The organism is Marinococcus halotolerans DSM 16375, from assembly GCF_000420725.1.
GTDB classification, from domain to species: domain Bacteria; phylum Bacillota; class Bacilli; order Bacillales; family Marinococcaceae; genus Marinococcus; species Marinococcus halotolerans.
The window spans coordinates 1-57,671 of record NZ_ATVM01000013.1 but is presented as its reverse complement, the minus strand read 5'-3'; the positions used below and the strand labels follow the sequence as shown (position 1 = coordinate 57,671).

The 57,671-nt window shown below is 45.9% G+C and carries 55 protein-coding genes, 1 pseudogene and 1 riboswitch (1 of these 57 running past the window's edge); of the genes and pseudogenes, 40 read left to right on the top strand and 16 right to left on the bottom strand.

The features are described from left to right. Both G548_RS0110435 and metK read left to right on the top strand, forming a co-directional pair. A protein-coding gene (locus G548_RS0110435) for a thiol-disulfide oxidoreductase DCC family protein (RefSeq protein WP_022794104.1) crosses the window boundary here: on the top strand, positions 1-282 show its 3' portion. Its footprint begins 114 nt before the window's first position; only the last 282 of its 396 coding nucleotides appear in the window; its start codon lies off the left edge, out of view; its stop codon occupies positions 280-282. 47 nt (positions 283-329) lie between these two features. Continuing rightward, a riboswitch (SAM riboswitch) is annotated at positions 330-437 on the top strand. Between the two features lie 151 nt (positions 438-588). Then, positions 589-1,803: a methionine adenosyltransferase gene (metK, locus tag G548_RS0110430; RefSeq protein WP_022794103.1), complete on the top strand. Its 1,215-nt coding sequence runs from the start codon at positions 589-591 to the stop codon at positions 1,801-1,803. A 56-nt stretch (positions 1,804-1,859) separates the two neighbouring features. Here metK and putP read toward each other — a convergent pair whose 3' ends face one another. Continuing rightward, on the bottom strand, positions 1,860-3,341 hold the full coding sequence (putP, locus tag G548_RS0110425; RefSeq protein ID WP_022794102.1) for a sodium/proline symporter PutP: 1,482 nt from the start codon (positions 3,339-3,341) through the stop codon (positions 1,860-1,862). A 364-nt stretch (positions 3,342-3,705) separates the two neighbouring features. Here putP and G548_RS0110415 point away from each other — a divergent pair, with 364 nt between their 5' ends. From G548_RS0110415 to G548_RS0110395, 5 genes are all read left to right on the top strand, one after another. Further along, positions 3,706-5,109 carry a sigma-54 interaction domain-containing protein gene (locus G548_RS0110415; protein ID WP_022794100.1) on the top strand — a complete coding sequence of 468 codons (1,404 nt, stop codon included), beginning with the start codon at positions 3,706-3,708 and terminating at the stop codon, positions 5,107-5,109. Positions 5,110-5,257: 148 nt separating this feature from the next. Beyond that, positions 5,258-6,166 carry a proline dehydrogenase family protein gene (locus G548_RS0110410; RefSeq protein ID WP_022794099.1) on the top strand — a complete coding sequence of 303 codons (909 nt, stop codon included), beginning with the start codon at positions 5,258-5,260 and terminating at the stop codon, positions 6,164-6,166. Between the two features lie 142 nt (positions 6,167-6,308). Continuing rightward, positions 6,309-7,244 (top strand): DMT family transporter, encoded by a 936-nt coding sequence (locus tag G548_RS0110405; protein ID WP_027847337.1) that lies wholly within the window; start codon positions 6,309-6,311, stop codon positions 7,242-7,244. Between the two features lie 98 nt (positions 7,245-7,342). Beyond that, entirely contained in the window at positions 7,343-9,163 is a 1,821-nt protein-coding gene (locus G548_RS0110400) for a UbiD family decarboxylase (RefSeq protein ID WP_022794097.1), read from the top strand. Between the two features lie 96 nt (positions 9,164-9,259). After that, complete coding sequence (locus G548_RS0110395) at positions 9,260-10,243, top strand: aldo/keto reductase (RefSeq protein ID WP_022794096.1); 984 nt, start codon at positions 9,260-9,262, stop codon at positions 10,241-10,243. Between the two features lie 59 nt (positions 10,244-10,302). On the opposite strand, the gene G548_RS18800 is transcribed toward G548_RS0110395, so the two are convergent. After that, a complete protein-coding gene (locus G548_RS18800; RefSeq protein WP_169435242.1) occupies positions 10,303-10,749 on the bottom strand; it encodes a DCC1-like thiol-disulfide oxidoreductase family protein in 447 nt (148 codons plus the stop codon). 237 nt (positions 10,750-10,986) lie between these two features. Here G548_RS18800 and G548_RS0110380 point away from each other — a divergent pair, with 237 nt between their 5' ends. Together G548_RS0110380 and G548_RS17900 are read left to right on the top strand one after the other, a co-directional pair. Continuing rightward, positions 10,987-11,439: a universal stress protein gene (locus G548_RS0110380; RefSeq protein ID WP_022794093.1), complete on the top strand. Its 453-nt coding sequence runs from the start codon at positions 10,987-10,989 to the stop codon at positions 11,437-11,439. A 133-nt stretch (positions 11,440-11,572) separates the two neighbouring features. Further along, positions 11,573-13,009: a DUF2254 domain-containing protein gene (locus G548_RS17900; RefSeq protein WP_022794092.1), complete on the top strand. Its 1,437-nt coding sequence runs from the start codon at positions 11,573-11,575 to the stop codon at positions 13,007-13,009. Positions 13,010-13,121: 112 nt separating this feature from the next. On the opposite strand, the gene thpD is transcribed toward G548_RS17900, so the two are convergent. Both thpD and G548_RS0110365 read right to left on the bottom strand, forming a co-directional pair. Beyond that, positions 13,122-14,057, bottom strand: a complete 936-nt coding sequence (gene thpD / locus G548_RS0110370; RefSeq protein ID WP_022794091.1) for an ectoine hydroxylase — start codon at positions 14,055-14,057, stop codon at positions 13,122-13,124. 406 nt (positions 14,058-14,463) lie between these two features. Further along, entirely contained in the window at positions 14,464-14,898 is a 435-nt protein-coding gene (locus G548_RS0110365; protein ID WP_022794090.1) for a universal stress protein, read from the bottom strand. 403 nt (positions 14,899-15,301) lie between these two features. Between G548_RS0110365 and G548_RS0110360 the strand changes: the two genes are divergently transcribed. Further along, positions 15,302-16,879, top strand: a complete 1,578-nt coding sequence (locus G548_RS0110360) for a BCCT family transporter (protein WP_022794089.1) — start codon at positions 15,302-15,304, stop codon at positions 16,877-16,879. A gap of 51 nt (positions 16,880-16,930) precedes the next feature. Here G548_RS0110360 and G548_RS0110355 read toward each other — a convergent pair whose 3' ends face one another. Then, the gene (locus tag G548_RS0110355) at positions 16,931-17,656 is read right to left on the bottom strand and encodes an MBL fold metallo-hydrolase (protein WP_022794088.1); all 726 of its coding nucleotides are present in this window, start codon (positions 17,654-17,656) and stop codon (positions 16,931-16,933) included. Positions 17,657-17,845: 189 nt separating this feature from the next. Here G548_RS0110355 and G548_RS17895 point away from each other — a divergent pair, with 189 nt between their 5' ends. From G548_RS17895 to G548_RS0110320, 7 genes are all read left to right on the top strand, one after another. Continuing rightward, positions 17,846-19,069 (top strand): MFS transporter, encoded by a 1,224-nt coding sequence (locus G548_RS17895; protein WP_022794087.1) that lies wholly within the window; start codon positions 17,846-17,848, stop codon positions 19,067-19,069. Positions 19,070-19,287: 218 nt separating this feature from the next. Beyond that, positions 19,288-19,866: a cell wall hydrolase gene (locus G548_RS17890; protein ID WP_022794086.1), complete on the top strand. Its 579-nt coding sequence runs from the start codon at positions 19,288-19,290 to the stop codon at positions 19,864-19,866. A gap of 125 nt (positions 19,867-19,991) precedes the next feature. Beyond that, the gene (locus G548_RS0110340) at positions 19,992-20,819 is read left to right on the top strand and encodes a sugar phosphate isomerase/epimerase family protein (RefSeq protein ID WP_022794085.1); all 828 of its coding nucleotides are present in this window, start codon (positions 19,992-19,994) and stop codon (positions 20,817-20,819) included. A 360-nt stretch (positions 20,820-21,179) separates the two neighbouring features. After that, complete coding sequence (locus G548_RS0110335) at positions 21,180-21,551, top strand: DUF2512 family protein (RefSeq protein WP_022794084.1); 372 nt, start codon at positions 21,180-21,182, stop codon at positions 21,549-21,551. Positions 21,552-21,567: 16 nt separating this feature from the next. Then, positions 21,568-22,059 (top strand): DUF2243 domain-containing protein, encoded by a 492-nt coding sequence (locus G548_RS0110330; RefSeq protein WP_022794083.1) that lies wholly within the window; start codon positions 21,568-21,570, stop codon positions 22,057-22,059. Positions 22,060-22,063: 4 nt separating this feature from the next. Continuing rightward, on the top strand, positions 22,064-22,822 hold the full coding sequence (locus G548_RS0110325) for a cytochrome c oxidase assembly protein (RefSeq protein WP_022794082.1): 759 nt from the start codon (positions 22,064-22,066) through the stop codon (positions 22,820-22,822). 22 nt (positions 22,823-22,844) lie between these two features. Continuing rightward, the gene (locus tag G548_RS0110320; protein WP_022794081.1) at positions 22,845-24,386 is read left to right on the top strand and encodes an FAD-dependent oxidoreductase; all 1,542 of its coding nucleotides are present in this window, start codon (positions 22,845-22,847) and stop codon (positions 24,384-24,386) included. 43 nt (positions 24,387-24,429) lie between these two features. Here the strand turns inward: G548_RS0110320 and G548_RS0110315 are convergent, their stop codons facing one another. Then, complete coding sequence (locus tag G548_RS0110315; protein ID WP_022794080.1) at positions 24,430-26,127, bottom strand: methyl-accepting chemotaxis protein; 1,698 nt, start codon at positions 26,125-26,127, stop codon at positions 24,430-24,432. A 624-nt stretch (positions 26,128-26,751) separates the two neighbouring features. On the opposite strand from G548_RS0110315, the gene G548_RS0110310 reads away from it, so the two are divergent. The 3 genes from G548_RS0110310 (at position 26,752) to G548_RS0110300 (ending at position 29,366) form a co-directional block, all read left to right on the top strand. Beyond that, positions 26,752-27,801, top strand: coding sequence for a class I fructose-bisphosphate aldolase (locus tag G548_RS0110310; RefSeq protein WP_022794079.1), 1,050 nt, complete (start codon positions 26,752-26,754; stop codon positions 27,799-27,801). A 109-nt stretch (positions 27,802-27,910) separates the two neighbouring features. After that, complete coding sequence (gene fmdA, locus G548_RS0110305; RefSeq protein ID WP_022794078.1) at positions 27,911-29,095, top strand: formamidase; 1,185 nt, start codon at positions 27,911-27,913, stop codon at positions 29,093-29,095. Between the two features lies 1 nt (position 29,096). Next, the gene (locus tag G548_RS0110300; RefSeq protein WP_022794077.1) at positions 29,097-29,366 is read left to right on the top strand and encodes a hypothetical protein; all 270 of its coding nucleotides are present in this window, start codon (positions 29,097-29,099) and stop codon (positions 29,364-29,366) included. A gap of 51 nt (positions 29,367-29,417) precedes the next feature. Here G548_RS0110300 and G548_RS19220 read toward each other — a convergent pair whose 3' ends face one another. From G548_RS19220 to G548_RS0110285, 3 genes are all read right to left on the bottom strand, one after another. Next, complete coding sequence (locus tag G548_RS19220; RefSeq protein ID WP_022794076.1) at positions 29,418-29,573, bottom strand: hypothetical protein; 156 nt, start codon at positions 29,571-29,573, stop codon at positions 29,418-29,420. 113 nt (positions 29,574-29,686) lie between these two features. Then, a complete protein-coding gene (locus G548_RS0110290) occupies positions 29,687-30,580 on the bottom strand; it encodes a sulfotransferase domain-containing protein (protein WP_022794075.1) in 894 nt (297 codons plus the stop codon). A gap of 144 nt (positions 30,581-30,724) precedes the next feature. Next, positions 30,725-31,957 (bottom strand): hemolysin family protein, encoded by a 1,233-nt coding sequence (locus tag G548_RS0110285; RefSeq protein WP_022794074.1) that lies wholly within the window; start codon positions 31,955-31,957, stop codon positions 30,725-30,727. 405 nt (positions 31,958-32,362) lie between these two features. Here G548_RS0110285 and G548_RS0110280 point away from each other — a divergent pair, with 405 nt between their 5' ends. From G548_RS0110280 to G548_RS0110235, 10 genes are all read left to right on the top strand, one after another. Beyond that, entirely contained in the window at positions 32,363-33,670 is a 1,308-nt protein-coding gene (locus G548_RS0110280) for an MFS transporter (RefSeq protein WP_022794073.1), read from the top strand. Positions 33,671-33,769: 99 nt separating this feature from the next. Beyond that, positions 33,770-34,084: an L-rhamnose mutarotase gene (gene rhaM / locus G548_RS0110275; protein ID WP_022794072.1), complete on the top strand. Its 315-nt coding sequence runs from the start codon at positions 33,770-33,772 to the stop codon at positions 34,082-34,084. Between the two features lie 237 nt (positions 34,085-34,321). Next, the gene (locus G548_RS19215; RefSeq protein ID WP_022794071.1) at positions 34,322-34,498 is read left to right on the top strand and encodes a hypothetical protein; all 177 of its coding nucleotides are present in this window, start codon (positions 34,322-34,324) and stop codon (positions 34,496-34,498) included. A gap of 280 nt (positions 34,499-34,778) precedes the next feature. Then, positions 34,779-36,836, top strand: a complete 2,058-nt coding sequence (locus G548_RS0110265) for a BglG family transcription antiterminator (RefSeq protein ID WP_022794070.1) — start codon at positions 34,779-34,781, stop codon at positions 36,834-36,836. A gap of 36 nt (positions 36,837-36,872) precedes the next feature. Continuing rightward, on the top strand, positions 36,873-37,361 hold the full coding sequence (locus G548_RS0110260) for a PTS sugar transporter subunit IIA (RefSeq protein WP_022794069.1): 489 nt from the start codon (positions 36,873-36,875) through the stop codon (positions 37,359-37,361). Then, a complete protein-coding gene (locus G548_RS0110255) occupies positions 37,361-37,645 on the top strand; it encodes a PTS sugar transporter subunit IIB (protein ID WP_022794068.1) in 285 nt (94 codons plus the stop codon). The genes G548_RS0110260 and G548_RS0110255 overlap by 1 nt, the downstream gene beginning before the upstream one ends. Positions 37,646-37,711: 66 nt before the next feature. Next, positions 37,712-38,974 (top strand): galactitol-specific PTS transporter subunit IIC, encoded by a 1,263-nt coding sequence (locus G548_RS0110250; RefSeq protein WP_022794067.1) that lies wholly within the window; start codon positions 37,712-37,714, stop codon positions 38,972-38,974. A 53-nt stretch (positions 38,975-39,027) separates the two neighbouring features. Next, positions 39,028-40,059, top strand: coding sequence for a zinc-binding dehydrogenase (locus tag G548_RS0110245; RefSeq protein ID WP_022794066.1), 1,032 nt, complete (start codon positions 39,028-39,030; stop codon positions 40,057-40,059). Positions 40,060-40,175: 116 nt separating this feature from the next. After that, entirely contained in the window at positions 40,176-40,343 is a 168-nt protein-coding gene (locus G548_RS19465; RefSeq protein ID WP_022794065.1) for a hypothetical protein, read from the top strand. A 26-nt stretch (positions 40,344-40,369) separates the two neighbouring features. Continuing rightward, a complete protein-coding gene (locus G548_RS0110235) occupies positions 40,370-41,419 on the top strand; it encodes a galactitol-1-phosphate 5-dehydrogenase (protein WP_022794064.1) in 1,050 nt (349 codons plus the stop codon). A 62-nt stretch (positions 41,420-41,481) separates the two neighbouring features. On the opposite strand, the gene G548_RS19575 is transcribed toward G548_RS0110235, so the two are convergent. Continuing rightward, a complete protein-coding gene (locus G548_RS19575; protein ID WP_022794063.1) occupies positions 41,482-42,372 on the bottom strand; it encodes a universal stress protein in 891 nt (296 codons plus the stop codon). Positions 42,373-42,632: 260 nt separating this feature from the next. On the opposite strand from G548_RS19575, the gene G548_RS18795 reads away from it, so the two are divergent. Then, on the top strand, positions 42,633-43,520 hold the full coding sequence (locus G548_RS18795; protein ID WP_051143860.1) for a universal stress protein: 888 nt from the start codon (positions 42,633-42,635) through the stop codon (positions 43,518-43,520). 112 nt (positions 43,521-43,632) lie between these two features. Here G548_RS18795 and G548_RS17875 read toward each other — a convergent pair. The 3 genes and pseudogenes from G548_RS17875 to G548_RS0110210 form a co-directional block, all read right to left on the bottom strand. Then, positions 43,633-44,926: pseudogene (locus G548_RS17875) on the bottom strand (acetamidase/formamidase family protein). A gap of 126 nt (positions 44,927-45,052) precedes the next feature. Then, positions 45,053-46,612, bottom strand: coding sequence for a BCCT family transporter (locus G548_RS0110215; protein WP_022794062.1), 1,560 nt, complete (start codon positions 46,610-46,612; stop codon positions 45,053-45,055). Between the two features lie 227 nt (positions 46,613-46,839). After that, positions 46,840-47,097: a hypothetical protein gene (locus tag G548_RS0110210; RefSeq protein WP_156847936.1), complete on the bottom strand. Its 258-nt coding sequence runs from the start codon at positions 47,095-47,097 to the stop codon at positions 46,840-46,842. A 207-nt stretch (positions 47,098-47,304) separates the two neighbouring features. On the opposite strand from G548_RS0110210, the gene G548_RS0110205 reads away from it, so the two are divergent. The 6 genes from G548_RS0110205 to G548_RS17870 all read left to right on the top strand — a co-directional run bounded on the left by G548_RS0110205 (position 47,305) and on the right by G548_RS17870 (position 52,805). Then, complete coding sequence (locus G548_RS0110205) at positions 47,305-47,703, top strand: VOC family protein (RefSeq protein ID WP_022794060.1); 399 nt, start codon at positions 47,305-47,307, stop codon at positions 47,701-47,703. Between the two features lie 211 nt (positions 47,704-47,914). Further along, entirely contained in the window at positions 47,915-48,856 is a 942-nt protein-coding gene (locus G548_RS0110200; RefSeq protein ID WP_022794059.1) for an alpha/beta hydrolase, read from the top strand. Positions 48,857-49,000: 144 nt separating this feature from the next. Then, the gene (locus G548_RS0110195; protein WP_156847935.1) at positions 49,001-49,417 is read left to right on the top strand and encodes a hypothetical protein; all 417 of its coding nucleotides are present in this window, start codon (positions 49,001-49,003) and stop codon (positions 49,415-49,417) included. Positions 49,418-49,468: 51 nt separating this feature from the next. Continuing rightward, entirely contained in the window at positions 49,469-50,527 is a 1,059-nt protein-coding gene (locus G548_RS0110190; protein ID WP_022794057.1) for a hypothetical protein, read from the top strand. 166 nt (positions 50,528-50,693) lie between these two features. Then, positions 50,694-51,866 (top strand): iron-containing alcohol dehydrogenase, encoded by a 1,173-nt coding sequence (locus G548_RS0110185; protein WP_022794056.1) that lies wholly within the window; start codon positions 50,694-50,696, stop codon positions 51,864-51,866. A gap of 99 nt (positions 51,867-51,965) precedes the next feature. Further along, positions 51,966-52,805, top strand: a complete 840-nt coding sequence (locus tag G548_RS17870; protein ID WP_022794055.1) for a formate/nitrite transporter family protein — start codon at positions 51,966-51,968, stop codon at positions 52,803-52,805. Positions 52,806-52,847: 42 nt separating this feature from the next. On the opposite strand, the gene brnQ is transcribed toward G548_RS17870, so the two are convergent. Beyond that, complete coding sequence (brnQ, locus tag G548_RS0110175) at positions 52,848-54,173, bottom strand: branched-chain amino acid transport system II carrier protein (RefSeq protein ID WP_022794054.1); 1,326 nt, start codon at positions 54,171-54,173, stop codon at positions 52,848-52,850. Positions 54,174-54,549: 376 nt separating this feature from the next. On the opposite strand from brnQ, the gene G548_RS0110170 reads away from it, so the two are divergent. Both G548_RS0110170 and G548_RS19210 read left to right on the top strand, forming a co-directional pair. Next, positions 54,550-54,786 (top strand): hypothetical protein, encoded by a 237-nt coding sequence (locus tag G548_RS0110170; protein WP_156847934.1) that lies wholly within the window; start codon positions 54,550-54,552, stop codon positions 54,784-54,786. 145 nt (positions 54,787-54,931) lie between these two features. Continuing rightward, on the top strand, positions 54,932-55,078 hold the full coding sequence (locus G548_RS19210; RefSeq protein WP_022794052.1) for a hypothetical protein: 147 nt from the start codon (positions 54,932-54,934) through the stop codon (positions 55,076-55,078). A gap of 204 nt (positions 55,079-55,282) precedes the next feature. Here the strand turns inward: G548_RS19210 and G548_RS0110160 are convergent, their stop codons facing one another. Together G548_RS0110160 and G548_RS0110155 are read right to left on the bottom strand one after the other, a co-directional pair. Continuing rightward, positions 55,283-56,152: a DMT family transporter gene (locus tag G548_RS0110160; RefSeq protein WP_022794051.1), complete on the bottom strand. Its 870-nt coding sequence runs from the start codon at positions 56,150-56,152 to the stop codon at positions 55,283-55,285. Positions 56,153-56,233: 81 nt separating this feature from the next. After that, entirely contained in the window at positions 56,234-57,229 is a 996-nt protein-coding gene (locus G548_RS0110155; RefSeq protein ID WP_022794050.1) for a YeiH family protein, read from the bottom strand. 177 nt (positions 57,230-57,406) lie between these two features. On the opposite strand from G548_RS0110155, the gene G548_RS0110150 reads away from it, so the two are divergent. Further along, positions 57,407-57,671, top strand: a 265-nt coding sequence (locus G548_RS0110150) for a helix-turn-helix domain-containing protein (protein ID WP_022794049.1), incomplete at its 3' end; no start/stop codon positions are given.

Genomic DNA, 57,671 nt, shown 5'->3' with positions numbered 1-57,671 from the left:
ATATATGATGAGGACTTGTTTGAAAAGTATCCTATGCTTAAGGGAGAGCCGCTTGAAGAGCAGATGCACAGTGTGGAAGATAATACGTACGTATATGCCGGATATTTTACAGTGAAAAAATTGTGCTATACTATTCCGGCATTAAAGCCGTTAAAGGCCGTATTTTTACTGCCAGGAGTAGAAACGCTCGGCCGGAAGCTGTACCATACAGTGTCTACAAACCGGTACCAGTGGTTTCATTTCCTTTGCGATGATAAAACGTGCCAGCGGGAAGGGCACTAGGTTTGACATCAAATAGGGTTTGCGTTAAGATTTTGTACGAACGGATACTCTTATCCTGAGCAGGTGGAGGGACAGTCCCTGAGAAGCCCAGCAACCATCCGGGAACGGAAAGGTGCTAACCTGGAGAGGCACACAGATGCCTTGAAAGATAAGAGGCGAAAAAGCTGAACTGACAGCCCCTTTTCCCTCAATTTTTTGGGACAAGGGGTTTTTCTTGTACACAACGGCCTACTGCCGTTTTCTTTTCGTCTACCCCGAGAATGGGAGAGTACACCCGTAGCAGGCAGTTAAAAAGGAGGCAGCAGCGTGTCTACAATTGGACGACGTTTATTTACGTCGGAATCTGTTACAGAAGGGCATCCGGACAAGGTATGTGATCAGATATCCGACGCGATTTTGGATGCAATTTTAAAGGATGACCCGAATGCCAGGGTGGCAGCAGAAACAGTGGTGAACACTGGTCTCGTGTTAGTGGCAGGAGAGATATCGACATCTACATACGTGGATATTCCTAAGATTGCCCGGGAAACTTTGAAGGATATTGGTTATACAAGAGCAAAATACGGCTTTGATTACGAAACGTGCTCGGTTTTGACTTCTATAGATGAACAATCGGCCGACATTGCCCAGGGCGTTGATGAGGCGCTTGAAACCCGTGAAGGTTCCATGACTGAAGATGAACTGGAATCGATCGGAGCGGGGGACCAGGGCTTAATGTTTGGGTATGCAGATAATGAAACCGACGAACTCATGCCTCTGCCGATCTCGCTTGCGCACAAGCTGGCACGCCAGCTGACGAAAGTCCGCAAAGACGGTAATCTTTCTTATCTGCGTCCGGATGGAAAAACGCAGGTTACAGTGGAATACGGAGACGACGGAAAGCCGCTCCGGGTGGAAACAATTGTTATTTCCACTCAGCATTCGGACGACGTGACGCTTGCACAGATTGAAGAGGATATGCATAAATACGTTATCGAGCCGGTAGTGCCAGCAGAGCTTCTCGATGCTAAAACCAACTACTTCATAAATCCGACCGGCCGCTTTGTTATTGGCGGGCCACAGGGAGACGCAGGGCTTACAGGAAGAAAAATCATCGTTGATACGTACGGAGGCTATGCCCGTCACGGCGGTGGTGCGTTTTCCGGTAAAGACCCGACAAAAGTTGACCGTTCCGCATCGTATGCAGCCCGGTATGTAGCGAAAAATATTATTGCAGCAGGACTTGCAGATAAATGCGAGGTTCAGCTTGCCTACGCGATCGGAGTAGCTCAGCCGGTCTCTATTTCGATCGCCACATTCGGTACTGGAAAAGTATCAGAAGAGGTGCTCGTAAAGCTTGCCAATGAAAACTTTGACCTTCGGCCGGCCGGGATCATCAAGATGCTTAATCTCCGGCAGCCGATTTACAGACAGACAGCTGCTTACGGTCATTTTGGCCGTCATGATGTTGATCTGCCCTGGGAGCGTACGGATAAAGCAGCAGCGCTTCAGGAACAGGCATTCACCGAAAAACAACAGTAAATATAAAAATAACCCGCTCCTGTTTAATCCAGGAAGCGGGTATTTTTATATTTTGCTCAGTTTTTCTCTGTGTATGTGCCCACAGAGTCAAATTCGGTTTTAATTTTGTCTGAAGGCTTCGGTCCGAGCAGGCTGACGACAATAATGATTAAGACGTTGATGAAGAAGCCGGGTACTATTTCGTAAAGGTCAAACAACCCTCCGGTAAGCTGGACCCAGATGATTACAGTGGCGCCGCCGGCGATCATCCCGGCAAGTACACCCCACATGCTCGTACGGCGCCAGAATAAGGAGAAAAGCATCGCAGGCCCGAATACTGCACCAAAACCGGCCCAGGCATAGCTCACGAGTTCAAGCACCGTGCTTCCCGGGTTGGAGGCGAGCAGCAGTGCGACGAGGGCGATGACGATAACGCCAATCCGGCCGACCCAGACGAGCTCGCGGTCCGAAGCTTTGGGGCGAAGCATCCCTTTGTAAAAGTCTTCCGCAAGAGCACTTGAGGATACAAGCAGCTGAGAGTCTACTGTACTCATAATAGCAGCCAGAATCGCTGCGAGAAGAACCCCGGATACCCAGGGATTAAACAGTACCTGGGTAAACAGAATAAAGACCGTTTCCTGGTTTCCTTCTCCGAGCTGAGCATTCCCTGAGAAATAAGCAATACCGATAAATCCTGTGAAAATAGCGCCGAGAAGAGAAATAACCATCCAGCTCATACCTACAAGCCGTGCCATCGGAATTTCTTTTTCGGAACGTATCGCCATAAACCTCGTAATGATATGCGGCTGGCCGAAGTAGCCGAGCCCCCAGGCAAGCAGGGAAACGATAGAAATAACGCTCACATTCGTAAAGGCACTTAACGCGTCCGGATTAATGGATGATACGGTCTGAACAGAATTTCCCCATCCGCCAATTTCTATAACGGCAGCGATCGGCACGGCAACGAGTGCCAGAAACATCAGAATGCCCTGAATAAAGTCGGTCCAGCTGACAGCCATAAATCCGCCGAGGAATGTATAGGTAATAATAACAGCACCGCCGATCCAAAGGGCCGCCTGATAGGAAAGGCCGAAGGAACTGACAAACAGGGTGGCTCCCCCGACCAGACCGGAGGATGTATAAAAGGTAAAGAAAATAAGTATAAATAATGCCGAAACGATACGAAGTGCTTTTGTTTTATCGTGGAAGCGGTTTTCAAGAAAATCGGGTATCGTAATGGAGTCGTTGGCGATGATGGTATACCTGCGCAGTCTTCTCGCCTGAAACTGCCAGTTTAAATATGCTCCAATGGTGAGACCGATAGGCAGCCAAATTTCACTCATTCCGCCCAGGTACATGGCTCCGGGCAGGCCGAGCAGAAGCCAGCTGCTCATGTCAGATGCGCCGGCACTGAGTGCGGCTACGGGGCCATTTAATTTTCGTCCGCCTAAAACGTAATCCGAAAGGTTGTTGGTCAGCTTGTAGAATAAAAAACCAATGCCAAGCATTACAACAAGGTAAACGATAAAGGTTACAATTGTCGGTATGGAAATATCCATTTAGGTGGTCTCCTTTTTTGATTTAACATAACTGATCGCTGCTAAAACTACAGTAATCGGCATGGGTATTAATATCAGCAGCCATGTGAATAGTGTTATTCCTTCCATTCAGTACACCTCCCCTTGAATGTACTTTTATATGTTGCAAGAATAGTGCCAATATTCTTAACTTCAACGAGCCTGAATAAAACCGGCGGAGACGTCCATTATAATTGAATAATCTATTGTATAGAAGCATAATTAGAAAAATTAAGGGGTTAAAGGTGCAAAATTTTGCACTCCTAAGTTTTGGGATTTTGCGTACGTAGCCTCCGCACTTCATGATAAAATCAGAGCAAGAATAAATTATAAAGAGGGTGGGTCCATGGTATATCAAGGTACGAATTCGTTATCCTATCCTGAGCTGAACGATGTGTTTGATCATTTAATGGTAAAAATGGATCAGGGAATCCGTGTGATTGATGCAGATGAAAACCTGATTATTTATAACGACAAAATGCGTGAAATTGAGTCCATGACGTATGAAGATTTTGACAACAAAGGTATGATGGATGTTTTTCTTTTCGAGCATGAACGGGACAGCAGACTGCTCCAGGCTATCAAGCAGGGAGTAGAAACGAGGGAAAAAAAGCAGCATTATACAAACAGCCGTGGAAAAAACATCACGACTATTAATGAAATTTTTCCGATTTATTCGGGGGGGCGGATTGTCGCAGCAGCCGAAATCGCAAAAGATGTCACCCGTATGGAGAAGCTGGTCCGGGAAAACCAGAAAAAAACCGGCAGCGGGCTTTTCACATTTGATCAGATTATCGGGCATTCTGCTGAAATCACGGGTGTGGTGCAGAACGCGAAGCGGGCAACGAGAACGTCATCATCGGTATTAATTGTAGGAGAGACCGGCACAGGAAAGGAATTGTTTGCCCAGAGCATCCACAGTGAAAGCGAGCGGGCCGGGCAGCCGTTTGTATCACAGAACTGTGCCGCGCTTCCGGAAACGCTTATTGAAGGTATTTTATTTGGCACCGTAAAAGGGGCGTTTACAGGGGCATCCGAACGGGCTGGATTATTTGAAAAAGCAGAAGGCGGAACGCTTCTGCTCGATGAAATTAATTCGCTGCCGGTGGCGCTGCAGGCAAAGCTTCTGCGTGTCCTGCAGGAAAAAAAGGTGACCCGTTTAGGCTCGCACAAAGAGCAGTCCATTAATGTCCGCATTATTGCCACGATGAACAAAGAGCCGGCAGAGGCTATTCAAAACAACGAGCTGCGTGAGGATCTTTTTTACCGTATTGGTGTCGTTACGTTGTATGTCCCATCGCTCCGGGAAAGGAAAACAGATATTGAGCCGCTGGTGGAAACTTTTCTGGAGAAGTACAACCGGGTTTTTCAAATGGATGTGAATCGCGTCTCCCCGGCGGTGAAAACGAGGCTTGAGGCCTATCACTGGCCCGGAAATATCCGGGAGCTTGAACACGTCATCGAAGGAGCGATGAATTTGATGCTTGATGAAGAAGTGATCGAAGAAAGCCACCTGCCGGATCACTTTCGCAAACGTACCGATATCCTGGAAACTGGAGAAATAGAGAAAAGCGGTCCGGCCGGGGCGGAAAGCCACGATGGAAATTTAAAGGAACGTCTGCTTGAAATGGAATTTGCTTTAATTAAAGAAGCACTGCACCAAAGCGAAGGCAACGTAATGCAGGCAGCCAAAGAGCTTGGCATCAGCCGGCAGAGTCTGCAGTACCGGATGAGTAAATTTCATTTATAATTTTTTGCATATATCGCAAAATTTCTTGCGGTTCTGACAAACGTGCTCTTTCTTTTTGCGGAAAACCCTGCACACGCCAAGACATACATGTTGGCACGTATTTTGCAACAGTGTAGGGCAGTACTGAAAAGATCAGGAGGGTGCACCTATGACAATTTCACGTTCGTTTTTTATCTTTCTTTCCCAAAATAAGACGCTGACAAAGGGCGCTAAAAAGTGGGGCATTCACCTCGGAGCTTCAAAAGTAGTGGCTGGAGAAAATATTGATGAAGCATTAACAACCATTCAGTCGATGAATGAGCAGGGCCTGATGGCAACTATTGACCACCTTGGTGAATTTATAACAGAAAAATCAGAGGTGGAAGAAGCCAAGCAGAAAACGATCGAAATTATTGAGAGCGTCTATGCGAAAAACGTACAGTCAGAGCTGACAGTGAAATTAACGAAGCTTGGTCTTGATATAGATACAGACTATTGCATCGAAAATATGAAGGAAATCCTGCAGGCAGCCAAAGAAAAGCAAAATTTCGTAAACATCGACATGGAAGACTATTCCCGTTATGAGAAGACGCTGAATGTACTGAAAACGCTCCGAAAGGAATATGATAATGTAGGCACCGTCCTCCAGGGATATTTACGGCGGGGCCTCGAGGATCTCGACAGCCTCGCAGAAGTGCCTCTCCGGATTGTAAAAGGGGCCTATCAGGAAAAGGAAGAGGTTGCTTTTAAAGACAAGCATGACATTGATGCCAATTATTTTCTGATGATTCAAAAACATTTACAGCAGGAAGGCTTTACAGCCATCGGCACCCATGATCATCGTATTATTAACGCGGTTAAGCTGTTTGTGGAAGATCAGGGAATAGATTATGACACATTTGAATTTCAAATGCTGTATGGCTTCCGGACAGAGCTGCAGCTGCAGCTGGTGCAGGAAGGCTACAATGTCAGGATCTATGTGCCCTTTGGTAAAGAATGGTACGGGTATTTTATGAGAAGACTGGCGGAACGCCCGCAGAACCTCGTATCAGTGGCTAAAGGGATGATTACCAAATAAAAAGATGCGCCGCTCCCGAAACGGAGCGGCGTTTTGATTTTCAGGCAGGCAGAAAACCTTGAAGCAACAGTTTAATCAGGCAGTGCTTTTTGCGTATAATGGAAGTGAGACGCAGCTGAAACTGGCAATAGAAAGGACGCCGATGATGCAGACAATACAAAAACGACGGCTGGCAGGCTTTTTACTGGTCATAAGTGGAGCCTCCCTCTGGGGTATTGGAGGAACAGTATCGCAGTATATTTTTGAAACCTACCGCCTGCCTGTGGAGTGGCTGGTGGCTGTCAGGCTGCTTCTTTCCGGAATTCTTCTGTTAACTATTTCTTTAATGCTTGGAAATAAAGAAAAAGTAACCGGGGTCTGGAAGCAGAAAAAAAGCGCGGGGGCAGTGCTTATATTTGGGTTGTTCGGCATGCTCGCCGTTCAGTATACATATATGGCTTCCATTGAAAGCGGAAACGCAGCCGTGGCTACGCTGCTGCAATATTTGGCACCGGTATTCATTCTTGCGTACCTGCTTGCTGTCCGGCATACATACTGGAATATACGGGACACCGGCGCTGTGCTAATGGGACTTGCCGGCACGTTTCTGCTGCTCACAAACGGGGAGCTGTCCGGATTATCCGTGCCAACGGAAGCGGTAGTCTGGGGTCTTCTTTCCGGGGCCGCGCTTGCCTTCTATACTCTGTACGCAGGACCTCTTTTAGCAGCGTGGGGGTCTATGAATGTAATCGGATGGGCGATGACGGTCGGAGGAGCAGCTGTAAGCTTTTTGCATGCCCCGTGGGACATTGCATGGGAGAGCTGGACATGGAGCGTGGCCGGGAGCGTAATTTTTGTCGTTATTTTCGGTACCATGATTGCTTTTTGGTTTTACCTGGAAAGCCTGAAATATTTAAAGCCGCAGGAAACAAGCATCTTAGGGTGTCTGGAGCCTCTGTCTGCTATTTTGGCTTCGGTATGGTGGCTGCACGTTCCGTTTGGACTCTACCAGAGCGTGGGTGCCTGTCTGATACTTGCCATGGTCGTTTATTTGTCACTGCCGCAAAAGCAGCAGGCAAAAAAGCCTGCACCGGCGTAAAAATGGGCTCAAAAGGTAAATAAACACAGCGGTAAAGGAAAATATACTAAAATAAGTATAGAAAGTGAAATACTATTTGGAAGGATGAAGCGCTGCATATGTATCAAAACCTCAACGAATGCGTAGAAGATCTTGAAAAGCACGGCCATTTAGTACGAATCAAAGAAGAGGTCGACCCCTATTTGGAAATGGCTTCCATACATTTAAGGATCTATGAACAGGAAGGGCCGGCGATTTTATTTGAAAATGTAAAAGGAAGTCCGTTCCAGGCCGTTTCTAATTTATTTGGCACTGTCGAACGCAGCAAATTCATTTTCCGGAAAAACTGGAAGCAGGTGCAAAATGTTATTGCGATGAGAAATGATCCGGTGCAGGCGCTGAAGCATCCAATTCGTAATATGACGAGCGGCCTGACGGCAGTAAAAGCGCTTCCGAAGAAAAAGAAAGGCGGCACGGAAAATTTTCGGGAGGTAAGCATCAGCGATCTGCCGATGATCCAGCACTGGCCCCGGGATGGCGGCGCCTTTCTCACTCTTCCACAGGTTTATACAGAGGATCCGGAAAAATCGGGGCCGATGAATGCCAACCTTGGCATGTACCGGGTACAGCTTAGCGGTAATGAATTTATACAGGATGAAGAAGTGGGGCTGCATTACCAGATTCAACGGGGCATTGGTGTACATCAGGCGAAGGCCGTAGCTAAGGGAGAGCCTTTGAAGGTTAGTATTTTTCTCGGCGGGCCTCCGGCACACACTATTTCAGCCGTGATGCCTCTTCCGGAAGGGCTGAGCGAGATGATGTTTGCCGGCATGCTGGCCGGGCGTCGTTTTCAGTACAGCTATGAAGATGGCTACTGCATTAATCATGACGCTGATTTTGTTATTACCGGTGAAATTTATCCGGAAGACACAAAGCCGGAAGGACCGTTTGGCGACCATCTGGGCTATTACAGCCTGACGCATGATTTTCCGGTCATGAAGGTTCATAAGGTATATGCCAGAGACAAAGCGATTCTGCCATTTACCGTAGTCGGCCGACCGCCGCAGGAGGATACATCATTTGGCGCGGTGATCCACGAAATGACAGGGGAAGCGATCAAGCAGGAGATTACCGGAGTTAAAGAAGTTCATGCTGTAGATGCTGCAGGAGTGCATCCGCTTCTGCTGGCCATTGGCAGCGAACGGTATACGCCGTTTCAAAGCGTGAAGCAGCCGGCAGAGCTTTTAACAATTGCTAATCGTATTCTTGGAACAGGGCAGTTAAGTCTGGCTAAATATTTATTTATTACAGCGGAACAGGAAACAGCACTCGATACGCATCAGGAGAAGGATTTTTTCACGTACATGCTTGAGCGGATCAATCTGCGCCGCGATCTTCACTTTCAGACCAAAACCACGATCGATACGCTTGATTACAGCGGGGAAGGACTGAATGAGGGAAGCAAGGTAGTTATCGCGGCTTATGGAGACGTGAAGAGGAGTCTTTGTCAACGCGTACCGGACAGCTTCCCGGCTGACAGTTTGATGCATTCGCCCAAGCTTGTAATGCCGGGCGTAATAGCGGTGGAAGCATCAGAATTTTCCAGTTACAGGCAGGCGGCTGAAGAAATATCTGCTTTCGCTGAACGTCTCGATGAGCAGTGGGACATCAAAGAAACCCCAATGATTATCATCTGTGATGACAGCGACTTTGTTAGTGAGACGATGCGCAATTTCCTCTGGGCCGTTTTTACACGCAGCAATCCTTCCCACGATATTCACGGAGTGAACAGCTTTTATGAAAACAAGCACTGGGGATGCGACAGCATGATCATCGATGCCCGTATCAAGCCTCACCATGCTCCGCCGCTGATCCCGGATGAAAATGTGGAGCACCGGGTGGACGATCTTATGGAACGGTCTGGCTTAAGGGAAAAATAGTTTACCGAAAATGTTTAAAGTGGTACAAAAGCGTGAACAGAAAGACACCTGTTTGAAAAAGCAGAGTCATTCATCCAGAAAGGACGAATCCCTGTAATGGAAAAACGACAGCTTGGCAACAGTGACCTGCATGTCTCCCCTATTGGCCTGGGATGTATGGGAATGTCCGCTTTTTATGGAAAATTAGACGATGAAGAGTCGAAGAAAACGATACACACAGCACTTGACCACGGTATTAATTTTCTCGATACGGCTGATATGTACGGCCCGATGACTAATGAACGGCTGGTTGGTGAAGCGATTCAAAACCGTCGGGAGGAAGTAGTGCTTGCTACAAAATTCGGGAATGTGTACAGCAATAAAGGTGAACTTACAGGAGGAGTAAACGGGCGGCCGGAGTATGTAAAGCAGGCATGCGATGCGAGCCTGAAGCGGCTCGGCATTGATACTATTGACTTGTATTACCAGCACCGGGTGGATCCGGATGTGCCAATTGAAGAAACCGTAGGTGCGATGAAGGAACTCGTGGATGCCGGAAAAGTCCGGTATTTGGGCTTGTCAGAGGCAGCAACGGAAACGATTCGAAGAGCTCACGCTACGCATCCGATTACGGCTCTGCAGACAGAATATTCGTTATGGAGCCGGGATGTGGAGGATGAAATTCTGCCGCTTTGCAGAGACCTTGGAGTTTCATTTGTGGCTTACAGCCCACTGGGGCGAGGATTTTTAACCGGACAGATCAAGCAGTTTGAGGATCTGGAGGAAGATGATTTCCGCCGTTTTTCTCCAAGGTTTCAGGGAGAAAACTTCAACAAAAATCTTGAGCTCGTGGATAAAATGAAGGAATTAGCTGAAGAAAAAGAATGTACAGCCTCCCAGCTGGCCCTGGCCTGGTTGAGAGAGCAGGGCGTGGTACCGATCCCCGGGACGAAACGGCGTACGTACCTGGAAGAAAATATTAATAGTCTGCAGGTTAAGCTTACAGGAGCCGATATGAAAGCAATTGATGATATTGCTCCTAAAGGCGCTGCTGCAGGCATGCGGTATCATGAAGAAGGAATGAAAACGGTGAACCGGTAATAAAAAAAGCTCAGTCCTCCAGATACAACTGGAAGGCTGGGCTTTCTGTCTTCGGGATGCTAACTATTCTTAAAAGAGATATGCTTTAGGCGGCTTTTTGAAATCACGTTATACAGCGGCACTCCAATATAATCAGCGTACGGGAAATAGAGAAGCACAGCGGGAAGAAAACTGAGCGGAATAGCAAGCAGCAGCCGGCGGAGGGCATAAAAGCCATGCAGCACTACTCCTTCATTTGTGTACATATGCAGCTCGTGCGCGGCGTTTCTTGAGGTTAGATATGGGTAGTCTTTCAGACGGGACCGAGCTTCCTGGATGGGAACCCACTGGCAGCGGCGGTACAGATCGAAAAATTTAAAAATACATACGGCTGCACGGCAGGGCGGGCAGTATTTGTCGAAAAATAAGTAATGGATAAAGCATCTGTCCTTTGAAAGAATTTCAAACACATTAATTTGTGAACGTTTAATACGTATATTGTACGGGTATTTTCCTAGTAACGCCATAAAAACAAAAACGTCCGGGTGTGGCAGGGCGACAATTTCATATGCGGCGGAAATGAATGGATATAAAAGCCAGAACATAAGCCAGAAAAAGGATGATCGTTCTTTTTCTGGCTTTTTATATTTTTTAGATGAAAAGCAGGTGCAAACGACGAAACACAAAGCAGAAACAGGCTATTTTGCGAAGGTTCAAGCAGAAAGCTGAAACAAGTAATTTAAAACAAGAAAGGAAAGATGAAATTGGCACAAATTAATCGTATACTCGTAGGAGTAGAAGCTCTCGAAGGCGCCTCCCATGATGCATTTTATAAAGCAAAGGAACTGGCAGAGGAAAACAACGCTACGTTGATCATTGCATTTGTTATGGACAAAAATGGCTACGCTTCCCTGGAGCGTATGGATCCACATGGTTTCGGAAGATTGAAAAACCAGGCGCAATCACGTTTGAAAGCCTATAAAGAAATGGCAGAAGAGAATGGGGTCAAAGACGTAGAAACCGTTCTCGAGGTAGGAATTCCGAAAAAGGAAATGGAAAATCTGTGTGAGAAATATAATGTCGACATGATCGTCGTCGGTGAAACCGGCACTACTAAAGTAGACCGGCTGTTTCTCGGCAATACAGCTAAAGCCATTCAGAAGAAAGCAAAATGCGACGTAAAGGTCGTATCAACCAAAGAAGCAGTAAAAGAATAAACGCTAACAGTCAAAGCAGCATACCTGTTTCAGAGCCTTCTGCCCGCTCACGCGGAGGAAGGCTTCATGCATGGGAATAACTCCATAGCGGTGATGCTGTCCACAGATTAAAGTAATAGAAAAGGTGAACGAATTGAAATATTCTTTACAGCAGCTGATGCCTAAAAAATTACGGCAGATTAAAAGCATGTCCTCGAGACAGCGCTGGTACGAACTCCGTTCGAGTCTTTGGGTGCTACCGGCCATTTACATCATTTTGGCTGTACTTTTAGCCATTGGCGCATACTACGTGGAATTCGGGCTCGAGCCTGCATTCGCTATGGCGCCGATTCTATCAACAGGTTATTCATTAACCCAGACAATGTACAGTACACTGCTCTCGGGTGTACTCACGTTAAACGCTTTTACGTTCAACTCAATTCTCGTTGTTTTGACGAGCTTTTCCGGCCAGTTTACGCCGCGGGTTTTGTTCAACTTTATCTCAGACCGCAGAACCCAGCATTCCATCGGCATCTTTAACCTGTGTTTCTTTTTCCTGCTGATCGGGTTTTTCTTTTTGAATTCCTCGATGGAGCAGTATACGGTATTTCCTGTACTCGGCGTATTAGCAACAGCCGTTTCAGTGATAAACTTTATTTTGTTTATCAATCATGCAACGAAATGGATGCAGGTGCCAAGTATTACGACGAACATGAAAGAGGAATCGCAGCAGCGCATTCTTAACACGCTGCTTTATGATCTCGAAGCTCACCGCGCTAAAGATAAAAGCGAGGTGCGTGAGCCGGAGACAGAAGGAGAGCCAAATGTTGTCGCAAGTGAAACGACCGGCTTTATCCAGGTGATTGATTTTGGAAAAATCGTAAAAGAAGCAGCCAAAGACGGTATTGTAGTACGGCTGGATCGCCGGATTGGGGATTTTGTGCTTGAAGGCATTCCTATTTTTTCTTATTGGAAGACAAATGAAGAGCCGGACCTGCCGGTGAACGAAAAAAAGTATCGTAACTTTATGTATCTTGGGAAAAGCAAAACGGAAGTGCAGGATATTGAATTCGGGATCCGGAAATTAACCGAAATTGCGATCAAAGCACTTGGAAACGATGAACCAATGACAGCACAGGATGCTATCTATCAGTTAACGGACCTCGTGTTTTCTATTTCCAAGGTAACTCGCTTTACATCGTATTTAACCGACGATAACGATACGCTCCGGTTGATTATGAAAGATGAGCAGTTTTCTTATTATGTCTATTCCGCATTTACCTACATCGCTTCTTATGCAGAAGAAAAGCCCGGCGTAACTTTGACGCTTCTTGAAGCGTTGGTTATTTTGTCAAAAGCGCTGGAAACGAAGGATAAAAACTGCTGCTGGCATTACGGTAAAAGCATTGCCCGTAATTATGCCGGAAAACTTCCGCAGGATTATGATCAGGTCACGTTTATGAACCATTTGGAGCACCTTTCAGGCTCGGTGAACGATAAAGATAAATTTTACGAAATGCTTGATGATTTTGTAGAAAAAGATTTACTGGAAAAGAAATTGGTAGATCGCAGAAAACAAGAAAAGGGGTAAAATGAAACCGATCCATCATCAAAAATGACTGGATCGGTTTTTTGTATACTATAAATGTTTCAAAGGCGCATAAAAAACCGGACCGCAAATGCGGTCCGGGAAGGTTTAAAGATTACTTAAAGGATTTTGTGCCTTCTGTAAGGGCTTCGGATGTTGGTTCGATAGCGGAAGTATCCTGGCGGTTGGCCAGAAATTCCGGGCGCGGCTCCTGGCCGCTGAACGGATCCACGAGCTTGTTTTCCACCGAGTTGAACACGAAGAACACGTTGCTGCGCGGGTACGGCGAGATGTTGCCGGCCGAGCCGTGCATCGTGTTGCAGTCAAAGAAGAGCACCGAGCCCGCCGGGCCAGTCGCGCGGTCAATCTGGCCGCCGGCCTGCTCCGTGAGCCATTCCATGCTTTCGTTGTCCGGCACGCCGGTCTCCTGCTTTTTCAGCGACTGCTTGAAGTTGTCCTCCGGCGTGGTGCCCGGGCAGGACACGTACCATTTCTGCGAGCCGGGGATCAGCATGAGCGGGCCGTTGAACTCGTAGTTGTCCGTCAAAATGATCGAGCAGCTGAGCGCACGCATGTCTGGCATGCCGTCCTCCATGTGCCAGGTTTCAAAATCCGAATGCCAGTAGAACTCCTTACCTTTAAAGCCTGGCTTAAAGTTTATCCGGGACTGCATCATATACACCTGGCTGCCGAGAATCTGCTGGGCGGCTTTCACAATGCGTTCGTTTTTGGCGAGCATTTCAAAGAACCCGCTGTCCTTGTGGATTTCGAAGACGGAGCGGACTTCGTTGCTGTTTGGCTCCTTGATCACGTCGGGCGCGTCGCGCTCCTCGTTGCGCTTCATCGTTTCGTGGAGCTCCTTTTTCATCATTTCGACTTCCTCATCGGTAAACAGCTTCTGGAGCATGAGGTAGCCGTTCTCATCGTAAAAGTCCAGCTCTTCTTTCTGCAGCGGGCCGTCAAAATCGGAGCCGCCGTGTACAACAGGGCCCTTCCGGTCCATGATTTCCTTATGATCGCCTTGCCTGGATGGATACTTATCAATTGCCATTTTCGAGTCCTCCTAAAAATTTTTTAAAATAAAAGAATGAGTGCGGGCTAGAGGCTCCCGCTTTAAAGTAGGTGTAGAAAAGACGGTTCTTTTTGTGCACCGGCTGCATGCCTAGTTGCATGTAGAACATAAGGTAAAAATAATGCACAGCGAAAACAAAAGAACAATAAGCCCGGGAGAGGAGTAAATCGGCTTTTGCACGCAAAAAAGCCAGAAAAGAGACAGGTCTTTTCTGGCTTATGTTTTAGGCGCTATTGTCCAAACATTTCCACCATGCATATATTTTTTTGTCCCTCAAATAAGTGGGAACACTTAAATAGTTCCCGCTCATAAAAGGAATAAACATAAATTTTCAAAAAAAAGCAGCCGGCAAAAATTGCTGGCTGCCTTTTAAAGCTTTTAATTTTTAAGAACGGACCACCATGACACTGCACGGTGCCGTTTTTGCAATGTGTTCGGATACACTGCCCATAAATATTTTTTCTACGGCGTTTAATCCGGTCGCGCCGGTGATTATTAAATCCACATGATACTTCGGGACAATATCACGGATAATTTTCGTTTTGGGAGAGCCGTATACAAGTTCTACCGTGACATCTGTAATGCCCGCTTCTTCTGCCTGTTTTTTATACTTTGCGAGCAGTTCATTGGCATCCTCCTGTACTTTTTCAATAATAGAAGGAGCATAACTGCTCATCGGCTGATAGGCGTTTTTATTAATAACCCTGGCAATTATAAGCTGAGCTTCCTGAGCTTTAGCAATGGGGAGAGCGGTCTCAAAAGCATATTCAGCCTGTTCGGATCCGTCGACAGCGACTAATACCACGTTCATTGTGTGCATAGAACATCCTCCTAATATAGTGAATTAGCAGGGCTAACCTGCCTGAAACCTAGCGAGGAAAAGAGGAATAGGACAAATACAGATCGTTTTATGCAGCTCTTTGATGAACTATATTCTATATTCATTGTACATGATATTTTTGACATTTACGACGCCAATAAATGAATAATTAGTGAAATAGTCATGAAGATAAAGAGAATTCGTTGAAAAATTCTTCAAATAAGTGAATTTGTGTATTATTTGTAAGATGTTTCGGGTAAATCAAAGCATAGGCCTTTATGCATTAGTTCTTTGATCCTAATACTATTTTAAAGAGTTTTTTGAAACTAGCTGTTATTGGAAGGCCTTATATGTTAAAGTTTCGTTAATTCGTTTCTGCAAGCAAAGAGAGGGGGAAGGCATCATGAGTGAAAAAGGGAAGAAATTTAAATTTCTCAACAGTATCTTTTTCATTTCTTTTATCATCATTTTTGTATTTGCATTGTGGGGAGCAATAGCGCCACAGGCACTGCAGTCCCAGGCCGAATTTACATACGGCTTTATCGCTGATACGTTCGGCTGGTTCTATTTACTGTTTGTGTTGTTTTTGATCTTATTTAATTTTTATATGGCGTTCAGCAAGTACGGACGTGTGAGGCTCGGAGGCGATGACGCCCGGCCGAAATATCCTTTTTTCACCTGGATCGCGATGCTGTTCAGCTGTGGATTTGGTGTAAGTATCGTATTCTGGGGTGTGGCAGAGCCAATGACCCACTTCCAGACTCCTCCGCCATGGACGAATGTAGACCCGGGAACGCCGGAAGCGGCAAGAGAAGCAATGTGGAACGCCTTTTTTAACAACGGTATTCACCAGTGGGCATCATTTACATTTGTGGGACTTGCGATTTCCTACTTTTTATACCGGCAGGAAGAGCGGAGTCTTATCAGTGACACGATGAACGGTGTAATTGGGGACGGCTCCCGCCCGCTGCGCAAAGGCTTCCGTAACGGTGTGGATATTATCGCTGTGATTGCTACAGTGATGGGGGTGGCTACTACACTTGGCCTGAGTGTTCTGCAGATCAGCGGGGGACTTAACAGCGTATTTAATATCCCCGCGAGTTCCACCACCCAGTTTACTATTGTAGCTGTCATGTTTGTAGCCTTTATGATTTCCACCATCTCTGGTCTGGATCGTGGAATAAAATATTTGAGTAACGTAAACCTTGGCCTGGCTTTGTTTTTAATGGTGGCGGTATTGTTTATCGGACCTACCGGTTTTATTCTCGAAACTATCACAATGGGCCTTGGCGACTATGTTCAAAACTTCTTCCAGGCAAGTCTTCGTATGGAAAACTATACAGACGGTACCTGGGTGCAGGATTGGCCGATTTATTACTGGGCCTGGACGATCGCCTGGTCCCCGTTTGTGGGTATGTTCGTAGCCCGTATCTCCAAAGGACGGACGCTTCGGGAATTCGTCCTTGGTGTTATGGTGGCGCCGCCGTTTATCGGTATGATCTGGATTGGCATTTTCGGCGGTACCGCAATCAATCTGGATTTATTCCACGGCACAGATATAGCAGGAATAGTCGCGGAGGATACGACACGGGCCATGTTTGCCATGCTGGATAACATACCGCTTGGCACGCTGCTTTCAATACTGTCGATCTGTCTGCTGTTTACATTCCTGGTAACGTCCGCAGACTCTGCAACGTTTGTACTTGGCATGATGACCTCTAACGGGGACACGAACCCATCCATGCTCCTGAAAGTAATCTGGGGCGCATTGATTGCTGGTTTGGCTACTGTACTGATTATCAGCGCCGGTCTCAATGGACTGCAGACGGTCTCTCTTATCGGGGCCCTGCCATTCTCTATCGTCCTGTTCATCTCCGCTATTTCCTTACTGAAATCCGTACGAAAGGATTACAAGGAAACGAGACTCCGGGAGGAGGAAGAGCGTCGGCAGCGGATACGGGAGGATATCGAAAACTCTTAATCAAAATATAGACGAAAGCACCTCCGCAGTTAGCGGGGGTGCTTTTTTCGTTTAGGATAAGATTTCCCGGATTTTTTGATTAATATCTCCGTGTACTACGCCGCCGTGGTAACAAACCGCAGTAGTCATATCGAAATCGAGCAGCTTTTCCAGAGAACGGCGGGCTTGTTCCATGTCTGGCGTGACTTCTGCGCGGGGCCCGAAAAGTTCGCCGTCTTGAGCAGTCAAAGCGTCGCCCGCAATAAGCGTCCGGCTGTTTTCGTGATAGAGGCTGACGTGTCCGGGAGCATGGCCGGGCGTATGCACTACGGTCAGTCCCTCCACAGGTGTATTTCCCTCTTTTATGGTTTCATTAATTAGCGAGGGTTCAGTTTTATCGAGCATATAGCCAACCCTGTCCCGCTTTTTTTCCGGAAGAGTGTCGATTAGATTTGCTTTGGCGCTGCTGCTGAGTTTGATCAGCGGCTCTTCTCCGTCCACGTAAGGCTTGTCGGCATGATGGACGAGAGCACGCAGTTGCGGATGGTCGTGAAGAATTTCCGGGAGGCTCCCAATGTGGTCAATGTCCTGATGGGTCAGAATGACAGTATCAAGATGATCGGGGTTCAAATTTTCCTTTCGTATCAATTCGTATATTTCTTCTTCGTACCCGGGCATACCTGTGTCAAAGAGAATCAGACGTCCTCCGTCATTCATGAGAGTTAAGTTTAGTACCATTGTGTCTGTTCCCCGGGGCACAGAAAGCTCGAGTACGTGCATAGTTTCTGTCAGCTTCATAGCGGCCGAAGCACTTAGCTTCGGTTCACCTCCTTGTATTAATAATGAACCTAAAGGAATCATTCCTCATTTTCTTTTATCTATAACATGTGCCTAATAGAAAAATGTACGTGTATGGAAAAGGATCAAAGTATGATACCTTATCGTTGGGCTTATTTTTAAAACACTTTAGAGAAAGGAGGAACACCGATGGCTTCGAAGAAAAACAAACATTCACCGGAGAGCTATACACTCGGATTGATATCTGCTCCGGAGCTGCCAAAGGATATTTGCGATGAGATGGCAGAAGAGCTGCCTGATTTGCTCAAAAACTATGTAGATGACCGGAGAAACTGGGAAGTGGAAGTGGTTCTTGATCCTTTTGCCGGAGTGATAGAAAAATCAGAACCGGTGATTGAGGAAGCACAGAAACATAAACAAAAGCATGAATGGGATTATGCCCTCTGTTTTACGGATCTCCCAATTGTAGACGGGAAAAAACTGGTGATAGCTGACGCCAGTGCAGATCGGGAAATCGGTCTCATTTCCCTGCCATCCCTGGGAGCCATGCCAATGAGAAAGCGCGTCCGTGAGGCAATGATGCAGCTTGTAAACGAAATGCATCATGGAAGCCTGGAAGAAGATCGGGAACGGCAGAATGAACGTATCACAGAAAACCAGGAGCAGCTCGAAGATCATGAGGACGAACATTCCTATCAGGTCCGGGGAAGAGGATCAAGGGAGTTGATGGGGAGCCGTTTGTATGAGCGCTTTTCTCCGATTAAACGGACGGTATACTCTAATGAAGAAGAAAGCCAGCACGTCCGTTTCTATGCTAACCTGAATATGAGAGGACGTACGAGGCTGCTTTCGGGCATGGTGCTCGCAAACCGGCCCTGGACGATTTTTCCGGCATTTAAGCGTGTAATTGCTTTAGCTTTTGCTACCGGTGCTTACGGACTGATCTTTCCAAGCTTCTGGATGCTGAGTGACACGTATGGATTCTGGCGCTTTCTTGCTGTTATGTTTACGGCCATGGTGGCTATGACTGTATGGTTTATCGTTGCCCATGGCTTGTGGGAAAAAGAATCAAATGCTGAGTCCAAATTTTTGGTGCGCTCTTATAATAAAGCTACGACCGCTACAATCGGGATTGCTATTATTCATTATTATATTATTTTATTCGTAATGTTTTTAGTTGTTTCTCTGCTGTTTATCCCCACCTCACAGCTGGCATTAAATCTACAGGGGACCGTGACGTTTGCGACGTACCTGAAAATATCCTGGCTTGCCTGCACGGTCGCTACGCTTGGCGGGGCTCTGGGTGCAGGGCTTGAAAGTGAAGAAACGGTGCTCAAAGCGACCTATGGCTATCGTCAGCGCATTCGCAATGAACGTGCGAAATCAAAAAAACGGCAGGCATCCTCCTCCTAAAGGAAAATGCATTATGGTGTGTGTGCCCTTATAGTGGAATTACAATGCCCATTTCTGTGCCTATATCTGTTCTCAGCGTATTAGAGCAAAAAACAGCCGGATACGCCTTCAGCAGAAATTATTATTCCTGGAAGTAAAGTGGTAAAATAACGACAGACATGTCATTTACCGCCATCATAGGAACAATAATCTTGCCTCACTGATAAAGGGTGATTACGATGTCCAGGCAGTATTCTATTTACACTGTATTGGGAGCGCTAGCTGTTTTTGCTGCTGTATTAGGCTTTTTAGTTTACAATGTGCACGAACGAAGCCAGACAGCTGAGCAGGAAGCAGAAGAAAAGCAGCGGGCTGCAGAAGAAGAAACAGAACAGGAAGCAGAGCCCCCTGAACAGGAATCAGAGAAAGAAAGAGTCGCCTCAAGTGAAGTGCCTGAGGTGGAAAATGAAGAGCTGCTTGAACGGGCCGTTCATGCAGAAGCTAAAGATGAATCTTTTGAAGGCATGGTGGCTGTGGCGAGTGTCATTTTGAACCGCATTGAATCTGAAACCTTTCCAGACGATGTCGAAAGTGTCATATACGAAGAAAATCAATTCCAGGTAGTAGATAACGGAAGCATAGAAGAATCTCCTTCTGAGCGCGCAGAAGAAGCGACGGAAGAGGCTCTGGACGGATCGGAGCCGGTAGGGGATTCATTGTTCTTCTGGAGTGAAGACGTGCCAAAAGACAACTGGCTCTGGGAAACAAAGACAGTTGATTATGAAATCGGCGGCCACGTTTTCTCGGAAGACGTTTAAGAAGGACCAGCGGGGCACAGCCGCTGGTCTTTGTTTGTTTTATATTTGGTTAAAATCATGCTTACGGGAGAACCGGGCAAGGAATATAGTAGAAGGGCAGCATAACAGTGAAGGAGGAGAATAAGATGAGATTTTCGATATGCAGCTGGATTTTTGGAGACCAGGCGATTGAGCAGACAATGCGCGAAGCAGCTTCCGTCGGATACGATGAAATTGAGATTCATGCAAAAGATTATGACTGGGAGGAATTAACCCAGCTGGCGGAAACCCTTGGACTCCGTATCCGGGGACTGTGCGCAGATGCCGGCTGGCCGCGGAAGGAAACGGATTTATCGCAGATTGACCCTTCCAAGCGAAAAACAGCTGTAAATTATTTTAAAGAACAGATCAGCCGCGCATACCGTGCCGGGGCAGAATATATGGTACTTTCCCCGTGCGCACCGGGCAAATCAGAGCTGGAAGGAAACGGCAAAGAAGAATGGAAAGCAGCAGTTTTATCACTTCAGGAGCTGGCTCCCTACGCAGAAGAAAGAAACGTTGCTCTGGTGATTGAGCCCTTAAATCGTTATGAAAGCTGTATTATTAATACTGGGGGGCAGGCGCTTGTGCTCGTGGAAGAAATCGGGCATCCATTTGTTACGACGATGCTCGATACATTTCATATGAACATTGAGGAAAGCAGCATGGAGGCCCCCTTTCATCATCTTGGCCCAGCCCTCAGCCATATACACGTAGCAGATACTAACCGTCAGGGCCTGGGGTACGGGAGACTATCCTGGGAGGCGATTGCCGAAGCTATTAAAAAAACTGGATACGAAGGAACGATTACGGTAGAGTGCCTGGCACCGGCCTTGAATGTATTTTCTCCAGAAAGAGAAAAGTCCAGTATAGACTATATTAATGAATATGCGGAGGAGTCACTTGCAAAGCTGCACTATCTTTTTCGGTCATAAATAAAATGCGGGCCATAATTGCATGAATAACAAAAAAGTTAAAAACGAGGTAAAACCATGGACAAACACCGTTTTCTCATTAGAGCATTCGAATGACCTGAAACGATAAGCGCTGAACAAAGAAAAGAGGGGCATGCCGTATTATTAACAGCCTTTCGCTTTAAGTTGTGCAGCGTACGCTCGAGTAAATAAAAGAGCGTTTATGAAAATGCATTTAAAGGAAATAGAAGGATAGCCAATTATTAACTGAATAAACGGAGGCAGCAATCGCAGGATTAAGCCTTGCGGTAAGCCAGGAAAAGAGCTACGTCTTTCCCTGGCTTTTTGCGTTTTATGGAGCATTTTAGAAAGGAGGAGACTATGAAACACGTTAAAGCATTAACCGGAAAAGCTCTCATGACAGCTGCTTTGTTGTTTTTAGTGCTCAGCATTGCAAACGGGGTGTCTGTTTGGAGCGTGCTGGGACTTACTATTATCATTGGTGTGATCAGCTATCCACTCGGTGACCTCGTGCTGCTCCCGCGTGTAAAAAGCCTGTTCGCAGCGGCTGCGGATGCCGGGCTGGTGTTTGTGATAGTTTTAATTGCAGGCACCGTGCTTTCCTTTTCAGGCCCGTTGCTGCTTGCAGCAGCTGTATCTGCTGTATTGATGGGTATAGCAGAATATATGTTTCATTTTTATCTGGGCACGCACGTGCTTTTCTCAAGCAATCGTGTCAAAACGGATATGTAACTGAGGAGGCTTAGTCATGTCAGAAAAAAACGAAGCGATGCTTCGGAGGAATCAGGCGAATTACGCTGGAAGAAACGTGTTATCCGGCTTTCTTTTCGGCCTCGGCCTCATCGCTTTTATAGACGAAGTAGTATTTCACCAACTGCTCAACTGGCATCATTTTTACGACCTGTCGACTACGGCTGTTGGGATCGTTTCAGATGGCTTTTTTCATGCCTTCAGCTGGTTTGCTACAGTAGCTGCCCTGTTTATGGTTGCTGACCTCCGGCGCCGGCAGAGCTTCTGGATGCGCCGGTGGATCGGTGGAATGTTAACAGGAGTTGGCTTTTTTCAGCTGTATGATGGAATCGTTCATCATAAGTGGATGGGGATCCACCAAATAAGATACGGCGTGGACATTCTGCCCTATGATCTCGTATGGAACATCAGTGCGTTTATCCTCCTTGTTGCTGGAATAGTTATATGGAGGCAGACTTCGCAGATGAAAAAACAGAGAGCGGCTGCATAAGCCAATGACTACTTCACATTATATTGCAGAAGACGTGCTTGCAGCCCCTTTTGTCCTTGCCTGTCTCTTGTATCTTGCTGCAGCTTTTCGTGACACCGGGTGGCCGGTATACCGCATTGGGCTGTTTACTGTTGGTGCAGCGGCGGCAGTCGTTTCGGTGCTTGGGCCGCTTCCCCGGATGGCTCATGATTCATTTGTCATTCATATGACCGGGCACTTGCTGCTTGGTATGCTGGCTCCGCTTTGTATCGTGCTTGCGGCTCCGGTCACGCTTGCTCTTCGTGCACTGCCTGTGGCTGCAGCAAAAAAACTGGCTAAATTACTGCGGAGCCGTTTTATAGCAATAGTGTCTCATCCGGTAACGGCCGCAGTATTAAACATTGGTGGTTTATGGCTTTTGTATACAACCGGGTTGTATGCGTGGATGCACGAATCTGCTCTCGTTTACATCGCTGTTCATATTCATATCTTTTTAGCGGGATATGTGTTTACAGCTTCTATTATTTATATCGATCCGGCGCCGCACCGGTATTCTTTCCTGTTTCGGTCCGGGGTTCTTGTAACGGCGCTTGCCGGGCACGGCATTTTGTCCAAGTATTTGTACATGTCACCGCCGCCTGGAGTCGGGCAGGAGGCTGCCCGGGCAGGTTCAATGCTGATGTATTACGGGGGCGATGTGGTGGATGTTGCCATTATGGTGATACTCTGCTGGCACTGGTATAGAGCGGCCCGTCCCAGACAGGAAGAAGCAACGGCAGCTTGAATAACTATAAGGAGGAACTATAATGACTAACGATAAGCGAGTCCCTTTATATCCTAATTCTTTATGGCTCAAGGAAAGTGAACCTACAAACATGCCTGCCCACAGCGGGGAAGACGCAACTGAAGTTACTATCACAGGAGCCGGGGCAGCTGGCATCACAGCAGCTTATTATTTAGCGAAAGCCGGAACAAAGGTGGTGCTTCTCGAAGCGGGCAGGGTGTTGGAAGGTACCACCGGGAATACAACTGCAAAAATATCCTCCCAGCACGGGATGGTGTATGATGAACTGATTCAAAATCACGGCCGGGAGAAAACAAGCCAGTATTTTGAAGCGAACGAACAGGCGATCAGTGATATGCGCAAGCGGGTTACTGAGCTCAGTATTGACTGTGAATGGGAAGAGCGGGATGCTTTTATTTACACGAAAAGCGAGCAGCAGAAAAAAGTGATGGAGCAGGAAGCAGAGGCGTACCGGTTATTAAATGTTAATGGCGGGGATGCTTTAAAAGAGCATGACCTTCCATACGCTGTCGAGCGGGCTCTTGTTATCCGTGACCAGGCTCAGTTTCAGCCGGTGCATTATTACCGGGCGCTTCTGGAAGAGGTGGTCCGCCTTGGCGGGCGCGTGTACGAAAATACACGTGCAGCGGATGTGAATAAATCCAATGGTAATGTAGTGGTAAACACAAATAATGACAGCACGATTACGAGTGACTATCTTTTGGTAACAACTCATTTCCCTTTTAATGACGGTATGGGAAAATACTACAGCCGTCTGCATGTGGAGCGCTCCTATATTATTGGCGCTAAGGTTCAGACGATGCCGAAGCATATGTACATTAGTGTAGATTCCCCGTCACGGTCGCTTCGCACAGCAAAGGATGAAAATGGGGAAGATCTGCTTTTAATCGGTGGGGAAGGCCATACCTCCGGTAAAAATGAAATGAACACGTTTGAGCGGTACGAAGCACTGCGCTCCTTCGGTGAAGAGTATTTCGGCCTGCAGGAGGTGCCTTACCGCTGGTCGGCGCAGGACTTGATCACCCTGGATAAAATGCCCTATGTGGGGCCGATGACATCCGGAGAAGAGCAGATTTTTACCGCCACCGGCTTTATGAAATGGGGCATCAGCAACAGTGAAGCGGCAGGAAAAATGCTCGCTGATTACGTTCTTGGCAATGAAAACGTATACAAGGAAGCTTTTGATCCGACGCGGTCTGAATTGAAAAAGAAAAACATTCAATCGTTTGCAGCTGAAAACATGGACGTAGGAAAAGAAATGGTTAAAGGAAAATCCAACAGAGGCGATAAAGAAAAGACTCTGGAAAACGATGAAGGGGCTTTAATTAATACTGAAGACGGAAAGGCCGGGGCCTACCGGGACGAAACCGGAAGGCTGTATGTTGTCGACACTACCTGTACGCATATGGGCTGCGATCTCTCCTGGAACAATGCAGAACGGAGCTGGGACTGTCCGTGCCACGGGTCGAGATTTTCCTACGACGGAGAGGTTATTGAAGGACCGGCAGTAAAACCGCTGAAGCGTAAAAAAGATCTTGAATAACAAAGAAGGCCGGGAGAAAAAAACTCCGGGCCTTCTTTTTACATTAAAGCTTAAATTTATCTACTTCAGCGTTCAGCCGGCGGGCAAGATCGTTAAGGTTTTCCGAATTAGCGGAAACCTCCTCCATGGAGCTGCTCGTCTGCTGGACAGACGCGGCAGTTTGTTCGACGCCGGCCGCTGATTCCTCGGAGACAGAAGCTATTTCTTCGATGGAAGCATTGATTTCCTGACTGCTCGAAGAGATGGCCGCCAGATTTTTAGTGACAGATTGAAGGTTTTCTGCCATTTCCTGAATAGCGGTATTAATTGTATTAAAGGTGTCGCCGGTGGTCTGAATCTGGGTAGTGCCGATTTCCACCTCTTTATAGCCTGCCTGCAGGGAGGCAGCGACGGCAGAAGATTCATTCTGGATCCCTTCAACAATACTGGTAATGTCTGTGATAGAAGCAGATACCTGCTCGGCGAGCTTTCGCACTTCATCAGCGACCACGGCAAAGCCCCGTCCCTGTTCGCCGGCCCGGGCGGCCTCAATGGCTGCGTTTAAAGCGAGCAGGTTGGTCTGGTTGGCAATATCATTAATGACAGACACTAATTTTGAAATTTCCTGGGACTGTTTATCAAGTCCTTCTACCTTTACAGCAGCATTTTTCACGATGGCATCGATTTTTTCCATTTGATGGACCGAATTATCCATCAGCTCCCGGCCTTCGTTTGTAATGGATAAAATATGAGTCGAGGCGCTGCGGACGTCTTCTCCCTTTATGTGGGCATCAGAAACATTTTCTGTAAAATCACTCATTAAAGAGGCGATGCTGCTCGCACTCGTAGCCTGGGATTCCGCTCCGGAAGCAAGCTCTTCCATCGTAACTGCCACCTGCTGGGAGCCTGCTTTCACCTCGTTCGCCGAGTGGGTCAGATTTTGACTCTGATCCGATACGTTTGTAGACATCGTTTTAATTTGAGTGAGCAGCTGGGCCATATTATCATTCATTTGATTTGCAGCTTGTACCAGCTTTCCGGTTTCATCGCGTGCCGTAGTCTGCATCGGCTCCTGGCTCAAATCTCCCTCTGCAATAGACTGCATCCGCTGCATAACCGCCTTGACCGGGGCAGAAATTGCACGTGCCATAAAAAAGGCAATGCCGATGCCGGAGAGAATAACCAGAACGGAGATAACAGTACCGGTAGTCATCAGGTTTCTACCGCTTTCAAGTACGTTTTCACCCGCCGAGGTGATCAATCCTTCTCTTTCTGTGGCTAAATCTTCAAAGCCGGTCATAATCTCCCGGGCTAAAGGTTTAGCTGTTGTATTTAAAATCTGTTTAGCTTCGTTTTCATTTCCAGCTTCATAGGCTGGAAAAACTTCTGAGGTAATAATCTGCTCCCATTCAATACTTTTTTCTGTTAATGCCTCCAGCTCAGCAGAATCGAAGCTGGCAAGTGTCTCCTCTTCCAGCGCAGCGCTTTCCTCTGTATATTCCATAAAGCTGCTTTTGAATTCCTCATCTCCGAATAAAATATATCCACGGGATAAAGCAACACGCTGAGCCATATTAAACGCGAGTTTTTCGTCAGCGATCAACAGCGGCAGCTGCTCTTCTACAATGCTTTCTGTTTCGGCATTCGCCTTGCTGTTAGCGTAAAAATTATAGATGCCAAGTGCCGTTACCAGTATAATAATTGCCAAAAAGCCGGTTAAGATTTTTGCGCGCAAACTTTTAAAATTAAACCATTCCTTCATTCCATACACCCCTCTAAATAAAGTAGTAATACTTCCAGCCGTTATTCTTTTATTTCTGCTTTTGGCAAGGAACTGGGAATGACGATTACAAGCAGATAAAAACAATTAACACTACACATATTTATCGATATAAATTAGGCTGAAAAGTATAGGACATTGTTACTGTAAAAATGAAGAAATTGTGGTGGAACAATTGCGGCCAGTGTTTATTCATTTAATGGGAGTACATTTTTGTGCTTCCGGCGTTTGGTTATAAACATTGAAATAAAGAAGGCAGGGAGGACCCGATCTGGAGGTTTCCTGAAAGAACTGCTGCAGGGGGAATTGGGCAGCTTGGTTAAATCGTCGCGGCCAACCATTTCTTTAGTTGTCTCAAGACAGATATAAGAAACGCTCTTTCCAACGGAAATTTGATTGGGTCACAATGGTTTAAAACGCGGGGCGGCACTTGTTGTATACATCGTCACACTCCTGAAATCGTATACTTAAAGCGAAAATCATTTATGCACATATTTTTTCAGAGGGCTGAGCTTTTTATAAAATCTTTCAAAAATTTGTTTATGTTCTTCCCTAAAAAGGGAATTAGGTAAGAAGAATTTCCTAAACTGGTGAGGAGGTATTCCAATGGCTTCAACAAAGGAAATATTAGGACAGGATGCGGATTACTTATTAAATCATGAAAGCAAAACGGTGCCGAAAGAAAATCTTTATGTGCCGGGACCCGACTTTGTCGACCGTGTGTACAAGTCAACGGATCGTTCTCCAGTAGTGCTGCGTAACCTGCAGAGCTTGTTTGATCACGGTCAGCTTGGCGGTACAGGCTATCTTTCGATTCTGCCGGTGGACCAGGGAATTGAGCATTCAGCAGGCGCTTCGTTTGCGCCGAACCCGATGTATTTTGACCCGGAAAATATTGTGAAGCTTGCAATGGAAAGTAACTGTAACGCGGTAGCTTCGACGGTGGGGGCGCTTGGGTCGATCGCAAGAGATTACGCGCACAAAATCCCTTTCATTGCTAAAATTAACCACAATGAATTGTTAACGTATCCGGAAACACACGACCAGATTATGTTCGGCTCTGTTGACCAGGCCTACAATATGGGCGCCGTAGCAGTCGGGGCGACGATTTATTTTGGTTCAGAACAGAGCGACCGGCAGATCCAGGAAGTTTCGAAAGCCTTTGAACGGGCTCACCAGCTCGGTCTTGGCACCATTCTCTGGGCATATCTGCGCAATCCGGGCTTTAAAAAAGACGGCACGGATTATCACACTGCCTCTGACTTGACGAGTCAGGCGATTCATTTGTCCGCAAGTCTGCAGGCTGATATTGTGAAACAAAAAATGCCGACCAACAATGGCGGCTATACTGCTGTCAGCTACGGAAAAACACATGATAAAGTATATTCGGAGCTTACAAGTGACCACCCGATTGATCTGACACGCTATCAGGTAATGAACTCGTTTATGGGGCGGGCCGGCTTAATCAACTCCGGCGGCGGTTCTGCAGAATCGGATTTAGAGGACGCCGTAAAAACAGCAGTAATTAACAAGCGTGCCGGCGGCATGGGACTGATTATGGGGCGCAAAGCGTTCCAGCGGCCAATGGACGATGGCATAGAGATTATCCGCTCGGTGCAGAGCGTTTATGCGGATGAGTCAATTACTTTGGCATAAGAAGTAGAAAAAGGGGGAGAAGATCCCTCTTTTTTTATCTAATAATTTCAGAAGATTTAAACATTATTGCTGTGTCCCTGGCTATCTTTATACACAGGAGGTTTTTTATATGCCGAAAAAACTGTTTGAAGTAGACCTGAACAAGACGATGGACCAGCAGACGACGCCGGGGCATAACCGATGGCATCCGGATATTCCTGCCGCTTTTTCCATAGATCCGGGCGAGACGTTCCGGATGGAATGTCTGGATTGGACTGACGGCCAGATCAGCAACAATGATGATCCTTCAGACATTAAACATGTGAACCTTGACCGTGTGCACGTACTAAGCGGGCCGGTGCACGTGAACGGAGTGGAGGAGGGGGACCTGCTCGTTGTTGATATTTTGGACATCGGAACGTTTCATTCGCATGAATGGGGGTTTAACGGGATTTTCGCCAAAGAAAATGGCGGAAGCTTTTTAGTGGATCATTATCCGGAAGCGGCCAAATCTATTTGGGATTTTGAAGGTATTTATGCAACCTCCAGACATGTGCCGAATGTAAAATTTGCAGGCATTATCCATCCGGGGCTGATCGGCGTGGCTCCCTCCCAGGATATGCTGAATGAATGGAACCGCAGGGAGAAGGAGCTGGTGGATACGAATCCCGACCGGGTGCCGCCGCTTGCGAATCTTCCAACGAAGGATTCGGTCGTACTTGGGGAGCTTAAAGGAGAAGAGTTTGAACGGGTGGCAGCCGAAGGAGCAAGAACGGTGCCGCCCCGGGAAAACGGGGGCAACTGCGACATCAAGAATTTATCGAAAGGGTCGAGGGTCTACTTTCCGGTGTTTGTAGACGGGGCAAAGCTGTCCGTAGGAGACCTTCACTTCTCACAGGGGGACGGGGAAATTACATTCTGCGGCGGAATTGAAATGCCCGGCTGGATCGACCTGAAAGTACACGTGATCAAGAACGGTATGGAAAAACACCGTATTAAACGTAATCCTGTCTTTAAGCCGGGGCCGGTCATGCCGCATTATAATGAATTTCTTGTTTTTGAAGGCGTGTCGGTGAACGAATTTTCGGGCACCCAGACTTATCTTGATGCCAACGTTGCTTACAGGAATGCTTGCCTGAATGCGATTGATTTTTTAAAAACGCTTGGTTACACAGGGGAGCAGGCCTATATGCTTTTAGGCACGGCTCCAGTGCAGGGCACTGTAGCAGGTGTAGTGGATATACCGAATGCGTGCTGCACGCTCGCGCTGCCCAAAGATATATTTTATAAAAATATTCTGCCGGAGCTGGATTAGTATGGCCCAGTTTACTTTTAAATGCCGAACGTGCGGCACGTTTGAAAGCTGGATTGCAGCAAACGGGGCCCGTATCAATGAAGCTTTGTGCCCCTTGTGCGGGGAAACGTCCGCGAGAGTCTTTCAGCCGGTACACCTGTCAAAAATGGATGCGAAAGTAAAGTTCCGGATCGAAAACGGAATGCAGCCGAAAACGGTACAGCGAAAAGATCTGCCCGTACAACAAAGACAAAAGCAGCGGACACCACGCCCGTGGCAGGCAGGACATTAAAGAAGGAGACCCGCATAATTGGGTCTCCTTTAACTGTTTTTGACTTTCTAATTAATTTGTCTCTTTATCTTTTCCGACTACACCAATAATTGCTATAGCGGTCAGCATGACGCCATAAATAATAGAAGAAGATAGAAGAGGTCGTTTAGTAATTTTTAAAAATAAACGGTGGGATTTATCAGCTTCGTTTCCTGCTTTACCGTTCATACGTATCTGAGCCTCCTTCAGGATAGTTGAATCACTTTACCCGAAGAAATTATGGTTCAATCACAGCCTGAAAAATTCGGAAAAGCTATTAAGAAACGAGGCTGCTAAATATCTTACTTCGTGTAATCAATACCGTAATGGTGAAGAAGCAATTGATTATCGCTTTGATATTTCGCCTGAAGCACCTGCTGCAAAGAAGCCGGCAGAGAATACTTTTGGTGGTGAAGCATAAAACTCGCCCGGCTCTGCAGCATTACCCGGGAGAGGGGACGTCCTCTTTTTGTTGGCACAGGAGCTTCTGGGTTAAACGGAGTTTTCAGGAAATAGTTCATCTTTCTGGCAGTTTTTACCTGCATCGTGCCGTAGCTCCGGTTTACTTTTGTATTACTGTAGGAGGGTACTTCATGGACGCCCATATACTGGAGCAGTTTTGTAATTTCTTTTATTTCATTTTCCCGGAAATTTTCGTACTGCATGAGGTAGTAGTTTTTTTGGCCAAACAGCTGAATGACACGGTCCATATAGCTGAAATAATAGTAGCCATTGAGGACTCCAAGCTGCTCCCACTCCTCAAAAACAGCAGCAGCCTGTTTGTATCCGCCCTGGTGAATATACTGCACGTAAAGGGAAGTGAGAAGATCGAGCTGCCGCCTGACTCCAACAATAATATGAACGTTATAGCTTTCCTCCGGGAAGATTTGGCGGAGGTCTTTTAAAATAGCGTGATTGTCCTTAACCTTTTTTTTCGTGGACATCGGATTGCCGGAGAGGCCTTCGTATGAAATGAGGAGCGGTTTTTCCGCCTCCATCATCGATTCAAAACCGCGGCGCAAATCAGTGATGGCTTTGTCCGATAATTTTTTATGGCGTATGTCGTAAAGGTACGCCTGAGCATCTCCCCGGGAAAGATATGTAATTTGGTGTGTCAATTTAGGATAAATGCTTTTCTGCAGAAAAGTGGTGGCGGTTTTATGATACCCCACATGAATATAAACAGTTTTACGCATTGCCCTGCCCCCTACGAAATGAATGCCTCCATCATACCGGAATCCTTAGGAGCAATCAAAATAAAAGCTGGCTTTATGAATATCATTTTTGTTTCTGGAGCAATCAAACAAAAACCCGGGGAGCTATCCCCGGGTTTAAGTGTGTTAGTCTTCCTCTTCTTTTACGACGCGTACGCGTTTGATCTGATTATTATCCATGGTCAGTACTTCAAAATGAAGATTCTCGTACTGGAGGGTCTCCCCCTCTTCAGGAATGTGATCGAATTCCTGGTAGAGCAGCCCGGCGATAATATCCTCTTCTTCTTCAACCCGGGTATTGAAGATTTCGTTGAAGCGGCTGATGGCGAGTTTTCCATCACAGATGATAACCTCGTCGGTAAGCTCCTCAATAAGCTGTTCGGAGCGGGTGTCATGCTCGTCTTCAATCTCCTGGCCGATCATCGCTTCGATAATGTCCTCCTGGGTTACCATGCCCATCGTACCGCCGTATTCATCGAGTACTACTGCAAGGTGCTTCTGCTCATTGAGCATTCGTTTAAACACGTTATCGACAGAATTGGTCTCCACTACATACAAAGGGTTGTTATCGATAAAATCATTGAGTGTTTTGTTCTCCTGCTCAGCCCATATAAGCAGCAGCTTGGCATGAAAGACTCCGACAATATGATCCATATTATCCTGATAAACCGGGTACCTCGTATGATTATGGCTGATGGTGATGTCCCGTACTTCCTGAAAACTGCTTTCGATCGGGATGCCGGTAATCTCCATACGAGGGACCTTCAATACGTCGCGGATATCCTTGCGGTAAAAATCAATTACCCGCTTAATCCGGTCCTGCTCCTGTTTTTCAAAGGTGCCCTCCGAAGAGGCTACATCGACCATGGTTTTGATTTCCTCACGCGAATATGTCTGCGATGGTCCCTCGCCCCGGGTGATCAGCTTAATAACACCGCGTGTAAAAGAATTCAATAAAAACGTGAGCGGTTTAAATACAAATACGAGCACTGCGATGACCGGTGCAACTATGTAGGCCACTTTGTCCGCAAAGGTTGCAGCAATGGATTTAGGCAGAACCTCCGCGAAAATGATAAGCACAAACGTCAAAATAGCAGTAGCGATACCAACGGAAAAATTGTAATTAAGAGCGAGCACGGTAACGAGGGTAGGAAGCATAATATTGGAAATGTTGTTTCCGATAAGGATGGCTGTAATTAACTCATCCGGTTTTCTCGTCAGCTTTAATAAATTCTTCGCACGCTTGTCGTTTTCTTCGGCCCGTGCCTGCATTCGTGCCCGGTTTGCTGCTGTTAAAGCTGTTTCGCTTCCGGATAAAAAGAAGGAAACGAATAAAAATAATATAATAACCGCTATCATAAATACCCTCCACTGGCTTATTCTTTACATTTTATTTCCTGCCTGCCGTAAATTAAACGTTCAAACAACTATCCAATATTAAAAATAACATAAAAGCACCCGGGGGGATTTAAATATGCAAAAAGATTTTATTCTCATTTTGCTTTTACAGGGAAAATAAAATAAAACCGGCAGCTTTGAAGCATATTTATGCCGCATTAAAATTTCATATGAATAAATCAGGAGAAAAACAAAGAAGAAATAATGATAAATTAGTGTTGACTTTCATTTTTGTAAGCCTTTACAATGATTAATACAAAATAAAACAACATTAACAAACTAAAAACAAACATAAAAAATGTTTTGTTTATTAATTATTACAAGGAGGCCAGCTGAAAAGTCTGTCATTTTTAAGGAGGAAACGGAATGAAAAAAGTGGAAAGAGGCAGTCTGGCTGCCACTCTTTCGGTATCCATGTCGAACTATCTCGAAGCAGGGTCAATCGTAGCCGGAGCTGCCGGGCTCACCCTTTGGGTTCAGTATCTCGGCCTTACAGATGCCACTGTAGGACTGCTCGGAGCACTCAGTGCCAACGGGTTCGGGGCTGCGCTTGGAGCACTTGTCAGCGGTTTTTTAGTTGATAGATATGGAAGAAAGTTTATTTATAAGTATAATCTGCTCGTCTACATGCTCGGTATTCTGCTTATTGTTTTTTCTTTTTCCTTCCCGATGCTTCTTGTCGGTTACGTGATTACCGGTATTTCCGTCGGTGCCGGCATACCGCCTTCCTGGACATACATTGCTGAAGAAGCGCCGGAGAAGGAACGGGCAGCACGTGTCGGCTGGGGGCAGTTTGCCTGGTCGATGGGACCTGCGGTAGTCTTTATATTATCTGTAGTTCTGGCCCCGTTAGGGCTGCTTGGAAGCAGGATTATCTTTTTTCAGCTTTTTGTAATCGCTTTTATCACCTGGCTCTTTCAGCGCAAAATTGAAGAGTCCGCGATTTGGGAAAAACAAAAGAAAGAAGATCGTGCAAAAAATAAAGGCGGGATCTTCAGCAAAGAAAACATTAAAGAACTGTTCACCAATCGTGCCAACCTGCATGCAATCACGCTGCTTGTCGGAGTATATACTTTTTGGAATATGGTAGCCGGCGTTATGGGGTACTTTATGCCGTACATTTACGAAACGGTAGGAGGGCTTTCGGGAGCTCAGGCCAATCTTCTGCAGGCATTTCTCTGGGGACTGACCGTATTGTCCACTTATTTTGTATTTATTAAACTGGGGGACAGGGTAAATCGTAAGCTTATCTTTGGAGTGAGCGCCGTGATGGGAATTGTGGCCTGGACAGTGCTTTCATTCGGGGGCATGGGCACTTTAGAACTGCTCGTTTTCGTTGTCCTCTGGGGCCTTGCAGCAGGCTTTGGTGCCCAGGCGTTTTACGGTCTGTGGTCAGCCGAGCTATTCCATACAAAATACCGTGCAGCGGCACAGGGATTGCTCTTTTGTACCGCCAGGGTATTTGTCGGTTTAATTTCGCTTGCGATCCCAACGCTGATTACCGTGTTTGGTTTCCAGACAGCCGGTGCGATTATGATCGGATTTTTGGTAGTGCATATGGTCGCAGGCTTGACTCTCGCACCGGAAACCCGCAATAAATCGCTTGAGGAAATACAGATCGAACGGTACGGGACAACCGAAGAAGCAGAAATAAAGAAAGATTTAGTGAAATAAGCAGGTATTACTGGAGGACGGAGAATTTACCCCTCCGTCCTCCTTTTATTAATGGCAGGAGTTTCCTGAAATAAAACTGCTGAAGAAAGGACCAGGAGTATGAAGCGTTTGGCTTTAATCATGTATGTGTATCCGGAAAAAATAGAGGAATATATTAAAAAGCATGAGCAGCTCTGGCCGGAAATGAAAGAGGCATTAAAGGAGCACGGAGCAGCTAACTATTCGATCTTTCTGGAAAGAGAAACAAGCAGGCTGTTTGCTTATCTTGAGATAGAGAGTGAAGAGCGGTGGCAGCAGATGGCCTCCACCTCCATCAATCAAAGGTGGTGGGAAGCAATGGCCCCGTTAATGGAAACAAATGAGGATAACAGTCCGGTTGCCACCCCGCTCGATGAAGTATTTCATCTCGAATAAAAAGCAAGTACTATCCCCGCTGATATATTTATTATCAGCGGATTTTTTTTGTTCAAAATGCGTAAAAACGGGAATAGAAAAGTATAAGGAAGAGGGCAGCCAGACATACAAAAACAACATGAGGGGGAATGCGTATGAATAGCTGCATACGTGAGAAGCTGATAATAAAGTAAATGGTGCATAAAACCCTGGTTCAGTCGTGTGATAAAACTCAGCTGCAAAAAAGGGGGAGTACCGATGAACCGCCGAATGATTGACGATGAATATGAACGTGAAATAGACCGCATGGTTAATGAGGGCGGCTATATTCCTGTGGAAATGGATTTTATAAAAAAACGGGCTAAAGTTAAAAAAGATAAAATTGCCCAGGAGAAGCAGGAGAAAGAAGCCGATGATTTTAAAGAAAAAGCCTGAATATAGTAGTGACATTTAACAGCTGCCGCCGGCGGCTGTTTTTTTGTGGAAAAAAATAAACAAAAATTTCTGAAAAGAAACAGTAAAAAAGCTGCTCTGCTTATTGATCTGTGTATGACGCGCTGCACTTCCTTAAGCCTGTTGTATCAATGTACGAAATTGGTTTGTAGAATGTAAATCACAATATTGTACAGTAAATGTTCAAAGGACTGTGATGAAAACGTATACATTTAGATGGCGGCAGCTGATAGAATAAAAATTAACCAAAGGGGGGAAGGAGATGCCGCTGAGTGAACGGGACAATGAAATATTAAACGAACTAATCCGCAACCCGTCGGTCACTAGCATGGCGCTTGAGGAAAAGCATCAACTGACACGAAGACAGCTGGGCTACAGCATTACTAAAGTGAACGACTGGCTTTTAAGCAAAGACCTTCCGGTTATTGAAAGAACGCGCCAGGGGCATTTCATTATTGATCAGTCTGTTTACACAAATTTTGGTGTGGATGAAGAAATTATTGCAGCTGAAAAACCAATACTCACTGGAAAGCAGCGGACTTATTATCTCATTATGATGCTTGTAGGCAGCGAAGAGCCGCTTTCATTAAATCATTTTACGAGTGAACTGCAGCTGAGTAAAAATACCGTATTGAACGAGCTGAAAGAAGCGCAGCAGTATCTAGATGACTACCAGCTTCTTATTAAATATTCCCGTAAAGAGGGTTATCTGGTAGACGGAAAAGAATTTCAAATCCGGAAATTGTTGATGAATGTGACGTATCAGCTGCTCACTATGCAGGATGGTGCGGCAAGAATCAAAAAAATAGCCGGAATTGACGAGAATGAGCTCGGCGATTACCGCAAACGAATTGAAAATATCGAAAACAAGCTCAGCCTGAAATTCACTGATGAAAAGCTGGAAACAATGCCGTATATATTAGCTTTAATTTTAAAGAGAATTAAAAAAGGCTTTAGCATTAATACATTTTCCATCCAGTATGAAGAACTTTCGGATACGAAAGAGTACCAGGCTACAGAGGAAATATTTAAAAAAAATGAACACATTCCGATGGAAGAGCGGTTGTTTATCACGCTGCATCTTTTAACAGCTAATGTATACAGTACTTCGTTTCCTATGGAAGACGATGTAATTCCGAATTTAGGCGCCGCCACAGACGATATGCTGCGCCAGTTTGAGAAAAGCGCCTGTGTGTATTTACACGAGCGCGACCAGCTGCTTGATAAGCTGCTTCAGCACATTAAGCCGGCATATTACCGTATCAAATACCAGCTGTCGGAAACAGCATTCACACAGGTGCCGCTAAGCAAGGAATTTAAAGCTCTGCATCACCTGGTAAAACAATCCACTGCGCCGCTTGAACAGTTAATCGGCAGCCGGATCCCGGACAGTGAGAGCAGCTTCATTACAATGCTGATCGGGGGCTGGATGAAAAGACAGGGCGAAAGTATTGAAAAGAAAGTAAAAGCCATTGTGGTATGTCCTCAGGGAGTGTCTGTATCAAGACTGATGCTTAATGAGCTGAGTGAGCTTTTCCCGGAATTTGTGTTCCTGGACTCTTTATCTGTACGGGAATTTCTTCACTACCATCTGGAGTATGACATCGTCTTCGCTCCGACGTTTCTCGAGACTGATAAAAAATTGTTTGTAGTAAAAACCTTCTTAGGCAGGGAGGAACGGCAGCGTCTTCGCAAGCAGGTAATGCTCGAGCTGTACGGGTATCTGCCGAACCATCTGGACATCGATGAAATCATTCAGATTATCAGCCGTCACGCTCATATCCATAATGAAAGCGCACTCATAGAAGATATTCAAAGTTATATTAATCAGGACAATGAAAACTCAGTGAATTACAGCATGGGCAAGGCTGAATACAATTTGGATGAATTAATCACTCCAGCTTCCATTACCCTGAAGGATCAAGCGGGCGATTGGGAAGAGGCTGTCAAAATGGGGGCCGGACCACTGCTCGAAAATGGAAGCATTACGGGCGGCTATATAGACAGTATGCTGCGCTATACCGAAGAAGACCCCTACATTGTCATAGGGCCAAATATTGCGATTCCCCACGCTTCTCCGGAGGACGGGGTAAATGAAGTGGGAATGAGTTTGTTAAGACTGAAGGAAGGGGTTCTCTTTTCCGAAGAATACCGGGTCAATCTGGTGATTGTTATTGCTGCTGTAGATAAGCAGAAGCATATTCATGCGCTGATGCAGTTAATGAAGCTTGCAGGCTCACAAACCGCAAGGGATCAAATAACAGCTGCAGATTCGGTCAAAGAGATATATAAAATTATTCAGTCATATTCCAAAGACTGAATAAGCAAAATTTCAATTTCACCAAGGAGGGGCCTAATGAGCGATTTGTATTTTGATACTCCCGTGATTCTATTAGATATGGACGGGGGATCCAAAGAAGAAGTATTGCGGGCAATGGCACAAAATTTAGTGAACAATGGTCTGGTAAAACAAAGCTTCGTTAAAGCAGTGATCCAGAGAGAAAATGAATATGCTACCGGCCTGCCGACAGGCGAAATTGCGGTTGCAATTCCTCACACAGATGTAGAACACGTGCAGCAAAAAGCAATCAGTGTAGGAATACTTAAAGATCCTGTCGACTTTGTCATTATGGGTGACGACACGGAAACGGTTCCGGTCAAAATTGTATTTATGCTTGCCATGGATGAGGCTCACTCCCAGCTGAAGCTTCTGCAGCAGCTTATGCAGGTATTTCAGGACCAAAGTGTTTTAAACGGACTCATCAGTACGTCTGATAAAAAACAGATCAAGCATACAATGGAAGAGAAGTTGGATGCGTTATCACTTAAAGGAGGTGAAAAATAATGGCAAAAAAACAAGTATTAGTAGCATGTGGAGCAGGCGTGGCAACTTCCACAGTTGTTAACGGTGCTATTGAAGATATGGCTAAGGAGCATAAATTATCAGTAGATCTCAAACAGATTAAAATAGCGGAAGTAGAAAGCTACGTTGATACTGCTGACTTACTGGTAACAACGGCTACTATCAAAAAGGAATATCCGTTTCCGGTAATCAATGCACGTTCTTTCCTGACAGGGATCGGAATGGAAGATACCAAACAGGAAATTCTGGATGAATTGAAAAAATAAGAGTACGCCGGTTTCCTGTTAGACGGGAAGCCGGACTCATTATTACAGGTATGAGGGGGAAGTGGCATGCAAGGATTTGTAGATCTTGTACAGGGGTTTCTTGCTCTGGGTGCAACAGTAATTTTACCAGTGGTTATCTTTTTGCTTGGTTTGTTGTTCGGGCAGAAGCCGGGGAAAGCATTCCGGTCCGGTCTGACAATCGGGGTAGCATTTGTAGGGATATTTCTTGTTGTTGACTTACTGGTTAATAACTTAGGGCCGGCAGCGCAGGGAATGGTTGATCGATTAGGAGTTAACCTGGATGTAATTGACGTCGGCTGGCCGGCGACATCATCTATTGCCTGGGCTTCTACGGCGGTAGCAGCCTTTATTATTCCATTGGGACTGCTTGTAAACGTTGTTATGCTTTTGACAAAAACGACGAAAACAATGAACGTGGACATTTGGAACTTTTGGCATTATACCTTTATGGCTGCGGTAGTATATACCGTATCCGACAGCATTATTCAAGGACTTATCGCTGCAGTTATCTTTCAAATTGTCACCTTGAAAATTGCTGACTGGACGGCTCCGATGGTGGAAGACTTTTATGAGCTGCCCGGAGTATCAATCGCTACAGGAAGTACCGTATCGTACGCACCTGGTATTTTTCTCGTAAAAGGGCTGCAGAAGATTCCTGGTATCAACCGGCTCAATGCAGACCCTGACAGTATTCAGAGACGGTTTGGTGTGTTCGGCGAATCCATCTTTATCGGCTTGTTCCTCGGTGTAGCAATTGGCGCCCTGGCTGGCTACAGCGTAGGCGAAGTAATTGAAATCGGCATGGCTATGGCTGCCGTTATGGTGCTGATGCCGCGTATGGTAAAGATTTTGATGGAGGGCTTAATGCCTGTATCAGAGTCAGCCAGAAACTGGTTAAACAAGCACTTCAGCAACAAAGAAATTTATATCGGTCTGGATGCAGCGGTTCTTTTGGGCCATCCATCCGTTATTGCAACTGCATTGATTCTTGTACCAGTCACAGTGGTCCTGGCAGTATTTCTGCCTGGTAACGCTCTGCTTCCTTTCGGGGACCTGGCGACAATTCCATTTGTTGTTGCGTTTATTGTCGGGGCAGCGAGAGGTAATATTATACACTCTGTCTTAGTAGGTACCGTGATGATTGCACTTTCGCTTTACATGGCTACAGATATTGCAAACGTATTTACGACAATGGCTCAAAACGCCGATTTCGACATGCCTGAAGATTCCGCACGTATTTCAAGTATTGACCAGGGCGGAAACCTGATCAACTGGCTCATCTGGAGATTCTTCGAACTGTTTAATTAAACCTCTCTCAAGCAGAACATACATGAAAATTAACACACTGGGAGGATGAAAGCATGAAAGCATTGGTGAAAACCGATTTAGAGCATGGAAGCATCGAAGTGCAGGAAAAGCAGGAGCCGACGCCCGGGAAAGACCAGGTAAAGATCAAAGTAAAGTACGCAGGCGTCTGCGGCACAGATATTCACGCCTACGAAGGTCATTATAAAGTTAGTGCGCCGGTGACGCTTGGACATGAATTTGCCGGTGAAGTCGTAGAAGTCGGAGAGGGAGTCAGCGACTTTAAGCCCGGAGACCGGGTCACCTCAGAAACGACCTTCTATATTTGCGGGGAGTGCCGGTACTGTAAAGCCGGCGATTACAACTTATGCAGCTGGCGCAAAGGGCTTGGCAACCAGTATGACGGTGCATTTGCGAAGTACTTAATTGCCAGAAAAGCGAGTCTTCATCATCTTCCGGAAAACGTTGACTACCAGTCGGCTGCGATGACAGAGCCGCTTGCCTGCACGCATCATGCGGTAGCTAAAACAGAGATCTCGGATGGGGACATTGCAGTCGTCATCGGACCGGGGCCTATCGGCCTGTTTACTGCCCAGGTGGCGCAAAGCAGAGGGGCCAGAGTTATTATAACCGGGCTTACAAATGATAAAGTGCGTCTGGAAAAAGCAAAAGAGCTCGGCATTGATTACGTTGTTAATTCACAGGAAGAGGATCTTCATGAATTCGTCAACAGCGTAACCGATGGGTACGGGGCAGATATCGTTTTCGAATGTTCGGGAGCTGTACCGGCGGCCAAACAGGCAATTGGGCTGCTGCGGAAAAAAGGGCAGTACGCCCAGGTAGGGATTTTTACGACACCGGATATTCAATTTGATTTTGATAAAGTGATTCAAAAAGAAATTCGTGTAGTTGGCAGCCGCAGCCAGAAGCCCGCTGACTGGGAGCCTTCCCTTGAGCTGATGAACAGCGGGCTTGTGAATGCCCGGGCGATGGTCACTCATGAATATGACATTACAGAATGGGATCAGGCCTATCAAAAAATTAAAGACGGAGAAGCTATTAAAGTACTGCTTACGCCTGTGGATTAACATCTGGTGGAAAAGTGCAGACACTAATACATGGAAAGGCAGGGAGCCGGGAAAAAAAGGACTCTCTGCCCGCCGTCAGCGGCAAAAAATATATTAAGAAGGTAAGGAGGCTCACTATGACGGAATTAATGCTTGATTTTATGCTGGGCCCAATGCGTGTAATCGGGGAATTCTATTTTGATCACCAGATGATTTTTAATCCAATCATTGTTGGGGCAGCTTTAATTAAAATATTATTTGGAAAGAAAAAGGCAAAAAATGAACCGGCCAATTCAGAATTGTAATATCGTTACTTTGAAGGGAGAAAAACATGAAAAGTCTTAAACTATACGGACAGCAGGACCTCCGATTCGAAGAAGCTTCAAAGCCGGTAATCGAAAATGCTGATGATGTTATTATTAAGGTGAAGGCTGCAGGCCTTTGCGGCTCCGACATTTCCCGCTACAAAAAGCTGGGCCCTTACGTGGAAGGTATGATTTTCGGCCATGAATTCGCAGGAGAGGTCGTTGAGACCGGCCCCGGGGTATCAGAGGTGCAACAGGGGGACCGTGTGGCCGGATGCCCAACGTTTCGGTGCGGGAAGTGTCTGAGCTGTCAGAAAGGGGAGCTTTCACGCTGTGAAAATCTGACGGTGATCGGAGCCCGCCACCCGGGGTCCTATGCTGAATACGTCAGGCTTCCGGCTGAAAATGTTCTGCCGCTGCCCGGCCAGGTGGATTATGACACTGCTGCGCTCGTTGAGCCTGCTGCTGTCGTGGCTCATGGATTTTACCGTACGAGTATTCAGCCCGGAGCGGAAGTAGCCGTGATGGGATGCGGAAGCATTGGCCTTCTGGCAGTTCAGTGGGCGAAAATATTCGGGGCGAAAAAAGTGTATGCGATTGATATCGATGACGTAAAGCTGCAAACTGCCCGGGAAGTGGGCGCAGACGTATTGATCAATTCAAGTCAGCGTCCAGCCCACGAACAAGTGCAGGAGCATACAGGCGGGTACGGGGTGGACCTTGCGGTAGAATCTGCAGGAGCACCTGCAACTTCGGCCCAGGTACTTGCTCTTCCAGGGAAGGGGGGCGAGGTCGTGTTTATGGGTATTCCGTACGCAGATATTACTATTGAACGTTTTTATTTCGAGCGTATTGTGCGCAATGAGTTAAGAATACTCGGCTCCTGGAACGCGGTATCGTCGCCTTTTCCCGGAAAGGAATGGACATCTGCGCTTCATTATATGGGTACCGGCCAGATTAATGTAAAGCCGATGATCTCACATACGCCAGCTCTTTCAGAGGGGCCAGGGGCCTTTGACGATTTAATTAACGGAAAAGGAAATTATGTGAAGGTCGTTTTTCATCCCGAAAAATAATAAATTAAATAAAAGCGAGGCCGTTTCCCGGGTGAAGGGAGAAAGGCCCCGCTTTTATAATTTTATTGTTCTCCTTCCGGCAGGCGGGCCAGTAAAACGTCACAATCAGCCCGGTGTACGATACCCTCCGAAACGCTGCCGAGGAAAAACCGCTCTGTCGTATTCAGGCCGGAGGCGCCAACGACAATCAGATCGGCTTTATACTTTTTAGCTAAATCCTCCGCAATAACGACCTTAGGAGCTCCGTGGTGAAGCTCTGCTTCTACGTGCTCGAGGCCGGCATTCACGGCTTTTTCCCGGTATTCTTCAAGCATTTTTTCAGAGTAGCTTTCCATTTCGATAAACAGCCCGGTGTCATGCTGCTCCATAGAGGTGAGTACCACTGAATCAATTACATGCGTGATCAGCACAGCTGCATTTTCTTCCATTGCGAGCGCAATTCCTTTTTCAAAGGCATGGGCTGCTTCTTTCGAGCCGTCGATGGCAATGATGATCCTCTTATAGTCACTGTCTGAATCCTTTTTCCGGACGACGAGGACATCGCATTTGGCATTGCGCACGATGCCGGTGGAAACACTTCCCATAATGAAGCGTCCGACTGTTCCAGCCCCGGAGGCGCCGGTAATAATCAAATCGGTCTCATAATCTGGAGCGAGATCTTTAGTAATAATGGTTTTTGGTACGCCGGTTTCCATTATTGTCTGGATATTCACGCCAGCTCCTTCAGCCTCTGCTTTGTACATGTTTAACAATACTTTTCCCTGTTCTCCCGCCGTTTCCATAATAGTCGGTATATATTGAATCAGGCGGTTCAATGTTCTGTACTCCACAACATGGGCGACCGTCAGCTGGCTTTGGTGTTTCCTGGCCAGTGAGAGACTGCGGCGGAATGCCTGCATAGATTCATCCGAACTGTCCACAGCTGTGAGAATATTCTGATAGTGTTTGATCATGATAACGCCCCGCTTTCTTTACAGAAGTAGATTTTCGAGCACGAAATGACCTGAAACAAAAGTGAAATATCTCTCTATCTATCTCCATTATGAAACATATAAGCGAAGAACTCCACTGTATAATTTGGCAAAAAAAGTACAATAGTAAAACTGAAGATAGTGCTATAATAGAGATAGAACTAAGACAGCCGGGCTGGCGAAAGTAAAATTCATTCAGGGCAGCATCCGGCGTTGACGATGATGGATAGGGGGCAGGCAAAATGGAAAAAAGGTACAACCGTATTTTAGTAGCAACAGATGGCTCTGTAGAAGCTGAATTTGCATTGAAAAAAGGAATTGCGCTCGCCAAAGCGTATGATTGTTCATTGGGAATCTGCTACATTATCGACTACAACCATTATAGCCAGGCCCGGCTTCATACTACGGATTTATTACAGGCCTCAAAGGAAAAAGGGGAAGAAATTATTGCTGCCTGCAGAGAAGAAGCCGAAAACGCAGGGCTGACGGATGTAACCGTGTTTTTGGAAAACGGCTCTCCGAGAACTACTATCCCAAAGGACACTGCAAAACGGTTTAAAGCGGACTTGATTCTTTGCGGAGCTTCAGGTATAGGTACATTTGAAAGATTCATTGTTGGAAGCGTTTCCGCAGGTATCGTACGAAATGCAGAGTGTGACGTCTGGGTGGTTAGAAATAAACGGGGGATCAAAAAATATAATAACATTCTGATCGCAGTAGATGACTCAGAAATGTCTGCCAACGCCTTTCGTGCCGGCCTGGCAATGGCAGAAGAAGAAGAAGCGAAGGCCGTGGTCACCCATGTTATTCATACACCGCTCGTTTCATCAGTAGAGAAAACAAGAGGTAACGTCATTGAAATATTTAAGAAAAACGGGAGAAATCTGCTTGAAATATACCGGGAGCTTGCGTTAAAAAGCAACGTTCCCAATGTTTCTTTTGCTTTGGAGTACGGCTCACCGAAAATGGTAATTCCAAAGGATGCTGCGGAAAAATATGAGGCAGACTTAATCGTCTCGGGGGCTTCCGGAGTCAGCAGTGCCGAACGGCTGCTTCTCGGAAGCGTCGGGGAAAGCATCGTCCGTAGAGCGGAATGCGACGTTCTCGTTGTCAGAAATGAACACATTTAAAATACTTTCCCACATTCAGTTTGCCAGTGCAGCTGGTCTATAACAAAGGAAACCCGGCTGGATGGCAGCCGGGTTTTTAATGACCGTGACTATTTAGCAGAAAAGTATAATGTTACTGGTAATTATCTTTCACCGTATGAAGGAGTCCGGCTGTTTCAAGAAGAGGTTCCGGTGCTAAAAAAGTAACAGTAACTACACCGGGGTGTCTTCCAATCTCAATAGAGCCAGTAATGGTTGCCCTGTTCATAATTTCCGGTACAGTGACACCCAGTGCTTTGGCTGCCCGCTGCATTCCGTTTTCTGTTGCTTCATTCAGACTCGCCCCGCTGCCGATAAAAGATACCGGATAAGCTTCTTCGAGCTCATTAACACCCCACTGCCGGGCAAGTTCGAGTGCTTCTTTTTTCTCCTGCTCGCTAAAGGGCTTTGCCGTATAGGGCAGATCCTCAATCACAGGGAGCAGTACCGGGCCATCTAATTTGACGTCTTTTAAAACATTGGCCTGGAGGTGCACAATCCCGGAAACATCGGTGGTATGGCCGGCAATTTCGCCGTCACCCTGCATGGCATGCATATCACCAAGGTAGATGCCGCCCCCCGGGGACTTTAACCGGACAAACTAACACAGCTCCGGCCCGGACACGACTGATATCAAGGTGGCCGTCTGTGCGTTCTTCCAGTTGTGGTTTAGTAATAGCGTACTCGTGGGGGGCGTCAATTAATGCCTGCCCGAAGTCTCCGGCGTTATGGGAATCAGGCAGAGCGCGTGATGGAGTAGTTCCAAGCTGCCCTAAAAAAGGCCTGGTTCTGGCTGCTGCACCGATAATGTCATGAGGAGCAAAGGTTACTACCGGGTTTTGAATCGAATTTTCGGGGGTGTTCATGTAATTTTTTCCGTCGTGGGCAATTTTTTCAGCTGCTTCCTGTGAAAGGGTGAGCCCGATCGATTTATTATCGTTAAAAGCCATCGTGTATGCGTTTGTAAATACAAACGGAGTGATATCCTCACCGCAGTTGGCACACCGGACCGCTTCCTGGCCAATACCTTTAATCACCGTTTTTGGATGCATTTGCCCGCAGCCGGGACATTTTACAGCAACGAATGGATCACCGACAAAACGGCCGTCTACCGCTTTATCATTACCGGAGGCTGTGGCTTGAGAGGTAATTTCAATAGATTTGATCCGGATAGCAACAGCATCGCCGACTTCTGCACCTTCGACATACACCGGCTTTGTCACCTCATGGCCGCCGCGAAGGGCAGGGGTGATCATCGGCCCCCAGCACCCGGGGGTGGTGTTGGCAACAATGCGGCCGCCGTCTTTAACTTTATATTCCATTTCAAGAGCCGGATCGAGCATGCCATCTGTAAAGGTATTAACGTATACGGTTTGCTTGGCATCCATACTATTCACTCCCTGTGTTAGAATATTCTAACTTTAACACGGAAGAGGGAATTAGCCCAGCAGCTGCTTTTCATCGTAATGCAAAAGGCCGGGTATCCTTTATGGGGATACCCGGCAAAAATTTTCTTATTCTCTTACGTTGTGGATCCATGCTTTGTCCTGATCTATCATTTTCTTTGCTGCTGCAATTGTCAAAAACTGTATGACAATGATTGGCAGCCCCATCAGCCCTGAAAGTACTTCAAGCGGAGGAAGGCCTCCAATTCTCATTAAGATTAAAGCGAGGGTGGTGATGATGGCAGCGACCAAAATGCGAAGAAATTTAGAAGGCTCATTTTTACTCATATCTTCGGTGCTTGCATACGCTGAAATAGTATACGTCGTAGAATCAAGGGTCGTAGTTAAGAAAATCAATGCGACAACCATAAATATGATCAGAGCAAGACCAGAGAGTGGCAGTGTAGTTAAAATTGCCGGTATAGCTGCCATATTACCCTGATTTTCCACGATGCTGAGCACATCGAGGTTGCCATTTAAAAATCTGTCTACACCCAGTCCGCCGAGAACTCCTGTAGCTATCCAGGAGATAATCGTTGGAGCGGCTAAGTACGTCATGATCATTTCTTTAATGGTGCGTCCCTGGGAGATTTTCGCGGCAAATACGCTGTGCAGCATCGCCCAGGTAGCGTTATAAGCGAACCAGAACACGGTATTGCTTTTTATATAACTGGCTTCTCCGGAAGAAAGGGCTTCAGTATAAAAGGAAATGTTAATATAGTTAGTCATAAGAAAGCCGAGGCTGCCGGTGAAATAATCCAAAATAAATATCCCCGGGCCGGCCACCATAATAAACAGAGCGAATATTCCCGCCAGGTACATGTTAAACGTACTAAGGCGTTTGATGCCCTTTTCGATCCCAAGATAGGCGCTTAGAGAAAACATGAACACCCAGATGAGTGTTACGATCAGTGTAAGGCCAAAGCTTATTTCGATTCCCAGCAGCTCTGCGAGGTTGTTGGTAATGATCGGGGAGCCAAGCCCGAGCGTCACTGCAGCGCCTGCAAGAATACTGATCAGAAAAATAACATCTAAAAATTTACCGCCAAGGCCATCGGTAAACCGGTCACCAAAAAGCACGCGGCATGCTTCAGAAATACGCATTAACGGGCGTTTACGCACATGAAGAATGTAGGCCATCGCTGGCGCCGCCATAACGAAAATAGCAAATGTCTGAAAGCTCCAGAGAAACATGCTGTAGGAGTTCCCCCACATCAGGGCCTGTGTGGAACCGGCTTCTACACCGGTTGGCGGGTCGCTTGCTACGGAGGTCCACTGCACCATTCCGGTACGCATAATAGTGGAGCCGAGCCCCATAGCAATTAGAATCGACGCGTATTCGAATAGTGAAAAACGCGGTTTTTCCAACGGATCCCCCAATACAACTTTTCCATATTTGGAAAAAGAGAAATAAAGGCCGGCAGCAAGAAGTATTAAACCGTACCAAAGGTAGCCCCATGTAAATACTTCCACAAGGGAATCGAAAATCCCATTTAAAACTTCCATGCTTCGTGTTTCGTACAAAGCAAGCGGTATACAGATTGCAATGATGATTAAAAGTGCCGGAACAAAAATCCGGTAATCAATCAGCTTTAATTTTGACTGCTGATCATTATTCTGTTCACTCATTGATATCCCCCTTTTTATTTTGTCTTTTCATGATGGCTGTGAAAATTAAGGAATGCAGAAAACAAATAAATCACAATAAATCCATATGAAAAATATCAATAATCCTCTTCTTCCTCAAAAAACAGCTGAATAAACTAAAGCATGAATGTTATTTACCCATTTACATTTAAAAATAACAATCAAAAAAAACAGCAGCGCCAGGACGAACGCTGCTGAAAAAATTATATTTAAATTGATCCCAAAAGAAAAAGCAGAGCAGTTACGCCCGAAGTATTTAATATAACGAGAAGCACCTTCCGCCATCTTTTATAAAATACCTGTTCATAGTAAAAATAATGAATGATAAACACGCTGACAAAAGAAATGTAGACAGGAATATGGAGCATTCCTGCAAGAGCAAAGAAGCAGCCGGCCGAAAGCAGCAGGGCCGGAAATTCCACCGTTGCTGCCGCTATCAGCCACGGCAGACTCATCTTTGTATTCACGGCCATCATCCATCATCCGTTCTACTGAATTTTCTTTTAGTGTAAGGCAGCAGGCATAAAAGGAGGATAGGGCCATATATATAATTTTTACAAAGATAAAATCATTTGGTTGGCAGGCGGCGAAAAACTAAGCCTGGAGTCCTGCTTCAAAGATTCTTATCCAGGGAACATAAACAAAAAGAGTTAAAATAAAAGGAGCGGGTACCAATGGCGGCAATTAAACCTTTTCTTATGTTTCAGGGGGATGCAGAAGAAGCACTTAATTATTATGTGAGCCTGCTTGATGAAGCAAAAATAGTAAGCTTAAGCCGGTATGGGCCGCATGAATCCGGTAAAGAAGGGAATGTTATGCAGGCCGTGCTTTCGCTGCAGGGCCAGGAATTCATATGCATGGACAGTAACGTGAAGCACGATTTTACGTTCACGCCTTCCTTTTCACTTTTTGTTAACTGTGAATCGGATCAGGAAATTGAGTACTTGTACAATCATCTTTCCGAGGGTGGTAAAAAGCTGATGGCTTTAAAAGATTACGGATTCAGTAAACGCTTCGCCTGGATCCAGGATAGATTTAATGTTTCCTGGCAGCTGAATCTGTCTTCTGATTAACAGAGGCGCAATGTGAGAGGCCTGTTTTGGCTGAAAAGTATACCTTGAAAAAGCTTTTCTGTTTTTCATTTATTAATTGTAGATAAATACAGCAGCCCTTATAATAAAAATATCAGCAATGCCAAGCCTTTTGGGAAATTTTGAAAGCGTATACAATTAATGCTTATTGTAATACAGTTTATGTCACCAGCAGAAAGCAGGAGAGCCGGAAATGAAAGAAAAAATTCAGAATGAATTGCACACAGTACTGGATGGGCTGCCGGAAATGAAGTTTTCCACCCGGGAAGAAATCAGAAACAGCCGTGTATTAACGAAGCAGGCATTTGAGGGAGAGGCGCCCATCAGCCGCAGTAAAGTAAGGATCACAGACAAACACATTCCCGGCCATGAGGAAGGACAAAATATACGGGTTCGTATATATGAGCCGGGGATGCCGGTAAAAACAATTTCTCCAGGCTTGTATTGGATCCATGGAGGCGGATATTTGAGCGGCACGCCGGAAATGAATGATGAGTTGTGCGAAAGGTTTGTGCTCGAAGCAGGGTGTGTGGTGATTTCTGTGGCCTACCGGCTCGCCCCGGAGCATCCGTTTCCGGCCGGGGTGGAGGACTGCTATGCTGGTCTTAAATGGGCGGCCGGACACGCCGGTGAACTTGGGATAGATGCAGAACGCATTGGAGTAGCCGGCCACAGCGCCGGTGGGGGGCTGACAGCAGCTGTCTCCTTGATGGCAAGAGACCGGAGCGGACCGGCGATAGCTTTTCAAATGCCGCTCTGCCCAATGCTGGATTATAGAAATGTTACTGTTTCAAGCCGGGAAATCACGGACACAAGGGTGTGGAACTATTACTCCAACCAGGCAGCGTGGAAAGCCTATCTCGGTGATCATAATGAAGACATTTCCGCTTACGCTTCTCCAGCCCTCGCAGAGGATCTTTCCGATCTTCCCCCCGCCTATACGATGGTAGGAAGCGCGGATCCGTTTCGCGATGAAACGATAGAATATATTTTGCGATTAAGCCAGGCCGGAGTGCAGGCAGAGTTCCACCTGTACCCGGGTTGCTTTCACGGCTTTGAAGGCATTGCCCCGCAGGCAGAAGTCAGCCAGCGGGCGGTCAGAGGATATATAGATGCTTTAAAGAGAAACCTGTAACAGCTCTACAATAATGAACCCCGGCATGCCAGCCGGATTATAGCACGGAGCCTCCTGAAACCTTCAGGAGGCTTTATTATGTGACCAGGACCGGATGATTTTCTGATAGATGCTGAGAGGTAAAATTGAGTCGTTAGTAGAAGGTTGAAAGTCTTTTGGAAAGGTAATGGTATAATTAAGATAAAAATAAAAGGGAAAATCCGTCACGGTGAAAAAACATTCATCTGTAAGGAGATGTTAATCGTGTTAGTTCTTCCTGGACGAATAGTAAATATCCGTATTCCGTTAGATGAGCAGGCTTCAGGGGAGAAAAAAGACGGAACATATACCTTCGGGTTTCAATTTCCACAGTGGCAGGGTAAAGGACGATATGCCAACGGTGTGAAGAAAAGAGCGCGCATGATTTTTTATGTAAAAGATGAAAATGAGCAGCTAATGTTTCAATATCCAATTACAGAAATTCAACGGCATGATCACTGCGTAATTTCGACAAGGTATGAAAAGCGGATTCCTGAAGAATTTCAAAAAGAAATCCGGCAGATTATTATTCATTTTGTCTAAATAAATACAACAATACATTCTCGATGGAGAGAATTGAAAAGAGGGATTGCATTGGCTAAAAAAGAACAATCATCAGAGGAGCAGGCAAATGTTGTCATCACAAATGAGGACGGAGAAGATGAAGAAGTAGATCTTTACATGATGAGCGTGAAAGATATAAAAGCTCTTGCCGAAGAAAGCGGTCTCGAATTATCTTCTACTAAAAAACAGGACATGATTAATGAAATCATGAACGAGGTGGAAAACGAAGACAGCGGGGAAGAAGAGGAGTCGGAAGACGAAGAAAATCAGGGTCAGCAGGAAGAGAGCGACGAAGAGCTTCCTGAGGAAGAAGAGCAGGAAGAACCGAGCAGCGAAAATGATGAGAAGGATGCCTCATCAGAAGAAGAGAAAGAGCAGGACCACGCAAACGTGGTTATTACAAATGAAGATGGTGAAGATGAAGAAATCGATTTATATACGCAGAGTATAGAATATATTCAGGCTCTTGCTGAAGAGAGCGGCCTTGAGCTCTCCTCAACAGATAAACAAGGAATGATTGATGAAATCATGGCTGAGGTTAACAGCGGCGAAAGCGGGGAGCAGTCCGAAGAAAATACAGGAGAGGCTTCTGAGGAACAAGAGCAGGAAGCGGCAGACAGTGAGGAAGATGCGGATGAAGATTCTTCAGAAGCGGACAGCAGTGAACAAGAAACGTCAGATGAAGAAGAACAGGAAGAGCCTGCTGCAGAAGAAGACGATACGCAAGAAGAAGCAGACTCTTCGCAGGGACAGGAGAGTTCGTCAGAAGATCACGAAGAAGAAACAGAAGAAAACAGTGGTGAAGTGGAACAGGAAGAACCTGCAGCCGAAGAGGACAATACAAAAGAAGGTTCTTCGTTTATTTCCAAAGAAGCGACCAGCCAACTCCTCGAAGACGTAAAGCATTCGCTGATTGACGAACTAAAAGATGATTTATATGAAGATGTAAAGCAGGAGCTCGTGCAACAGCTGCGTAATGAGCTGATCGGGGATTCTGAAAGTGATCTGTTGAATGAAATTAAGTCTGAGGTCATGGAAAGTGTCAAAAAAGACTTGAACAGCGCACTTGCAAAAGATGAGTCTGCATAAAAAGGCCCGCTCCCGGGTCTTTTTTTATGCTTATACCCGGGGGAATACCTCTTTGATGTTTAATATGTCCGGCTAAAAGGAAAAGCTTAACTTGTAGTTAAAATAGATGTGCATCAATCACACCAGACATCTTCGTTTAGCTTAAAACAACAAGGAGGCTTCACCAATGAGCAGATTTACGATTCCAAGAGACATCTATTTTGAAGATAATGCGCTTGAAGTACTGCGCACATTTGAAGGAAAAAAAGCCACGCTCGTTATTGGCGGCGGCTCAGTGAAAAAAAACGGTAATTTAAACCGCATCCAGGAGCATCTTGCTGCAGCAGGCATCGAAACTGAAGTTCTGGAAGGGTATAATACAGAACCAACTGCAAAAATGGTTAAAGAAGGAGCGGAAGAAATGCGTTCCTTTGCTCCTGACTGGATTATAGGTATCGGCGGTGGTTCCGCAATGGACGCCGCTAAAGCGATGTGGCTCTTTTACGAGCATCCTGAGCTTTCCTTTGAGGATGCCACGAAGCCTTTTGAATTGCCGCGTCTCCGCCAGAAGGCGAAATTTGCCGGCATTCCTACGACAAGCGGCAGCGGTTCTGAAGTTTCCAACCTTTCAGTAGTGGCGGACGAAAAAACAAACGTCAAGTATCCGCTTGCAGACTTTGGCCTGACACCGGACATTGCTATTATTGACCCTGTCATGGTGGAAGATCTGCCGAAGCATATTGCCGCTTACACGGGTATGGATGCTTTCACCCATACTATTGAATCTTACGTAGCTAAGCCGCGGACGTTATATACTAACATTCTTGCTCTCGGCGGTGCCGAAGTGATTAAAGATAATTTGAAAGCATCGTATAACGGCGATCATGAAGCCGGAAAGCAGATGCACAGCATTCAGGCGATGGCCGGTATGGCATTTGCGAACGCGGTACTTGGAAATGTGCACAGTCTCGCTCATAAAAGCGGACCTACGTTTGATATTCCCCACGGCTATGCCAATGCGATCTATCTTCCGTATGTCATTGAGTTCAACCGTGCAGTGGTAGAAGACCGCTATGCAGAAATTGCGCGTCGCCTGCATTTAAAAGGGCAGACAGATAAAGAATTGACAGATTCGCTTGTAGAGTATATTTTTGAACTCAACAAAGATTTAGGATTAGCTGTTACGCTTGAAGAATTCGGTGTCCCTGAAAAAGATTTCGAAGAGCATCTGGATACAATGGCTCAAAATGCACTAAGCGATCCATGTACCGGCACCAATCCACGGGAAACCTCCTTCGAACAGATGAAGGACTTGTTCAAGGCTTCGTATTACGGAAAAGAAGCTCTGGTAAAAGGCTGAGTATAAAGGAAAAAAGATGAACCGGAAGCCCCGATTGTTTCGGGGTTTTTCCTTTGGTACTGCTCCTGCGGCAGAGATCAGGAGAAGGAGAGATGTGTTATGCCGAAAGAACAAAAGCTCGGGGCAACCGACCGGCAGTATAAAGAACCGCCCGAGGTGGTACAGGCGTTTGGAGAAAATGGACGCAACCACTTAAGTAAGGAATTCAAAGCGCAATTTCTGCTGGCGATACTGGCAGGATCGTTCATGACCTTCGGGGCGGTATTTTCGATTCTCCTTGCAACAGGCGTAGAAGCGAAAGGGCTGTACTATCTATTGTCAGGACTTGGTTTTACGGCAGCTTATGTCATGGTATTTTTATCCGGCGCTGTATTATTTACAGAAATTAACATTCTACTTCCGAGTTACTTATTCCGAAAGCCGAGTGTCTACTTTATGCCTATTGCAAGGTTCTGGCTTGCTACTTACATCGGCAATATTGTCGGTGCATTATTCGTTGCAGCAGTCATTCAGCTTTCCGGCTCCTTGACTTCGGAATTTTACGGAGAGTTGCAGGTGTATCTATCGGACAAGATGAAATTTAAAGATTCTGGCGGAATTGGTTGGTTCCAGGTCGTTTTGTCCGGTATTCTGGCTAACTGGTTAATCGGCATGGCATCGTTTCTCACGACAGCTGCGAGAGATGTTACAGGTAAAGTAGTGGCGACTGCGCTTCCGGTCATTCTATTTGTGGCCGGTAATTTTCAGCACAGCGCGGCGAACATGGGCTACTTCAGCATGGGGGTATTTGCAGATACTGAGTATGCCTGGTATGAATACCTGTTGTTTAATTTAATACCGGCAAGTATTGGAAATTTAATCGGCGGAGCCCTCCTTGTTTCTCTGCTGTTCTTGTTTGCCTACAGGGAAGAACTTCGTGATAGCGACGGTATTGAATAGAAAAAACTGCTCCTGAAAAAGGGGCAGTTTTTTTATGGGATATTATTTTTCATGAAAGGAAGTCTTTTGCGTGGAGTGGGAAGGCATAAGCCTGTCGAGAAGATATCCGGCGGCAGCTCCGATAAACGCAGGCACCACCCAGCCGAGTCCCTGCTCAAAAAACGGCGAGGTCTGAAGAATACTTGTGACAGCCGGGACAAAGACTCCTATACTTGAAAGCCCTTCGTAAAGCGCAAAGATCCCTGTAAAGATAATTGAAAGCTGATACATTAGTGAACCTTCACCAATAACAGGGCGCAGAAGTGAAAGTACGATGAGTACAATAGCAAGCGGATAAATAAATACGAGTAAAGGAACTGCGATGCTTAAAATTAAAGACAATCCTAAATTAGTAACCAGCATCCCGATAAATGTAAAAAGAACGACAAACGATTTATAGGCAATGCGGGGCATTATGCTGTGAAAAAATTCAGAGCATGCCGTTATCAGGCCGACGCTGGTGGTCAGGCAGGCAAGCAGAACGATCACACCAAAAAAGAAGCTGCCGGATGGTCCGAAAAGCATGGCTGCGGCAGGTTCAAGAATGCCGGCCCCGTCAGTAATCCCTTCCTGCTGTGACATCCGGGCACCGATCCATCCAAGCGAAACATAGACTATAGAAAGGCCGATCCCAGCTACTGCAGTAGCTGCTGCAGCGCCGGACATCAGTTCACGTTTAGAAGACGCCCCGTGGGTGCGCAGGCTGTTAACAATCACCATTCCGAAGGCAAGGGCACCGAGAGCATCCATCGTCAGATACCCTTCTAGAAATCCTCCAATAAAAGGAGAATTATTATAAGGGGCTTCAGCTGAAGAAGAATTTGTATCGAAAATAAAAAATGCCCGTACAAATAGAGCGGCTAAAGTAACGAATAGAATAGGCGTCAGCCATTGGCCCAGGCGATCGACTATTTTTTCAGGATTTAAGCTCAGCCAGAGAGCAACTGTGAAAAAGATTAAGGAGAAAAGTAAAAGTGTCCACCAGGTCCCGATACCCGCTGCTGGCACAAAACCGATTTCATAGGCAACGTTAGCAGCCCTGGGAATTCCATATAAAGCTCCGATGGATAAATAAATCAGTACAGCAAACAACAGGCCGAACATGGGATGGACTCTGCTTCCCATGCTGATAAGTCCGTGTCGTGCCTGCACGACTGCCAAAATAGCAAGGATGGGGAGAAGTACTCCTGTAAATAGAAAACCAAGGATAGCAGAAGTGAAATTGTCACCTGCAGAATAACCAAGAAATGGCGGGAAGATTAAATTACCCGCTCCAAAAAATAACGAGAAAAGCATAAAACCGATAAAAAGAATACGCGACTTTTTCATACCAGCGCCTCCTGAGTGTAAGTAAGATCGCCACACAACGCAAAAAACCCGCTTCCAAAAGGAAACGAGTCAAATTCTTAAGAGAGTCCCTGAAATATCATGCTGCACTTGGCTCACCTTGTGAGAAAATGACTATATACGGTAAAGCATTATGTAAGATTAATAATCATTCTACAATGTAACGCGGATCTGACTGAAAGTAAACTGTAAACATGCATAAAAACAACAAAAATTGCTGAAAACGGATACGCAGAAAAATTATAAAAAATTAGAAGGAAAATTAGGGATATTAATGATTTTAAGTGTATATCGTTTATAATAGGGTATATATGCATAGGTCCAATATCACTTGGAGGCGAGAACTATGGGGAGAGGTATGAATTGGGTTAAAAATCATCAGTTTTGTTCTACAGTAGAAGAGCATGATGACATTGTTATTTTGGAAGTGCCTTATACAGCTAGCAATGAACAGTGGGAAGAAATACAGGAAATTATTAATGTTCTTCATGATCACGGGTATGTAGAGGGCCAGACCAAACGTATCGATCAGCTGCAAATTGAACTTGTGGGTTTTAAAATCCCATGGAGCCAGCAAAGAACGAATTCCGGATAAATTAAATAACAAAAATAACCATTTGATGAACAAAAGATTAAAGAAATTACGTTTAAGTTACAAGTGGATAATAAAACACAAAAATCGTATTTGGGTTGATATGATAGTATTTAATTAATTATTACGGGGAAAAGAGGTCTGCAATTTGCGAAACCCAATTGTATTAATGATGGTAATGGGACTTTCTATGTTTTATATTATTGTGCCGTTTATGAATATTGAGCAAATGCCGACCGTGCTGACAGGCGTGCAGCAGATTATGAAATCTATTACCTCCATCAGTTTTTTATAATATACGTGCCGTACAGGTCTCTCTGCTTATATGCAGGAGGCTTTTTTATTATTTTTAAAATAAAGAAATGCACATTTAGGCAAGGTATCGAGAGGGGAGGGCCGGGGGAAATAAATAACGAAGCTTATATGCTGGATTATTTTGAAACTTAAATTGACACCTGCTGAACAACGAAAAGCAGCCCCCCTCCCGGGAGCTGCTTTTTTAGGCAGACTGGCGCACGCTGAACGCAGTAATGGAAACCAGAATAATAACGATGCCCAATGCCTGAATGATTGCCAGGCTGTCTCCAAGCAGAACTACTCCAAACAAAGAAGCAGTGACCGGCTCTGCCATGGCAACCATTGAAGCAGTAACCGGGGTCGTCAGCTTTATGCCGATAACATACAGTACAAAGGAAATGCCTGCACCAACGAGCCCGAGCAGCAGGAACCACCCAATGTCACTGGAGGTCAAAACAGATACTGCTTCCTGTTGGTCGACAAACATCAAAAGAATTACACAAAAAACAAAAAAAGCGATCGTTAAAGAGGTTTCGGGCCTGCCGACTGCAGAGGCGTATTTAAATCCGAAAATAAACAACGCATACGAAAGACCGGCCCCAAGGCCGGCAGCGGCGCCTGCAAGTGTAACCGAAGAACCGCCCGTGTCATAAGCACCTGTCAGGAGGAAAATTCCTACAAGCACTACTGCAATACATCCCCACTTGAAAAAAGTAGAGGATTCCTGCTTTAGAAAAAAAGAAATCAAAAATACAAATATAGGTGCGGTATACATTAGCGTGGCAGCGATGGCTACGCTTGAGGCCTCAATACTGAGGAAGTAAAAGGTGAAATTGCCGGCGACGCCCGCCCCGGCGAGAGCAGCCCATATAAATAATCGGGTGGAGGGGGATCCGGTCTTTCGAATCCGTAAAAGGAACCATATAAAAATACAGACAAAACCAACGGCTCCCCGGTAAAAGGAAATGACTAACGGGTCCCAGCCCTTATGTAAAAGTATATCTGCCAATCCACCTGAAATACCCCATAGTATCGCGGCCAGTACTACTAAAATCGTGCCTGAAAATTTCATGGTCAGCCTCCGCGATAGTGTGAATATAACTGTTTACCCTGTAAACAGCTGCTTCAAACGGATGCTGCAGCGCCGGTCAGATTAAAGCATAGCTTCGATAAGCACGTAGCCGAGAAAAGATAATAAAAGCGAACCGCATATTGTCACGATAAACATTTTTAAACTAATTGTTTTAAAAGACGCGGCAGGCATCTGCATACCAAAGCCAGCCATTGCCATGCCCAGGAAAACATATGAAGCTGAGACCATAAAAGCAGCTGCGGAATCGCTGAGCAGATTAAAGGTATTGGCCAGGCTCACTGCTAAAAATCCGAAAATAAACCAGGGCACCGGGATCGCATGTGAACCCCGGTTTTCTTTGCGGCTTTGAAGCGTGGCCACTGCAAGTGCTACTGGGATTAGAAGTGCGACTCTCGTTAATTTGATTATCAGGGCGTGGTCCTCCGACACTGTACCTCCTGCTTCGGATGCTGCTATTGCGTGAGCCACTTCATGAAGAGTCCCGCCGGACAAAACACCGTATTCATACGCGTTCATCCCCAGAAATGGAAATAGAAAAGTATAGGAAATGGAAAAAATAGTCCCAACAACTGCAATAATCGCGATGCTCGCAGTAGTTGTTTTTTGTTCTGCTTTTACAATTGGTGCGATGGCTGCGATAGCTGAAGCTCCGCAGATAGCTGTACCGCAGGCTGTTAACAGGCTGAGTGTTTTATCTATCCTTAAAGCTTTGGCAGCAAAGTAAATAAAGAGAAGCGTAATTAGCAAACCGGAAGCAGCAATAAAAAAAGCGTTAAACCCGGCTTCGTAAATATCTCCTAGATGCAGGCGCGCACCGAGGAAAATAATGCCGAGGCGGAGCAAATGCCTGCTTGAAAAAGTGATCCCCGAAAGCGCCCGCTCAGGTACGCCGGCAGTAAACCGCCAAAATACACCTAAAAGTATTGCAGTAACGAGTGCCCCCATCGCTGAGAAGGGAGCGATCTCTGCAAGTGCACTGCTGAGTACAGCAGCAATAAAGGTAAAGATGAGTCCGGGCCATAGCATTGGAACGGAAGAAACAAGTCGTTTCATCATTCTTCAACTCCTAATTGTTAATGCTATTGTACTCCTGGACTTTTTATTATAAAAACAAATATATATAATATAATTAATTAATATTTTTAATAAACAGGGGGCATATGAGGTGATATGCTCCCCTTTAAGTAGACAGATGAAATAAATCATCTGTTTTGCTTAGAGGGGAGCATTTTTATGCCTTATCGAGGATATACGACCGAGCAGAAAATAGAAATCATCCACGCTTTTGATCAGAGGACAATGAATATGGCTGAGTTTTGTCGTCATTGGGACATCAACGAAAAGACGTTAAGGGGATGGATCGATCGGTACGAACGCCATGGAGCCGAAGCGCTGACGAAAGCCACCCAGTGGAAGCGGTATCCCCCGGAATGGAAACAAGAAGCTGTGGAAGCGTACCTGAATGAGGGGATATCCCAGCGGGATATTATTAACCTCT

Coding starts and splice junctions, on each gene's coding strand:
- G548_RS0110300 (WP_022794077.1), top strand. CDS start 29,097: ATGGCCCAGTTTACTTTTAAATGCCGAACGTGCGGCACGTTTGAAAGC.
- G548_RS0110285 (WP_022794074.1), bottom strand. CDS start 31,957: ATGATAGCGGTTATTATATTATTTTTATTCGTTTCCTTCTTTTTATCC.
- G548_RS0110355 (WP_022794088.1), bottom strand. CDS start 17,656: ATGAAGCTGACAGAAACTATGCACGTACTCGAGCTTTCTGTGCCCCGG.
- brnQ (WP_022794054.1), bottom strand. CDS start 54,173: ATGAAAAAGTCGCGTATTCTTTTTATCGGTTTTATGCTTTTCTCGTTA.
- G548_RS0110330 (WP_022794083.1), top strand. CDS start 21,568: ATGTCAGAAAAAAACGAAGCGATGCTTCGGAGGAATCAGGCGAATTAC.
- G548_RS0110250 (WP_022794067.1), top strand. CDS start 37,712: ATGCAAGGATTTGTAGATCTTGTACAGGGGTTTCTTGCTCTGGGTGCA.
- G548_RS0110410 (WP_022794099.1), top strand. CDS start 5,258: ATGACAATTTCACGTTCGTTTTTTATCTTTCTTTCCCAAAATAAGACG.
- G548_RS0110260 (WP_022794069.1), top strand. CDS start 36,873: ATGAGCGATTTGTATTTTGATACTCCCGTGATTCTATTAGATATGGAC.
- G548_RS0110335 (WP_022794084.1), top strand. CDS start 21,180: ATGAAACACGTTAAAGCATTAACCGGAAAAGCTCTCATGACAGCTGCT.
- G548_RS0110320 (WP_022794081.1), top strand. CDS start 22,845: ATGACTAACGATAAGCGAGTCCCTTTATATCCTAATTCTTTATGGCTC.
- G548_RS19575 (WP_022794063.1), bottom strand. CDS start 42,372: ATGATCAAACACTATCAGAATATTCTCACAGCTGTGGACAGTTCGGAT.
- G548_RS0110405 (WP_027847337.1), top strand. CDS start 6,309: ATGATGCAGACAATACAAAAACGACGGCTGGCAGGCTTTTTACTGGTC.
- G548_RS0110415 (WP_022794100.1), top strand. CDS start 3,706: ATGGTATATCAAGGTACGAATTCGTTATCCTATCCTGAGCTGAACGAT.
- G548_RS0110365 (WP_022794090.1), bottom strand. CDS start 14,898: ATGCACACAATGAACGTGGTATTAGTCGCTGTCGACGGATCCGAACAG.
- G548_RS0110235 (WP_022794064.1), top strand. CDS start 40,370: ATGAAAAGTCTTAAACTATACGGACAGCAGGACCTCCGATTCGAAGAA.
- G548_RS0110310 (WP_022794079.1), top strand. CDS start 26,752: ATGGCTTCAACAAAGGAAATATTAGGACAGGATGCGGATTACTTATTA.
- G548_RS0110200 (WP_022794059.1), top strand. CDS start 47,915: ATGAAAGAAAAAATTCAGAATGAATTGCACACAGTACTGGATGGGCTG.
- G548_RS0110245 (WP_022794066.1), top strand. CDS start 39,028: ATGAAAGCATTGGTGAAAACCGATTTAGAGCATGGAAGCATCGAAGTG.
- G548_RS0110215 (WP_022794062.1), bottom strand. CDS start 46,612: ATGAGTGAACAGAATAATGATCAGCAGTCAAAATTAAAGCTGATTGAT.
- G548_RS19465 (WP_022794065.1), top strand. CDS start 40,176: ATGACGGAATTAATGCTTGATTTTATGCTGGGCCCAATGCGTGTAATC.
- G548_RS19215 (WP_022794071.1), top strand. CDS start 34,322: ATGAACCGCCGAATGATTGACGATGAATATGAACGTGAAATAGACCGC.
- G548_RS0110280 (WP_022794073.1), top strand. CDS start 32,363: ATGAAAAAAGTGGAAAGAGGCAGTCTGGCTGCCACTCTTTCGGTATCC.
- G548_RS0110360 (WP_022794089.1), top strand. CDS start 15,302: ATGAGTGAAAAAGGGAAGAAATTTAAATTTCTCAACAGTATCTTTTTC.
- G548_RS19220 (WP_022794076.1), bottom strand. CDS start 29,573: ATGAACGGTAAAGCAGGAAACGAAGCTGATAAATCCCACCGTTTATTT.
- G548_RS0110170 (WP_156847934.1), top strand. CDS start 54,550: ATGAATTGGGTTAAAAATCATCAGTTTTGTTCTACAGTAGAAGAGCAT.
- G548_RS0110205 (WP_022794060.1), top strand. CDS start 47,305: ATGGCGGCAATTAAACCTTTTCTTATGTTTCAGGGGGATGCAGAAGAA.
- G548_RS0110340 (WP_022794085.1), top strand. CDS start 19,992: ATGAGATTTTCGATATGCAGCTGGATTTTTGGAGACCAGGCGATTGAG.
- fmdA (WP_022794078.1), top strand. CDS start 27,911: ATGCCGAAAAAACTGTTTGAAGTAGACCTGAACAAGACGATGGACCAG.
- G548_RS18795 (WP_051143860.1), top strand. CDS start 42,633: ATGGAAAAAAGGTACAACCGTATTTTAGTAGCAACAGATGGCTCTGTA.
- G548_RS0110185 (WP_022794056.1), top strand. CDS start 50,694: ATGAGCAGATTTACGATTCCAAGAGACATCTATTTTGAAGATAATGCG.
- G548_RS0110290 (WP_022794075.1), bottom strand. CDS start 30,580: ATGCGTAAAACTGTTTATATTCATGTGGGGTATCATAAAACCGCCACC.
- putP (WP_022794102.1), bottom strand. CDS start 3,341: ATGGATATTTCCATACCGACAATTGTAACCTTTATCGTTTACCTTGTT.
- G548_RS0110395 (WP_022794096.1), top strand. CDS start 9,260: ATGGAAAAACGACAGCTTGGCAACAGTGACCTGCATGTCTCCCCTATT.
- rhaM (WP_022794072.1), top strand. CDS start 33,770: ATGAAGCGTTTGGCTTTAATCATGTATGTGTATCCGGAAAAAATAGAG.
- G548_RS0110155 (WP_022794050.1), bottom strand. CDS start 57,229: ATGATGAAACGACTTGTTTCTTCCGTTCCAATGCTATGGCCCGGACTC.
- G548_RS18800 (WP_169435242.1), bottom strand. CDS start 10,749: ATGGCGTTACTAGGAAAATACCCGTACAATATACGTATTAAACGTTCA.
- G548_RS0110325 (WP_022794082.1), top strand. CDS start 22,064: ATGACTACTTCACATTATATTGCAGAAGACGTGCTTGCAGCCCCTTTT.
- G548_RS0110400 (WP_022794097.1), top strand. CDS start 7,343: ATGTATCAAAACCTCAACGAATGCGTAGAAGATCTTGAAAAGCACGGC.
- G548_RS0110315 (WP_022794080.1), bottom strand. CDS start 26,127: ATGAAGGAATGGTTTAATTTTAAAAGTTTGCGCGCAAAAATCTTAACC.
- G548_RS17895 (WP_022794087.1), top strand. CDS start 17,846: ATGGCTTCGAAGAAAAACAAACATTCACCGGAGAGCTATACACTCGGA.
- G548_RS17890 (WP_022794086.1), top strand. CDS start 19,288: ATGTCCAGGCAGTATTCTATTTACACTGTATTGGGAGCGCTAGCTGTT.
- G548_RS0110255 (WP_022794068.1), top strand. CDS start 37,361: ATGGCAAAAAAACAAGTATTAGTAGCATGTGGAGCAGGCGTGGCAACT.
- G548_RS0110265 (WP_022794070.1), top strand. CDS start 34,779: ATGCCGCTGAGTGAACGGGACAATGAAATATTAAACGAACTAATCCGC.
- thpD (WP_022794091.1), bottom strand. CDS start 14,057: ATGGCAATTGATAAGTATCCATCCAGGCAAGGCGATCATAAGGAAATC.
- G548_RS0110160 (WP_022794051.1), bottom strand. CDS start 56,152: ATGAAATTTTCAGGCACGATTTTAGTAGTACTGGCCGCGATACTATGG.
- G548_RS17870 (WP_022794055.1), top strand. CDS start 51,966: ATGCCGAAAGAACAAAAGCTCGGGGCAACCGACCGGCAGTATAAAGAA.